The organism is Dactylosporangium sp. NPDC051485 (assembly GCF_040682015.1).
In the GTDB taxonomy this organism is placed as follows: Bacteria; Actinomycetota; Actinomycetes; order Mycobacteriales; family Micromonosporaceae; genus Dactylosporangium.
Genome location: NZ_JBFAZW010000053.1, coordinates 1 through 56,926 on the forward strand (window position 1 = coordinate 1; position 56,926 = coordinate 56,926).

Below are 56,926 nucleotides of genomic sequence, written 5' to 3' on the forward strand. Positions count from 1 at the left end.
GGACGCTGAGGCCGCCGGTTCGCCCGTTGTCGTGGCCGGCGAGGAGGGCGGGGCCGCCCGGACGCGGCGCCGTCGCCGCCGGGGCGGCCGCGGGCGTGGCGCGGGCGAGGCCGGCGCCGAGTTCAGCGAGTCCGCCGAGGACTAGTTTTGGCTGGCCGGGCCGCTCCGACGCATTGTCGTCGGGGCGGCCCGACTCGTTTGTTGTCGCGGCTGGTTCGTCCGAGGTGGACGGTGACCTGGTCGGGCCGGTGGCCGTCGAGCTGCGCGTCGGCGGCGTTGAGGACCGGGCGGGGGAGGCCGGCGGCGCGTGCGGGTTCGCGCTGACCGCGACGATGCCGATCGGGATGCCCTGCCTGTTGGCGGCGACGGAACGTTTCCGGCCGCCTATGCCCCGACCGACCCGCCGGCGACGGCTTCGGCGATACACCCGTCGACCGCGTCGTCGGTCAGGCGCCTTGCCGGGCAGCACTCTTGAACCGCCGATCACTCGGAGTCGCGATGGACCTCGTGCCGGCGATGGGGCAGGGCGTACGGACTTCGGGCCGGGTGTCGCCATTTCAGGCCGCGGGTCGCGGTCTCGCGGCGGGCGGGTTGTGCCTACCGTTCCAGCGGGTCCCGGCCGTTCGGTGTGGACGACCTGACCTCGGCCTGGACCACGGCGCGGGACCGCTGAGCTCTCGGCCACGCTCATCGGGCCGCTACTGGGCCCGCACCAGCGGATGTGCGGCTCAGCAGCGCCGCACGAATACCGCTGCTACCCCGCGACGCGCAGGCGTAGCACGGAGCCCGCTGCCGAACCCGCCGTCTGGAGGCGATCGTGACAGCGAGTGGCTGGCAGTCCAGTGGCTTGCCGCTCTGAACTGCCGATGAGCGCGTATTTACTTGAAATGCTCCGCCCGGTGGCGCATTGGGATGGTGCTCGACCTTTCGCAGGCTTCGGTGGAATTGACAGCCGGCCGGACGTGGCAGATGCAAGAACCGGCTGCGATACGCTGCCGATGAGCGCGGATAGCGGCCGATTGTTCGACGCGTCGCCGCACTCGCGGGCCGGCGCGGCGGCGGCGGTGGCATTGGTGCGCGACGGCCCGCGCGGGCACGCCCGGACTCTGCCGTGCCGCCCTTGCGGTCCGGCGGCGCGGGATCGGTATGGTCGGCGACAACCCGGTCGGCGGGCTGTTCGGCCTGTTCGGGCGGTAGCGTCGGCGGGACCGGCGCGGGGGCCGGGTCGGGCCGGTCCCGCCGATCGTTGGCCGCGGTCACCGGTGGGACGCCACCATGGATGCGGCGTAGCTTCTCGGCATGCCGCTGAGCAAGGCCCCACACTCGATGCCGCTCATGTTCCCGACGGAACTGCTCCCTTGCCGGACAATAGCGCCGAGACCTGGTCCGGTCACGCATGGCAGCCAATTCCGTGCGACTGAAGAATGACAGCTGCCCCATGAGATTGACTATCCCCGAGCCCGCCCAGAAAAACCGCCCCGGACGATAACGACAATGTCAAATGGCGCACGGCCATGCCGCAGACCGCGAAGCCGCTAAAGTCGCGGCGCGCCCGACTTATCGTGAAGATCTTCAGGGACGGGGACGCGGCCGAAAGGCGGGCGCCGGATCAGTCAAGGCCGAAGAACTGGCCGGCGGAGCCGACGGGGCGGCCCCAGGGCCGACCGCTTCGCCCAGTCCGGCTCGACAAGGTCTTCGCTCACGGCACGTCGACCGTGAACTCCGCGCGATGGACCTGCCCCGCCTTCTGAAACTCGAAGTACATGCGGTAGCGGCCCGGGCTCGGCGCGGACAGCCAGAACTTCACCGCGCCGCCCACCAGCTGGTCCTCCGGGTGCACGTGCAGGTAGCCGAGGTCGCCGTCGCGGACCACGACCAGATGGCCGTAGGCGGCCAGGTACCGCTCCAGATCCGTCACCGGGGCACCGCCCGCGAAGACGCGGAACGACAGCGGCTGGGTGGCATTCACCTGCGGCGTGCCCTCCAGCGTGACCGTGAAGGCGCCCGCCTCCACGGTACGCGACGGCGTCGGCAGGGCCACCGGACTGTAACTGCCCGCGACCGTAGCATCGACGGCGAGTGTCAGCGGGACCTGCTGGCCGGTCGCGTCGAGCGTGATGAAGTCGGCGTAGAGGCGCCAGATGCCCGGCGTGGGCAGGGTGAGCGGGGTCGTCCAGGTGCCGTCCGGAGCCATCGTCGGGTGCAGGTGCTGGAAGCCCGACAAATCGTGCCGTACGGCGATGAAGTGCAGGTTTTTCTCGTGGTTCAGGACGTAGCGGGTGGCGGGCTTGCGGTCCGGGCCGAGGATCTTGAAGGCGAACTGCTGCTCGGTGCCGGCCGCGAAGGTCGGGGGCTGGGCCGGGACCAGCGTGAAGCCGCCCGCGCTCAGCGAGAAGCCGCCCAGGTCGCTGCTGGCCGCGCCGCCGTGGGAGTGCGACGGGATGGCGGTCGCGGCCGGGGCAGCGGTCTCGGTGCGGGCGTCCGTGGAGCGCGCGATGCCGAAGCCCAGGAGCAGGGCCGCGACCAGCCCAGCCGCAACGAACGGACCCTTCAGCGCCATGCCCGCCACCCTATCGAGCGCCCGCCGGGCCCCTATCGAGGGAGCTTAGGTCACTTTTGTCCAAATTGCGGCGTTAGCGCCACGTGGGGTTTTGCCGCAAGAACTTGCGCAGCGCCGCATCGCTCGTCGTCGCTGGGCTCATGCTCCTGGCGGCGCCGGGGGCCGGCCACGCGGATCCCTCCGCGGACCGGCAGCGGGGGCTCGCCAACGCCTGGCAGGAGCTCGAGGTCGTCATCGAACGGTACAACGCCGTCGCCGACGACCTGCGGGCCACCGACGCGCGCCTCGGGCAGGTGACCTCGCGCCTGGGTCCGCTGCAGGCGCAGGTCGATGCCGCCCAGAAGGAGACCGACGAGGCCGCGGCCGCGCTCTATCGCAGCGGCGGTGCGGTCGGCTCGACGGCGGCGCTGATCACCGCCCGGTCGCCGGAGTCGTGGATGGACCAGCTGGCGATGCTGGACCAGATCGCGCGGCGCCGCTCCGGGGGCCTCCGCGCGCTGCAGGCCGCCCAGGACGATCTGCAGAAACAGAAGACCGAGCTGTCGGTACTGCGGGATCGTCAGCGATCGCAGCAGCTCGAGCTCGGGCAGCGCAAGAGCGCGATCGAGGCCCAGCTGCGCCGGCTCGGCGACCGGCGGGTGGCGCGGGTGCCCTCCGGGGCGCTGCACGACGGGTTCGTGCCGGCGTTCACCGACGACGCCGCCGGGCGCGCCGTGCGCTTCGCCTACAACCAACTGGGCAAGGTGTACCAGTGGGGCGCCGACGGCCCGAACAGCTTCGACTGCTCGGGGCTCACGATGGCCGCCTGGAAGGCCGCGGGAGTGGCGCTGCCGCACAACGCGGCCCGCCAGAAACAGACCGTCAAGCCGATCACGCGGGCCGAGCTGCGCCCCGGCGACCTCGTCTTCTACTACAAGGACGTGAGCCACGTCGGCATCTACATCGGCGACGGGCGGGTGATCGAGGCGCCCCGGGCCGGGGAACGTATCTCCATGCGACTGCTCGACTACGCTCCGATCGCCGGGTACGGCCGTCCGCAGTACGAATAGCGTTTCTGTCACACCCCGTTGCTAGCGTCGACCCGTGCGACAGGAAGCCTCGGACATTCTCAAGAAGCTCGCCGGCCCCGCCGCCGAGCTGCGCGAAGATCAGTGGACGGCCATCGAGGCGCTGGTGGCCGGGCACCGCCGGGTGTTGTGCGTGCAGCGCACCGGGTGGGGCAAGTCGGCGGTGTACTTCGTGGCCACCGCCCTGCTGCGGGCCCGCGGGGCCGGCCCGACGGTGATCGTGTCGCCGCTGATCGCGCTCATGCGCAACCAGACCGACGCGGCGGCCCGGGCCGGGATCGTGGCGCGGACCATCAACTCGGCCAACCTCGAGGAGTGGGACGCGATCACCGACGAGATCGCGGCCGGCTCGGTCGACGTGCTGCTGGTCAGCCCGGAGCGGCTGAACAACCCCGGCTTCCGCGACGACGTGCTGCCGAAACTGGCGGCGACGACGGGCCTGCTGGTGGTCGACGAGGCGCACTGCGTCTCCGACTGGGGCCACGACTTCCGCCCCGACTACCGGCGGCTGCGCACCCTGCTGCTCGACCTCGCCCCCGGCACGCCGGTCCTGGCCACCACGGCGACGGCCAACGCCCGGGTCACCGCCGACGTCGCCGAGCAGCTCGGCGACGCGCTGGTGCTGCGCGGCTCGCTCGACCGGGAGTCGCTGCGGATGGGTGCCCTCACCCTGCCGTCCCCGTCGCACCGCTTGGCCTGGCTCGGCGAGCACCTGCGCGACCTGCCCGGCTCCGGCATCATCTACACGCTGACGGTGGCCGGCGCCGAGGAGACGGCGGCGTTCCTGCGCGGCCAGGGATACGAGGTCGCGGCGTATACGGGCCGCACCGAGAATGCGGAGCGCCTCGGCGCCGAGTCCGACCTGATCGGCAACCGCATCAAGGCCCTCGTCGCCACCTCCGCGCTGGGCATGGGCTTCGACAAGCCCGACCTCGGCTTCGTCGTGCACCTGGGCGCCCCGTCCTCGCCCATCGCCTACTACCAGCAGGTCGGCCGAGCCGGCCGCGCGGTCGCCAAGGCCGACGTGCTCCTGCTGCCGGGCCGGGAGGACGCGGACATCTGGCGGTATTTCGCCTCCCTCGCCTTTCCGCCCGAGCACCAGGTCCGCCAGGTCCTCGACGTGCTCGCCAACGCCGGCCGCCCCCTCTCCACCATGGCGCTGGAGCCCCGGGTCGAGCTCCGCCACAGCCGCCTCGATCTGATGCTCAAGGTGCTCGACGTCGACGGCGCCGTCCGCCGGGTCAGCGGCGGCTGGGTCCACACCGGCACCCCCTGGCAGCACGACACCGAGCGCTACGCCCGGGTCGCCGCCGCCCGCGAGGCCGAGCAGCAGGCCATGCTGCGCTATACGTCGCTGACCTCCTGCCGCATGGAGTTCCTGCGCCGGCAGCTCGACGACCCGGACGCCACCCCGTGCGGCCGTTGCGACGCGTGCGCCGGCCCGTGGTACGCCACCGAGGTCTCTCCCGCCGCCCTGGACGCCGCCCGGGCCCACCTGGGCCGGGCCGGCGTCGAGATCCCGCCCCGCAAGCAGTGGCCCACCGGCATGGCTGCCATCGGCATCGACCTCTCCGGCAAGATCACGCCCGCCGAGCAGACCCTCCCGGGCCGCGCCATCGGCCGCCTGAGTGACCTCGGCTGGGGCGACCGCCTCCGCAACCTGCTGGCCGGCCCCGACGCCCCCATCCCCGACGAGATCTTCACCGGCGTCGTCTCCACCCTCGCCGAATGGTCCAAGGGCGACTCCCCCTGGCCCCAGCGCCCCGCCGGCGTCGTCGTCCTCGGCTCCCGCCACGCCCCCCAGCTGGTCGGCTCGCTGGGCGCCCGCATCGCCGAGGTGGGCCGCCTGCCCCTCCTCGGCACCATCCCCGCCGCCCCGGCCACGGAGACCGCCTCCCGCACCAACAGCGCCCAGCGCGTCCGCGCCCTGTGCAACGCCTTCACCATCCCGGCCGCCCTGGCCGACGCCGTGCAATCCGCCCCGGGCCCGGTCCTCCTGGTCGACGACATGGTCGACACCGGCTGGACCATCGCCCTGGCCGCCCGAGCCCTGATCCAGTCCGGCGCGAAGGGAGTCCTGCCCTTCACCCTGGCCCTGACCGCCTGACCAACCCGCACCGCGAACGGCAACGGACTCTGCCAAGCGGCCAATGCCGTCGTGGTCATCCGTACCAACGGATGGCTATCAGTCCGTCGAACCGGTGCTCGGCGAGTGCGGCGTCAGGGACTGCGAAGGTGATCCACGCGGCATCGCCCCAGTTCATGTCGAGTGCATCATCGGTGTCAACTCGGAGAAGCGCCGTGTAACCGGGAGGCGGCACGTCACCGATCACTCCGCAATCGGGGCCGGGCAGGAGGGCGTGCCTCGGCTCGGGCTGCCGCACCGCCACGCGCGCTTGCTCGTACGTATGCCAGTAGGCACCTGGCAGCGCGAGGTGCTCGTCGTAGAAGTCTGGCATCGCCGTGCCGGGTGCGAATGAGATCGAGCCTGCGGCGAACTGTTCGGGAACAGGCGGGGGCACCGCCCGACGAAGTGACCTGGACTGAGGCTCGAACAACCACGCGCTCGCGACGCAGAAGAGGCCGCCGACCTCTCCACCGTCGGATGTCTGATCAGCGAACAGCCACAGGTGACCATTCCGGGGCAGCGCTGTCTGAAACGGGGCGACATCCCTAAGATCAAGCTGCGCGACGAAAGGCAATGCGGCTGCGAAGTGTCCTGGCTGCGTCGTGACGACCCCGGACGTGATCGCTTCGTCGAGATCTCGGCGTGCATACTCCGGCCAAGCGTGAACCTCGGCGTGTGTCCAACGCTGACGCGGCCACGCAACGCCATCCGGCAGATCAGGTACCCCGCCGATTCGTGATTGACCCAACGCCAGTGACTCGCTCGGCGTCGCCGTAATCCAGATCTCCTCGTGCGTCCGCGCGATGATCTTCTCGGCATAAGCTCCCAGGCCGAGGCCTTCCAAGTGTTCGCGGTGGCGTGCACGCCAGGTCATGCTTCAAACCCACCGTCTCCACCAGCGCAGCCCATTCGCCGCCCTCTCGATGGCGCCTGCATCCACATTCCGTCAACCTCCATCTGAGCTCTTTCGGGCTCGACCAAATGAGTAAGCCTCAGCTTCATCAGCCACGTCGACACGGCCGCGTGTACAGGCACGACCGGGCCGACGCTTAGGCCGCGAGAGCCCGCGCGGGGCAGTACGCTGCGGCCGGTGTCGCTCTTTGGGTACTTCATCGTGGCCCGTCACGACCGGCCGTTGACCGAACTGCCGTCGATTCGCCGGCTCTGCACCGAGGGGCAGTACGACCTGGATCCGGGTGAGGCGTGCGAGCCGCGCGCTGACGGGGAATGGGGATTCCTCCAGGTGCTCGGCGGCTGGGGGCTGAACGTCATCGACCTGGCTGAGGAGACCGGCTTCCCGGCGTTGTCCGTCTACGTCATCGAAAGCGCCGTCGGCATCGTTGAGGCGGACATACCTGGCGGCTCGTGGTGGGCTGCGTGCCTCAACCCGGCGGACGCAATGCGAGTCTGGGACTTCCCGGCCGAGAAGGCGGGCACGGTGGAGGAGACCACCGCGCTGGCGGTCCAGTGGGCCGCCGCGGCGGGTCGCACCGCCGACCCGGAGGCTGTCGCCGCGGCGGTGAACCGCTACGTCGGCCCGTTCGGTGAGGGCGTCATGGCGTTTCTGGACGGGCTCGGGTTCGACTTTTGAGTTCCTCTGCCGCACCGACGCGGGCGCAGCAGGAGAAACCGGATGTCGGTAGCGCCGGGTGCGGACGGAGGTCTTCTCCGAGCCGCAGGCCGGGTGGCCGGCTCGGACCCCGAACCGGCCCCGACGAAATGACAAGAATGAGGTGCCGCTGCGGATCGGATCCGCCTGCCAGGCGCCCGCATTACTGAGGCATGTCGGCAGGTCAGGTGTGGTGACCGGTTGCGTCGGATATGCAAGGTGGCGCTCGCAAATGGTCGGGATGTGCGAAGCGCGTAGTGGGGCACCACGCAAAGAGGTTCGTCGATAGGGTCATGGACCGCTCCTCTGTCGAACCAGAAGGACGTGACTCATGCGCAACCAGTCCCGCCTCGCCCGGCACGTTCTCGTCGCCGTGGCCGTCGGAATCGGGCTCGCCGCGGCCCCCGCCACCCAGGCGCTCGCGAACCCCGCTTGCGGCTCCGTCGTCACCAGCAGCGTCACGCTCACCAGCGATCTGAACTGCACCGGCGATGCGCTCATCGTGGGGGCGGCCGGGATCACCGTGGACCTCGGTGGGTACAACATCATCGGCACCGGGACGGGCACCGGCGTGAAGGTCGGTTCGTACACCAACGACGTGACCGTTGCCAACGGTGGCATCAGCGGGTTCGCCACCGGGGTGTTCGTCACCGCTTCCAAGCGCGCGATCCTCAGCAACCTCGCCGTGCGTGACGGCGTGGGGGTCAAGGTTCAGAACGGCAACGACACCCATGTCAACGGCGGCAGCGTCACCTCCGGCTCGGTGCAGCTGGCGCTCAGCACCGGCGTGCAGTTCAACGGTGTCACGCTCGACCATGCGCCGCTCACCGTCACCTCGTCCAACTCGTTCCTGTTCGACCTCGGGTCGGCGACCGACGGGAGCGTCTCGATCGGCCAGTCCAACACGGTGAAGCTGACCAACAGCACGTTCACCCGGGCGCCGATCGCGTACTCGTCGACGTCGCAGGGCGGGCTGTTCCAGGACGACACCATCCAGGGCGCCGGCGTGGGGATCGTGATCGACCCGACCGGGTTCGGGGCGCGGATCCTCGGCAACACGTTCACCGGCAACGAGATCGGGGTGAAGACCGGGGTCAGCGACCTGGCCACGATCACCGGGACGAGCATCTCCGGGAACACTTTTACCGGCAACACCGCGGCCGGCGTGCTGTTCGAGGTGTCGGCGACGACGAGCACCTCGGTGGCGACCGTGTCGGGCAACACGTTCGACGGCAACGGGCTTACCGGCGGGGTCAGCGACCGGCTCGGCCGGCCGGTGGCCGACGGGCTGCACTTTGCCACGGTCAGCGGGGCGAAGATCACGGTGAAGGACAACAACGCCCTGAACAACGCCAGTTACGGGATCTTCGCCGACGCCGGCTCGGTCATCGACGGGGGCGGCAACACCTCCACCGGCGACCCCAGCGGATGCGCCGGAGTGACCTGCTGAGAGCAACGGTCGAGGGCGGGCAACGGGTCGTCGCCCGCCCTCGGTAGCGCGAGTAGGCTGTGGCCATGTCGGGAGTGCTGGGCGAGCCGATCAAGTTCGTGCTCAACTGGGGGCGTCGCTACTCCCTGTGGGTGTTCAACTTCGGGCTGGCCTGCTGCGCGATCGAGTTCATCGCCACGTCCATGGGTCGCCACGACTTCATGCGGCTGGGCGTCATTCCTTTCGCCCACGGTCCCCGCCAGGCCGATCTCATGGTCGTCTCCGGCACCGTGACCGACAAGATGGCCCCGGCCATCAAGCGCCTCTACGACCAGATGCCCGAGCCGAAGTACGTCATCAGCTTCGGCGCCTGCAGCAACTGCGGCGGGCCGTACTGGGACTCCTACTCGGTGACCAAGGGCGTCGACCAGCTCATCCCCGTCGACGTCTACGTCCCCGGCTGCCCGCCGCGCCCCGAGGCGCTGCTGCACGGCATCATGCGGCTGCAGGAGAAGATCGCGGGGGAGCAGGCCGGGCTGGGCGGCACCCCGCAGCCCGACGTGAAGGCCCTGACCGCGCCGCCGGTGCGGCCGTGACCCCGGCCGAAATCGGCGCCCGGCTCGTCGAGCTCCTGGGCGCGGGGGAGGCCTCCGAGAGCGGCGGCGGCAAGTTCGCCCGGGCCACGGTCGACGTGCCGGCCGAGCGCTGGGCCGAGGCGATCGAGCAGGCCAAAGCCGGCCTGGGCTGCGACTTCTTCGACTGGCTCTCCGCCGTCGACGAGCTGCCCGGCGGGTTTCTGATCGTGGCCCACCTCTGGTCGACCGAGCGGAAGCACGGCGTGCTGGTGCGGGCCGAACTGCCGCGCTCCGCACCCGCGATCGCGTCCATCACCGGCACCTTCCCCGGCGCCGCCTGGCACGAGCGCGAGACCCACGAGATGTTCGGCGTCGGCTTCACCGGCCACCCCGGGCTCGATCCGCTGCTGCTCCCGCCGGAGTTCGAGGGCCACCCACTGCGCAAGGAGTTCGTGCTGGCCTCGCGCGTGGCCAAGCCGTGGCCCGGGGCAAAGGAGCCGGGGGAGAGCGAGCACACGGTCGCCAAGCGTGCGCCGATGCGCCCGCCGGGAGTGCCCGACCCCGATGAGTGGCCGGGGAGGCGCGGCTGATGCCGGTCTGGCTGGATGTGGCGATCCGCGTCCTGGCGGTCGTCGTGGCCTTCCTCACCCTGCCGCTGATCGTCGGGCAGGCCGAGCACAAGGTCATGGCGCACATGCAGGGGCGGCTCGGGCCGATGTACGCCGGCGCCTTCCACGGCTGGGCCCAGCTCGTCGCCGACGGCGTCAAGTTCGTGCAGAAGGAGGACATCACCCCGCGGTCGGCCGACCGGGCGGTGTTCCGGCTGGCCCCGGTGATCGCACTGCTGCCATACCTGGCGGTACTGCTGGTGATCCCGCTCGGCCCGCACGGGCTGGTCGCCCAGAAGCTCGACATCGGGCTGTTCTTCGTGCTGGCGGTGGTCGGCGTCGGGGTGGTCGCGGTGCTGATGGCCGCCTGGAGCAGCGCCAACAAGTACGCGCTGCTCGGCGGCCTGCGCGCGGCGGCCCAGCTGCTCGGCTACGAGCTGCCGTTCATCCTCTCGGCGCTGTCGGTCGCGATGGCCGCCGGCACGCTGTCGCTGTCCGGGATCGTCGAGGCCTGGCGGCCCTGGTGGCTGCTCTGGCAGCTGCCGGCGATGCTGATCTTCTTCATCGCCGGCCTGGCCGAGATCCGCCGCCCGCCGTTCGACATGCCGATCGCCGACTCCGAGCTGGTCTTCGGCTACATGACCGAGTACACCGGCCTGCGCTTCGCGTTCTTCCTGCTCGCCGAGTACGTCGGCATCGTGGTCATCGCCGCGCTCACCACCGTGCTGTTCCTGGGCGGCTGGAAGGGCCCCTTCGGCCTGGACGCCCAGCTCGGGTGGGCCTGGACGCTGATCAAGGTGTTCGCGGTGTCGTTCGTGGTGATCTGGGTGCGGGTCTCCTACCCCCGGCTGCGCGAGGACCAGTTGCAGCGGCTGTGCTGGCTGGTCCTGGTCCCCGGCGCGCTGGGCCAGCTCGTGCTCACGGCCGCCGTGAAGGTCGCTGCAGGAGACTGAGAAACGCCACGAGAAGCTGCTCCCGTACCGCGGGAGGCGCCGCGTTCAGCAGCGCATTGACGGGGGCCATGCGCTCCGGCAGCGCCCCGCCGGCGCCGAGCCCGAGCGCCCCGGCGAGCTGCTCGACGGGTGCGGCGCCCAGCAGGTCCAGGATCCCCGGCGGCAGCTCGACCGGGCCGTGCTCGCGCGCGGCGGCGACGGCGGCGGCGAGGTCGGCCTCGAACTCCTCCACCCGCGGGGCCACGGCCGCGGTCACGGTCAGGTGCACCGAGGGCGGGATGTCGCCGTGGCGGAACTGCGGCTGCGTGTGCCAGCCCCGCGCGGCCAGCTCGTCGGCCAGCACGAAGAGGTCGATCGTCGAGGACATGAAGGCGACGACGGTCGATTCCCGCGGTACGACCGCGAAGTCCTGGATCTTGGAAACGGCCTCGGCGATCGCCGCGGTGGCGTCCCGCGTGCGGGCGGCCAGCGCGAGGTAGCCGTCGTCGCCGATGTGGCGCAGCGTCGCCCAGGCCGCGGCGATCGGACCGCCGCTGCGGGTGGACGAGATGACCGGGTTCACCATGGTGTACCCCGGCCAGTCCGCGTAGCCGAAGTACTGCGCGGCGCGCAGGGACTCGTCGCGGTGCAGCAGGACCGAGACGCCCTTCGGCGCGTACGCATATTTGTGCAGATCCACCGAGATGCTGGTGACCCCGGGCACGGACAGGTCGAACGGCGGGATCGGCTCGCCAAGCCGGCGCAGGTACGGCAGCGTCCACCCGCCGAAGCACCCGTCCACGTGGCAGCGCACGCCCGCGGCCGCGGCCGCCGCGGCGATCGGCTCCACCGGGTCGATCAGCCCGTGGGCGTACGACGGCGCGGAACAGGCGACGAGCACCGTCTCCGGGGTGATCGCCGCGGCCACCGCCGCCGGGTCGACCCGCAGCGTCGCCGGGTCGACGGGCACGGTGTCGAGCTTCACCCGCAGGTAGGACGCCGCCTTGGCCAGGGCCGCGTGCGCGGTGACCGGCATGACCAGGCGCGGCGCGGCGATGTCGGGGCGGGCGTCGCGGGCCGCCTTCACCGCGAGGATGAGCGACTCGGTGCCGCCGCTGGTCACGCTGCCGACCGTGCCCTCGTCGCCGCCGAGGACCTGCGCGGCCGCGCCGACGAGGTCGTTCTCCATCGCCAGCAGCGACGGGAAGGCGGTCGGGTCGAGCCCGTTGACGTGCGCGGACATCGCGTGCGCGGCCGCCGCGAGCTCGTCGAGGCCGGCCAGGCCCGGGTCGTACACGTAGGCGAACAGTCGCCCGCCGTGCGTCGGCAGGTCGCCGTCGCGCATGGCCCGCAGCTCGGCCAGGACCTCCTCGGCCGGGACCCCGTGCTCCGGCAGTGCACCCATGCGGCTCATCCCTCCTGATTGGTCGCCAGTTGCGCTTCGTCCAGCTGGTGCTGCGCCAAGCGCGCCTCGTCCAGGTCGTAGCCTCGCAGAGTGACGAGCGCCAATGCCACCACCACCGCCGGAATGACGGTGAAGCCGAGCAGCACCCCGAGGCGCGCGGTGCCGGTCTGCGCGGCGGCCGAGCCGGAGTCGCTGGAGACGTACCCGAAGGCGGCCAGCAGCAGCGCGAACACGCCGGGGCCCAGGGCCAGGCCGAGCGTCTCCCCGGCGGTCCACAGCCCGGTGAACACGCCCGCCTGCCGCCGGCCGGTGCGCCGCGCGTCGTAGGCGATGCAGTCCGGCAGCATGGCCAGGCCGAAGACCTGCTGGCCGGCGTAGCCGACGCCGACCAGCCCGGTGAGCACGTACACCACGGCGGCGGGCAGCACCGGGGCCAGCGCGATGAGCAGCGCGGCGGCGGCGAAGACCAGCGAGGCCAGCACGTACGCGCGCAGCTTGCCCAGTCGCGCGCCGACGCGCGACCACAGCGGCATGACCAACAGGGCCGGGCCGACGAAGCAGGCGAAGAGCATGGTGGCGCCGGTGTCGGGGTCCTCGAGGATCTGGGTGGCGAAGTAGCTGACCCCGGCGAGCATGGTGCCGATGCCGGCGGCCTGGACGATGAAGCAGATCAGCAGCCGGGTGAAGGCGCCGTTCTCCCGCGCGGTGCGCAGCTGGCGGGCCAGGCTCGGCTCGCTCTGCGTGACCCGGCCCGTGGGGGCGCCCGCGGTGCCGAGGAAGGATCCCGCGGTACCGAGGAGAATCAGGACGGCGACGAAGACCCCCATGGCCCGATGGCCCGGGATCCCGCCGCCGAACTGCTTGGTCACCAGCGGCGCGAGGGCGCCGGAGACCAGGATGGCCACGGCCAGCAGCGCCACCCGCCAGGTCATGAGCCGGGTCCGCTCGGCGTAGTCGTCCGTCATCTCGGCCGGCATGGCCACATACGGCACCTGGTAGAAGGCGTACGCGGTGGCGGCGGCGAGGAAGACCAGCGCGACGTATAGCCCGCTGCGCACCGGCGCGGCGAAGATCGCGGCGAAGAGCACGGCGACCGCGAGGCCCCCGCCGAGCAGGTACGGGCGGCGGGCCCCCCAGCGGGTCCGCGTGCGGTCGGAGATCCGCCCCGCGACCGGATTGATCAACACGTCCCAGGCCTTCGGCGCGAGCACCAGGACCCCGGCCATGCCGGCCGCCACGCCCAGGGTGTCGGTCAGGTAGGGCAGCAGCAGGAGTCCCGGCACGGTGCCGAAGGCGCCCGTGACGAGCGAGCCCAGGGCGTAGCCGATGCGCACGCGAGGATGCATGGCTTTTTGTACAGCAGGATCTACAGCAGGACCAGATCGTCGCGGTGGACGACCTCGCGACCGTAGGCGGGCCCCAACTCGTTGGTGGACCGGCCCAGCAGCGCCGGTAGCTCCTCGGCGTCGTAGCTGACCAGGCCGCGGGCCACCGGGACGCCGCCTACGTCGACCAGGTCGACCGGGTCGCCGGCGGCGAAACGCCCGTCGACCGCGGTGATGCCGGCCGCCAGCAGCGAGGCGTGGCCGCCGACCACGGCCCGCACCGCGCCCGGGTCGAGGTGCAGCCGGCCGCGCGGGCTGGTGGCGTGCGCGAGCCAGAAGAGCCGCGCCTGGGGCCGCTTGCGCTGGCGGTGGAAGAGCGTGCCGACCTCCAGGCCGCCGAGCACGGCCCCGGCGCTCGGGGCGTTGGACAGCACGACCGGGATGCCGCTGGTGGTGGCGATCCGCGCGGCCTCGACCTTGGTGACCATGCCACCGGTGCCGACCCCGGCCTTGCCCGGCCGGCGGATGTCGATGCCCTCCAGGTCCTCGAAGCGCCGCACGTCGTGGATCGGCTCCGAGGTCGGCAGGGACGGGTCGCCGGTGTACAGCCCGTCCACGTCGGACAGCAGCACGAGCAGGTCGGCGTGGACGAGCGCGGCGACCAGGGCGGCCAGCCGGTCGTTGTCGCCGAACCGGATCTCCTGGGTGGCCACGGTGTCGTTCTCGTTGACGATCGGGATGGCCTTCAGGTCGAGCAGGCGGCGCAGCGTGCGGTACGCGTTGCGGTAGTGCACCCGCCGGGTCACGTCGTCCACGGTCAGCAGCACCTGGCCGACCACCCGCCCGTGGCGCGCGAAGGCGTCGTTGTACGCGCGCATGAGCAGCCCCTGCCCCACGCTCGCCGCCGCCTGCTGGGTGGCCAGGTCGCGCGGCCGTCTCGGCAGCCCGAGCGGGGCCAGCCCGGCCGCGATCGCCCCCGACGAGACCAGCACGACCTCGGCCGGCGTGGCGGCGAGCGCCTCGACCAGCGCATCGACGCGGCCCTCGTCGAGCCCTCCCGCCGCGGTGGTCAGCGACGACGACCCGACCTTGACGACGATGCGTCGAGCCTCGGTGACCTGTTCGCGCACGCAGCCTATCTTGCCGCGTGGCCCACGCGTCGTCGCGGTAGGTTCCCATATCGTGGCCGACGAGGAGTACACCGAGATGGTGCTCACACTTGTGGAGCGCATTCCGCCGGGTCGCGTGATGTCGTACGGCGCGATCGCCGAGTTCCTGCAGCGCGGCGGCCCGCGGCAGGTGGGGGCGGTGATGGCCCACTACGGGGGCGGGGTGCCGTGGCACCGGGTGGTGGCGGCCGACGGGCGGCTGGTCCCGGGGCACGAGGCGGAGGCCCTGCGGCGGCATCGGTCAGAGGGCACCCCGTTGCGCGGCGAGAAGGTGGACATGCGCTCGGCAGCGTGGTGGCCTGAGTAGCCGGACAGGAGCTCGTCGGGCCGGTTGCCGCGGCCGCAGCCCCGGCGGATCCGCAGCCGGCCGCCGCTTCGTCCGCGCCCCCGGTGGCTGGCCTCAGTGGCTGACTTTGTCCGCGGCGCTCTGTGGCTGGCTTCCAACGACCTGACTTGTCTGCGGCCCCTCGTGGCTGGCCCTCAGTCGCTTGACCTGCGTCGTTTGACGTTTGATCTCGAAAGTCGGGCACTTCGTGCCACGACTTTTCTGATTTTTCGCCCGACAGCGGTTATTTCACGATTTCTGGGTCCAAAACGGGCGCGAGTGCCGTGTCGAGGGCGACTCGCAGCGCCGTCGAGTCGCCCGTGGCGAGCAGGATGCCGACCCCGCCCTGGACGGCGGCGAGCAGGACGAGCCCGGACTTTTCCGGATCCGTGGCCTTTGCCCGCCGGGCGCCCTCCGTCAGCCGCTCCCGCCAGGTGTCCAGCAGCGCGGTCACGATCGGCCGCACCTCGGGGTTGGTCGGCGCCAGCTGCCGGGTCAGCGCCCCGAGCGGGCACCGCGTCCCCTGCGCCTCGTACCGCGCGATGACCGCGTCCCGCCACGCCGCCCAGGACTCCGGCGGGCCGAGGGTGCTGAGATGGGGCTCCTGATCCTGTAGTACCGCCGCGGCCTCATGCTCGGCGATGGCCAGCAGCAACTGGGAACGCCCCTCGGGGAAGTAGTGGAAGAGCTGGCTCTTGCTCGTCGCGGTCGCCGCGCGGATGTCATCCAGCGACACCTCGTCCACGCCGCGCTCGCGCAGCAACGCCGCCGCCCCCGCCACGATCCGCTCCCGGGTGGCGGCCCCCTTGCGCGTCAATGCCGTGCTCACGGTCTCATCATAGGCGGCTGGACCGCCTGGTCCATTCGGTGTTACGTTGGCTGGACCAATCGGTCCATTCAGGAGTGGTACGCCATGAGCCGTCTCGCACAGCGAATCGCCCTCGTCACCGGGTCCACCAGCGGCATCGGCCGCGCCATCGCCGAACGGTTCGCCGCCGAGGGGGCCGCCGTGATCGTCACCGGCCGCCGCACCGACCTCGGCGCCGAGGTCGTCCGCGCCATCACCGACGCCGGCGGGAGGGCCTCCTTCGTCCCGGGCGACCTGGCCGCCGGCAAGGCCGCGATCGAGGACTTCGCCGCCACCGTGGGGGAGGTCGACATCCTCGTGAACAACGCCGCGTACCTGGTCGGCGGCCGCCCCACCACCGACACGCCGGAGGACGTCGTCGACGCCGCGCTGGCCACCAACATCAAGGCCCCGTACCTGCTGACCGCCGCCCTGGCCCCGAAGATGCAGGCCCGCGGCTCCGGCGCGATCGTCAACATTGGCTCGATCAACGCCCTGACCGGCATGGCCGGCAGCGCCCTCTACAGCGCCACGAAGGCCGCCCTGCACGCGATGGCGGCGGCGTGGGCGGCGGAGTTCGGCCCGAGCGGCGTCCGGGTCAACACGATCGCCCCCGGCCCGACCGAGGTGGAGTGGTCCACCCACCTGCGCCCGATGCTGGAGCGCATGGTCTCGACCACCCCGAGCGGCCGCCTCTCGAGCGCCGCAGAGATCGCCGCCGCCGCGGTGTTCCTCGCCTCGGACGAGTCCGCCCACATCCACGGCGCCACGCTGCCGGTGGACGGCGGCCTGACCTCGACGCTGGCCCAGTCCATCGCCCGTAACTGAGCCCCTTTGCCAGATGGGTCCGGCCATTTCGTGGCCGGACCCATCTGATGTGTCACGCTACTTGGACCGCTGGTTACGGCGTACCAGCACGATCGTTACGACGATGGCGGTCACGACGGCAACCATGCACACGCAGCACGCCAGCACTTCCCACGGTCTGATCGCACCCATGGCCGGAGCCTAACCTTCGTGGGCAACCCTTTGATGGTTCCGCTCCCGCGGGCGAGCGGGCGCCTCCTCGGCCCGCACCCGCAGGAAGCTGTCGGTGTAACGGATCTCGATGTCGCGCTCCCCGGCCTCATCGGGCTCGGTGAGCACGGCGTAGATCGTTTGTGCCATGGCCGCTGACCCTACACGCCTACCCTGCCCCGATCGCTCGTGTGAGTGACGCGCCCCGTTCGGCCGCTTTTGTCCGCCGCCGCCGTGGGTGCTGCGGTGCCTTACACGGACGGCGTGGGTGCTTCGCTGAGTTGCGCCGCCGCCGCGGTCGCTTCGATGCCTCTCGCCGCCGGCGTGGCCACCTCGATGCCCTCCGCCGCGGCCGCTGTTGCTCCGGTGCCCGCCGCCGCCGCCGTGGTCACGTCGATGCCCTCCGCGGCGGTCGCTGGTGCTTCGACGCTTTGCGGTGCCGTCCCGGGTGCCGCGGGCGCGATCACCGCTCCGGCTGCCACTGCCGCCCCGGCGAGCAGGAACGCCCACACGGCGCCGCCCGGCCGATCCACCACCAGCCCGGTGACCGCCACCCCGGCGGCACTGGCGCCGACGGAGACGGTGACCAGCCAGGTGTACGCCTCATTGAGCATCGACCGCGGGACGAGCGCCCCGACCATCGAGTTCTGCACGGTCAGCGCCGGCGCGATGGTCGCCCCGCCGAAGATCAGCGCGACCCCGAGCGCGGTGACGTTGGGCATCGCCGCGAGGATTGCCAGGCTGCCGGCCACCGCGACGAGCATCCATCGCAGCCGGACCCGCCGATGCGACCGCGTCCCGAACCACACCCCGCTCGCCGCGCTGCCGATCCCCCAGACGCCCAGCAGGATCCCGCCCGCGCTCTGCGGGTCGTGCGAGACGTGCTCGGTCGCGTACGCCGGCACCGTCACCCCCGTCGCGCCGAACGCGAACCCCAGGCCGACCGCCGTCACCAGCAGCGCCGCGAACCCCGGCACCCGCAGCGGCCCGAGCCCCCGCGCCGACGCGTGCCCCTCCGCCCGCCGCCACGACCGGATCGCCCGCCCGCGCGCCACCACCAGCGTGCCGACGAGCGTGGTCGCCGCCGCCGCCCCGAGCGCCACCGCGGGCTGCCAGACCGCCACGCAGAGCGCGACGAGCATCGGCCCCACCACGAACACGAGCTCGAACAGCGAGGTCTCCGCGGCCAGCGCCGTGACCCGCACCTCGGGCAGGTCCGCGGTGAGCGCGTTCCACGTCCCGCGCACCGCCGCCGTCAGCGGCGGAAACGTCACCCCGGCCAGCACCGCGGCCCCGAGCACGGCCGGCAGCGGCAGATCCCGCAGCCCCGCAAAGATCAAAAAGCCCAAGCAGCACGGGTACGCCACACCCGTGACCATCAGCACCGGCCCCGGTCCCACTCGATCCGCGAGCCGCCCCACCAGCGGGCTGATGGCGGCCCCCGCCAGCGCGTACACCGAGCAGGCCAGCGCCGCCAGCGCAAACCGCCCGTGGGCCTGCTCGAGGAGCAACAGCAGCGCCAGCGAGACCATCCCGATCCCGAGGCGCGCGAACACCCCGACGACCAGCAACACCGGCGCCCCGGGCAGCCGCCACACGGACAGGTACTGCCGCACGGCCTGCCCCTTCCTGCTTCGATCCCACCCGGCCGCACCCACGCGAAAGGGCCCGCCGATCCTACGGCGGGCCCTTCGAGAGTATCGACCCAATATCCCTACGCCCGTTACCAACCCCGCGCCCGGCCAGGTAGCTCACCCCCGCGCCACCTGCCCCGCTCCCGGGCGGCGTCGATCCAAGCGGCCCACGACCATACGGTTCATGGCTGCGCGATCTGTAGCCGTTCGACTCACGACCGCGCGATTCACGACCCGTGCGGCTCACGACCGTACGCCCTACGACGTGCGTCCTACGACCGTGCGGCTCACGACCGTGTGGCTACGGTCGAGTGGTTTGCGGGCGGCCGATCGACTACCGGTGGCTGCTGACCCCGGCCATCTGCTCCAGCCGGGCGACGCGCTGCTCCATCGGCGGGTGCGTCGAGAACAGCGACGCGATCCCCCCACCCTTGAGCGGGTTGTCGATCATCAGGTGCGCCTGGCTGGCCATCTGCCCGTCGGCCGGCAGTGGCAGCGCCTGCGTACCCTGGTGAATCTTGCGCAGCGCGCTCGCCAGCGCCAGCGGGTCCCCGGTCAGCTTCGCCCCGGACTCGTCCGCCTCGTACTCCCGGCTCCGGCTGATCGCCAGCTGGATGACGGTCGCCGCCAGCGGCCCGAGGATGAGCATCAGGAGCAGCCCCGCAATCCCGGGCCCGTCCTCGTCGTCGTTCGACCCGCCGAGCGGCAGGAAGATCGCCAGGTTGGCCAGCATCGTGATCATGCCGCCCAGTGCCCCGGCGACGCTGGAGATGAGGATGTCCCGGTTGTACACGTGCGACAGCTCGTGCCCGATCACCCCGCGCAGCTCGCGCGGCGTGAGCATCTCGAGAATTCCCGCGGTGACGGCCACCGCCGCGTTCTGGGGGTTACGCCCGGTCGCAAACGCGTTCGGCTGCCGCGTGGGGCTGATGTACAACCGCGGCATGGGCTGCCCCGCCGAGGTCGCCAGGTCACGCACTATCGCGTACAACTGTGGCGCCTGCGCCTCGCTGACCGGCTGCGCATTCATCGCCCGTAGCGCGATCTTGTCCGAGTAGAAGTACGAGAACCCGTTCATCGCCAGCGACAGGAACACGGCGATGACCAGACCGGTGCTCCCGCCGAGCCAGTAGCCGACGAGCAGAATCAGAGAGGTCAGCAACCCGAGGAGGGCCGCTGTCTTGAAGCCGTTGAAATGCCTGTGCTGCATGCCTTCAATAACAGCGCAACTCCCAGTACTCCTTCCCACTGCTAGCTGTGAGCTAGCTGAAAGCTGCTACCCGAACGTTCCCGCCGCCCGCATGACCAGCTCCGGCACAAACCCGACGAGCACGGCCACAACCACCGCAACCGCCACAGAAACGACAACCGGCCAAGCGACCCGCTCCCGCAAACCCTCCGCAGCCGCACCATCCCCGATCCGGCCCTCGGCGATCGCCGCGCCGGCGCCGACAGCCACCTCCTCCCGCGCCGCGCCGACCCCCACCAAACCCTCGCCCCGCGCCGCGCCAGCTCCCACGACCACCTCGCCCGGCGCCGCGCGGGTCCCCACAGCCGGTTCGTCCGTCGCGGCGTGGGTCTCCATAGCCGGTTCGTCCGTCGCCACGTGGGTCTCCGCAGGCGGTTCGTCCGTCGCCGCGCGGGTCTCCATAGCCGGCTCGCCCGTTGCCGCGCGAGTCCCCACAGCCGGCTCGGCCGGTGCGAACAACACGGCGCCGACGCGGACGTAGTAGGCCAGCCCGATCACCGCGTTCACCGCCACCACGACGGCCAGCCAGGTGGCGTCCCCGCCCAGCAGCGCGCGTACCACCGCCACCTTCGCGAACAGCCCCGCGAGCCCCGGCGGCAACCCGGCCAGCCCGGCGAGCGCCAGCACGAGCACGCCCGCGAACCACGGCGACCGCCGCGCCAGCCCGCGGTACTCCTCGATCGCCCCGCCGTCCCGGGCCCCCCGCACCGCGACCACCGCCCCGAACGCGGCGAACTCCAGCACCACGTAGAAGAAGGCGTACCCGACCACCCCGGCCACCAGCAGTGAGGTCTTGTCGTCGGTGGCGATCAGCGCCCCGAGCGGCGCCAGCAGGTACCCGGCCTGCGCCACCGAAGACCAGGCCAGCAGCCGGACCATCCGCCGCTGCCGCAGTGCCACGAGGTTCCCGACGGTCATGCTCAGCACCGCGAGCACCGCGAGCGTCAGCCCCGACGTCGACAGGACCGGCCGCGCAGCCGACACCCCCACCAGGAGCAGCGCGACCACGCCCCCGAGCTTCGACGCCGTCGACAGGTACGCGGCCACCGGCAGCGGCGCCCCGTCGTACGTCGCGGGTGCCCACGCGTGCGCCGGCACCGCCGCGACCTTGAACGCGAGCCCGGTCAGCAGCAGCACCACGCCGACCTTCAGCAGCGGCTGCGTCGCCGGCGTCAGCGACCCGGCGGCGATGTTCGCGAAGTGCACACCCCCGGTGGCCGTGAACACCAGCGCCGCCCCGAGCAGCGCCACGGCGGTCGACACCACGCTCACCACGAAGAACGTGACGGCTGCCGACGCCCCTTCCCGTGCCCCGCGCCGCAGCCCCACCAGCAGGTACAGCGGCAGCGTCAGCGTCTCCAGCGCCACGATCAGCGTGATCAGGTCCCGCGCGCCGCCCAGCACCACGGCTCCGACAAGCGAGCTCGCCAGCAGGAAGCAGTACTCCCCGGCGGGCACCTCGCCCGTCCGCAGCAACGGCACCGACAGCGCCAGCGCCCCGAGCGCCAGCGCCGCGAACACCCCGGCCACGATCGCCGCCGCCGGGTCGAGCACCAGCGAGCACTGGTCCGGCCCGAGGCAGAACGAGGCCCGGTGCGCGCCCCCGCTCCCGACCGCGATGGCCGCCCCGGCCGTCCCCGCCATCCCGAGCGCCGTAGCCCCGATCACTGCCCCGCGCCGCCCCGGCACGAGCAGATCCACGAGCAACGCCAGCAGCGCGGTCCCCGCCGCCACGTACACCGGAATCAACGCCAGCTGATCGATCCTCATCGCCCGAACACCTCCGCGAGCGCCTCGACGGCGGAGTTGGACCAGTGCAGGGCCAGGGCCGGGGCGACACCGATGACCAGCGTCAGCGCGATCAGCGGAGACCAGGCCACCAACTCGCCCGGGCCCAGCCGCGCGCCCACCCCGAGGCCCGCCACCGCGGGCGCCGCCGGGCCGTGCGTCACCCGTCGCAACAGCCGCAGGAAGTACGCGGCGGCGAGCGCCGCGCCGACCGCGGCCAGCGAGCCGAGCGTGATCCACAGCGCCCCGCCGCGCTCGAACGCGGCCACCACCGCGAACGCCTCGCCCCAGAAGCCCGCCAGCCCCGGCAGGCCGAGCGACGCGATCGCCGCGTAGGCCAGCACCCCGCTGAGCGCCGGCGCGGTCTCCCGCAGCCCGCCCAGCCGGGCCAGGTCGCCGGTGTGGGCGCGGTCCTTGATCCCGCCGGCCACGAAGAAGAGCAGCCCGGTCACCACGCCGTGCGCGATGTTGCCGATGAGCGCGGCCTGCATGCCGGTGGCCGTGAGCGTCGCGACGCCGAGGAGCACGAACCCCATGTGCCCCACCGACGAGTACGCGATCAGCCGCTTGAGCTCGCTCTGGGCCAGGCAGATCAGCCCGCCGGCCAGGATCGCGGCGGTGGCCAGCACCCCCACCACGGGCGCGCTGCGCGCCGCTCCCTCGGGCGCCACGCCGACCGCGACCCGCAGCAGCCCATACGTGCCCATCTTCAGCAGCACCCCGGCCAGGATCACCGACCCGACCGTCGGAGCCTCGGTATGCGCGGCCGGCAGCCAGGTGTGCAACGGCCACAGCGGGCTCTTGACCGCGAAGGCGAGCGCCAGCAGCACGAACGCCAGCAGTTGCACACCGGCGGACATCGGCCGCACCTCGGGGTTGCTCAGCGCCACGAGGTCGCCGGTCCCCGTCCGTGACACCACCACGAACACCCCGACGAGCAGCAGCACCGACCCGAAGAGCGTGTACAGCACGAACTTCCGCGCCGCCCGCCGCCGGTCCGCACCGCCCCAGACGGCGATCACGGCGTACATCGGCAGCAGCACGACCTCGAAGAACACGAAGAACAGGACTAGGTCCAGGGCGAGGAACACCCCGGTGATCCCGGCCTGCAGCACGAGCAGCAGCGCCACCAGCAGCCGTCCCCGCCCCGGCTCCGGCACCCGCCACAGGCAGTACGCGCAGCACAGCACGGTCAGCAGCGCGGTCAGCACGACCAGGGGATAGGAGATCCCGTCGACGCCGATGTGGAACCGCAGGCTCAGCGTCGGCGCCCACGGCGCGTCGATCTCCGCGAACGGCCGGATCCGCCCGGTGCCCGAGCCCTCCGCCCGCGACAGCCCGAGCGCGACCACGACGCCGAGCGTCGCCGCGGCGAACACCGTCCCGCCGATCCGCCCGGCCCGGTCGAGCCGAGCCGGCAGCCCGGCGGCCAGCAACGCCCCGATCGCCGGCAGCAGCAGCGCGGCCAGTAGCAGTGTCTGCCCGGAGCTCATCGCCCCACCCCCAGCACCACGGCGACCACCGCGGCGAGCACCACGGCCCCGCCGAGCACCGCCGTCGCAGCCCGCGGCAGCGCGCCGGCATGCGATCGCGCCAGCAGCCCGCCGAGCCCGCCCGCGCCCGCGCCGACCCCTTCGACCGCCCCGTCGACCAGCGCTTCATCGGTACGCCGGGCCAGCCGGGCCAACGCCAGCACCGGCCGCGTGACCAGCGCATCCTGCGCGGCGTCCAAGTAGAAGGAGTTCGCCAGCAGCCGGCCCAGCCGGGTGTCTGCCGGCCCGGCCGCCGGATCGCGCCGCCAGCCCAGCCAGCCCCCGGCGAGCAGCAGCACCAGCGCGACCGGCGTCGTCCAGCCGAGGTGGGCCAGCCGCTCGGCAGACCCGAGCCGCGCGCCGAAGCCCGGCGCCAGCCCGGCCAGCCCGAGCAGCGCGGCCGGCACCGCCAGGACCAGCAGCGGCCCGAGCATCGCCCACGCCGGCTCGTGCCCGGCCCGCGCCGCGTCCGTCCGCGGCGCGCCGAAGAACGTCCGCCGCCACAGCCGCACCACATACGCCGCGGTCAGCGCCACCGTCACCATCGCCGAGCCCAGCACGACGAACGCGACCCCGCGCGGCACCGGTCCATCGCCGGTCGCCGCCTCCAGGATCGCGTCCTTGCTCCAGAACCCGGCCAGCGGCGGCACCCCGGCCAGCGCCCCCAGCCCGATCGTCATGGTCCAGAAGGTCACCGGCATGCGCTCCCGCAGCCCACCCATCGCCGACATCAGGTTTGTCCCGACCGCGTGGATCACCGACCCCGCCGCCAGGAACAGCAGCGCCTTGAACGCGGCGTGCGTGAGCAGGTGGAACAGCGCCGCCGAGGGTGCACCCAGCGCCAGCGCCCCCGTCATGTACCCCAGCTGGCTCACCGTCGACCAGGCGAGCACCCGCTTGATGTCGTCCTGCCCGAGCGCACTGAGGGCGCCGAGCAGCATGGTCACCGAGGCCATCACGGCGAGCACGACCAGCGCCGCGGTCGACCGCTCGAACAGCGGATACAGCCGCGCCACCACGTACACCCCGGCTGCCACCATCGTCGCCGCGTGGATCAGCGCCGAGATCGGCGTCGGGCCGGCCATCGCGTCGGGCAGCCACGTGTGCAGCGGGAACTGCGCGCTCTTGCCCGCCACCCCGGCCAGTAACAACACGCATGCCGCGGTCAGCACCCCGCCGGTCAGCGTCCCACCCGCGGCCGCCGCGATCACGTCGGCGATGCGGAAGCTGTGCGCGTGCAGCCCGAGCAACACGATCCCCAGCAGGAACCCGACGTCACCGACCCGGGTCACCAGGAACGCCTTCACCGCCGCGCGCGGGGCCTCCGGCAGCCGCCGGTCGTGCCCGATCAGCAGGTACGAGCAGATGCCCATGACCTCCCACCCGACCAGCAGCGCGATCAGGTCCCCGGACACGACCACCAGCAACATCGCCCCCGTGAACAGGCTCACCTGCGCGGCATACGGTGCGTACCTCTCGTCGTCGTGCAGATACGCCACCGAGTACACCTGGACGCAGAGCGCGACCACGCCAACCGCCACGGCGACCAGCCCGGCCGGTCCGTCGAGCCACGTGCCGAACGTCACCGACACGCGCCCGAACTCCGCCACGGTCAGCCCGGCGTCCGCCCCACGCACCCCGCGCAGCGCCACGGCCACCGCACAAGCCAGCGCGATCGCCGCCCCGCCGACCCCGAGCAGCGCCGAAAGACCCCGCATCCTGTACCGCACCAGCAGCCCCGCCAGCCCGAGCCCCAGAGGCACGGCCGGCAGCGCGGCACCCAGCGGATCGACGCTCACTCCGCCACCCCCGCCCCGTCCGGAGCCACTTCGCCGGCGGCGGTGGCCTTACTACCCGCACTACCCGCGCTACCCGCCCCGGCCCGGTCGCCGGACCCGGCCTGCTCGCCCGGCTCGGCGAGCGGGAGGTCGTCGACGGCGACGGTGCGGCGCAGGCGGTACAGCTGCAGGATCAAGGCCAGGCCGACGCCGATCTCCGCCGCGGCCAGCACGATGACGAACAGCGTGAACGACTGGCCGGCGTGCGGCACGGCGGCCCGGATCGACGCGTCGGCCGTCACGAAGATCAGGTTGACCGCGTTGAGCATCAGCTCGACGGCCATCAGCAGGAGCACGGCGTTGCGCCGGACCAGTACGCCATACACCCCAATGCCGAACAGCAGGGCCGCGATCGCGAACGGGAGCGTCGGGTGCATCAGCCCCGCCTTCGCTCGGCCGGTCCGGCGCCGATGTCGGGCCGGGACACCACGATCGCGCCGACCAGCGCGGCCAGCAGAAGCACCGAGACCAGCTCGAACGGCAGCACCCAGGTGCGAAAGAGCGCGGCGCCGAGTCGCTCCGCGGTGCCGGGCTCGGGCAGGTCGATCCGCGTCCAGCGGAACGCGTCGATGAACAGTGCGGCCAGGCCGGCCCCGGCGCCCGCCCCGACCAGCGCGCCGGGCCAGCGAGTCCGGTCCAGGTCGTCGCTGGCCCCGATCGGGGCGCGGGTCAGCATGACGGCGAAGAGAAGGAGCACGACCACGGCGCCGACGTAGACGAGCACCTGGACCCAGGCGACGAGCTCGGCGGTGAGCACCAGATAGAGGCCGGCGATCGCGCCGAGAGCGACGACGAGCCAGAGCCCGGCCCGCACCACGTGCCGGGTGGTCACGACCAGCAGGCCGGCGCCCACCGCCACGGCGCCGAGCGCCAGTGTCAGCACGTCAGCTACGGTCATCGCTCCCCCAACCTCATGGCCGACATCCTGCCACTCGGGTACGACAGGAATCGACCGCCGGGCCAATGGACCCCGGGCGAAATTGCTGAGGGTTACGTGGGGCTACGCAGCGTGCTGGGTGCTCAGCCGGCCTCGCGGGCGGCGCGCTTGGCCGCGGCCGTTTGCTCCTTGGCGGGCTCGCCGTTGGGGTCGTGGGCGGGCGGCGCCGGCACCGTCGGCACCCACTCCTCGAGCCGCTCCTTCTCGTGCAGCAGGTCGCGGATGTCGTGCTCGGCGTACTCGAACTCGGGCGACCAGTGCAGGGCGTCGAACGGACAGACTTCGACGCAGATCCCGCAGTACATGCAGAGGGAAAAGTCGATCGCGAACCGGTCGAGGACGTTGCGCTGGCGCGGGCGCGCCGCCCCCGGGACCACGACCTCTTCCTTGTGGGAGTCGATGTAGATGCACCAGTCCGGGCACTCCCGTGCGCAGAGCATGCAGACCGTGCAGTTCTCCTCGAGCAGCGCGATCACGCCGCGCGAGCGGGGCGGCAGGTCCGGCTCGACATCGGGGTACTGCTGGGTGTGCGCCCGCTTGGTCATCGTGCCCAGCGTGACGGCCAGCCCCTTGACGAGGCCCTTGCCCGGAAGCTCCACGTTCGAAAACTAGCACCGCACCCGACCGGGTGGCTGGGCTCGGCTGACCAAAAATTGTCGTACACCCGTTCTAAGATGTACCCATGAACGAGCGACGGTGGTGGAACGGCTCCTGGTCGCGGCTGACGCGCCGCGACGTCTTCGTGCGCAACGCGGCCGACGGCCGCTGGCAGGTCGAGCTCCGCCGCGGCGGCCCGGAGGGCAGGGTGCGGACCCGGACGTTCGGCTCCGAGCTGGAGGCGGTCGGCTGGATCGAGGCCGCCGTCGTCGACCCGGACGGGGGCTGGCGCGAGATCCGCAAGGCTGCCGAGCGTCGGCGCCCGCGGCGCGCGAGCCTGCGGCACGCGGGCAAGGCCACGAGCGACGAGCTCCAGGCGAGCTGACGCCGGGCTCACCCAGCCCGCGATCCCAGCGGCCCCGCGCCAGCCGGCCGGCCCGAGTGCCCGGCCGGGCACTCGGCCTGGTTGGGCCCTCGGGCCCGGTACCTGCGGTAGCCGCTCGCGCCAGCTCGCTGGCCGGGTCTGGGGCGGCTACTCGGCCTGACCCACAGGCTGAGGTCGTCGCTCGGGCTGGCCGGGTTTCGGGCCGCTGCTCGGCCGGCCCGCGGATTGAGTCGGCAGCGGGTTGGGTCCGGGGGTCTCGCCAGGCTCGTCGGGCCTCGGGCCTCCTGCTCACGCCGGGCCCGCGGGCTGAGGCTCGCGCCGGGCCCGCGGGCTGAGGCTCGCGCCGGGCCTGTGGGCTGAGGCTCGCGCCGGGGCATCGTGGGCTGAGGTCCCCGCCCCGGGCGCCACCGAGCGGCACCGGCCGTAGTCGCGGCCTGTCGGGCACCCGACGTGACAGCCAGTGACGGACCTTTGTGGGTGCACCCTGATGGGGCCCGACCGTACGATGCGCGAACGAGGCCCTCGATCGCACCTCGCGTGTGTGATGGGAAGCGGCGAGAACGGTTCGCCCGCCATCGCGGGAGGAATCGGGAAAAGTATGGACGATGCTCGCCGTATACATGGAACGGAATTAACGGTCGGAATGCAGAAGCCGCTCATATCCGAGAGCGCGCCAGCGAGGCCGCGGAACTGATCTTGCCCAGATGTGTGGGTGCGTGGGGCCATCGGGAGTGGTCTTGGCCTCGGGCGGGAGATCAGCGGCGGCATCCCGACGGCCGGTGTCCGCCAGAGGGAGGAAAGGCCCCCTGTGACGCGGGGATGGGGGACTACTGGCCCATCGGAAAAGTTGCACCCGGGTTGAGGTGGGCGAAGTGATATAGCCGGTCCGGGGGCGTCGGAATCGGCCGAATGGTCGATTCTTCCGGCAGGCCGCGTCATCGTGGGCGCCATACTGTTGGACCCGGCGTGGTTTGTGGCACGATCGTGGGTAGCCCGACCAGAACCGGTGCCACTGCGATCGCATGGGAGCAACAGATGGGCGACAAGATGCTTGGTCGGTGGATGGCTCGGCTGGTCGTGACTGTCGGTGTTGGTGCGATGGCCCTCGGGCTGAGCTCCGTCGCCGCTCACGCCAGCAACCTCGCGCAGCGACCCGTCCTGATTCAGATCACGGACGGAAGTAACGTGAAGGTGGCGCCGAGCGCCCCTGTGTACGTGACTGAGGACTTCGGCTGGGACTAAGAGCCCGCGAGGCAATTCTGGCCGCGGCCGGCGTGTATGGCGGACGGGCGACCACTTCCTGACGCGGGTCGATTGGGGAAGAGTTGCCTGCTCCGAAAGCGCCGGTCGCGCGCCCGGAGAAGCATGCCTGGTTGGTAACCGGGCCGCTGCTCGTATTCGGCCTGCTCTTGTCGCTGCCGGTGATCCTGTCCACGGATGGCCGTCAGGTCGACTATCACCTGCAGTACGCGCCGATCCTGCTCGCCGTCGCGATCCTGACGGTCTACACGCCGCTGCGCTTCGAGATCCGTCGGCAGACGGTGACGACGCACATGAACGACGCCGCGGTCGTGCTCATGCTGTTCTACCTGCCGCCGCTCGTCGCGCTGGGGGTGCGGCTCACGGCGGCGGCCATCTGGGTCATCACCGCGCGCATGGGGCCGCACAAGGCGGCCTTCAACGTCGTCAGCTACTTCGCCGGCATGGCGGCGGCGGTGCTGGTGGTCGTGACCCTGCACCCGGGCAGCGGCATCGAGCCGTGGACCTGGTTCGTGCTCACCCTCGCGATCCTCGCCAACAACCTGGTCACCCTGTTCGGCGTCGGCTCCGTGGTCTCGGTCGTGCAGGGCGTTGTGCTGCTGCCGCTGCTGATGCGGATGGCCGCGACCGCGCTCACGGTGGCGGGCGTCAACATCGTGGTCGGGCTGATCATGATGCTGACACTGCAGGCCAGCCGGTGGGGCATTGTGCTGATCGTGGCGCTGGTGATGGTGCTGGTGTCCGTGTACCGCGCCTACTCCCAGTTCCTGCGCCAGCACAAGAGCCTCGCCGAGATGTACGAGCTGACCCGGCAGGTCGGCGCCACACACCACGACGGCACGCTGCCCGACGTGCTGCTCGGGCGGATTCGCGGGCTCATGGCCTCGGACTCGGCGACGCTCTGGCTGCCCTCGCAGGGACGCCACCAGGAGGTGCTGCTGTCCGCCCGGTTCGACTATCCGGGACTGCTCGACAGCGCGCCCACCCCGGAGCTGTTCCGCAAGCTGGCACTGCGCACGGGCGCGACCGTGGCGGCCGGGCCCAAGCTGGGGCCGCTGGACCTGCGGGCGGCCCTGCAGGAGGCCGGCAACAAGGACATCATCGTCGTGCCGCTGCGCTCAGGCGGCGTCTCGATCGGCACCCTGGAGGTGGCCGGCCGGCTTGGCTTCGGGCCCACCTTCGGCTCCGACGACGTCCGGCTGGTGGAGACGCTGGCCGCGCACGTCGGCGTGGCCGTGGAGAACAGCCGGTTGGTGGACCGGCTGCAGTACGACGCGGATCATGACTCCCTGACCGGCCTGGCGAACCGCCGGCGGATGCTGGAGGGCCTCGGCGAGGCGATGAGCGGGCGCAGCGCGCGCGAGGTCGTCGCCGTGCTGCTGTTCGACGTGGTGGCCCTGCGGGAGGTCAACGACTCGCTCGGGCACGCCGCCGGGGACAAGGTCCTCGTCGAGGTCGCGCACCGGCTCAAGGCGCTGGCCCCGCAGGGGGCGCTGGTCGCCCGGGTCGGGGACGACGAGTTCGCGATCGAGCTGCGCACCGCGAGCGCCGAGGCGGCAGTCACGGTGGCGGGGACGCTGCGGGCCGGGCTGCGCGATCCGATGGTGATCGATTCGCTCACGATCGACATGGACACGAACGTCGGCGTGGCGGTGTACCCCGAGCACGGCGCCCAGCCCGAGGAACTGCTGCAGCGGGCCCACGTGGCCACGCACGTGGCCAAGTCGCGGGGGATCGTGCAGGTCTTCAACGCCGGGCTGCAGTCACGAGCGGTGCGGCGGGTCGGGCTCGCCGCCGACCTGCGCACGGCGCTGGCCAACGGGGAGCTGGAGGTGTACTTCCAGCCGAAGGTCGCCCTCACCGACCGGCGGCTGGTCGGCGTCGAGTGCCTGGCCCGCTGGGAGCATCCGGTGCACGGCCAGGTCGCCCCGCCCGACTTCGTCGCCGTGGCCGAGCACACCGGCCAGCTGGGCCGCCTCAACGCGGTCGTGCTGCAGGAGGGCATTCGCCGGGCCCGGCAGTGGGCCGACGCCGGGCGGCCGCTCGCCGTGGCGGTGAACCTGTCGGCCCGCACGCTGGGCGACGCGGACCTGCCGCTGCAGATCGCCGAGCTGCTCGAGGAGCACGGGGTGCCGGCCGACCGGCTCATCCTGGAGATCTCCGAGGACGAGGGGCTGCTCACCGGCGGGCGGGCGCTGCCCACCCTGGACCGGCTGCGTGACCTCGGGGTGCGGCTGTCGGTCGACGACTTCGGCGCCGGGCGCTCGTCCTTCGCCGACCTGAGCCGGCTGCCGGTGCAGGAGGTCAAGATCGACCGGACCTTCGTGCAGGGCATGGCGACCTCGCCGAGCGACCTGGCGATCGTGCGCACGATCGTGGACATGGCCCGCAACTTCAATCTCGACGTCGTGGCCGAAGGCGTGGAGAGCGAGCTGACCCTCGGGCTGCTCGAGGAGATGCACTGCGACATGGGGCAGGGCTTCCTGTTCAGCCGCCCGCTGCCGTACGAGCGCTTCGAGTCCTGGCTGCAGGCCCAGACCGCGGCCGACCCGGCCGAGGCACCGGCGGGCGAGGTCCGTTGGCTGCGGGCCGTGCCGTAGCCCGAGTTAGCCTGGGTCGGGGACTCACCGAAGCGCGGTACAAGCCGGCTGAGCTGGGCAAACCCCGGATTGGGTAAGTCGATTTCGTGCCTGGCCGGGGGCCGTGTACGCTTAGCGAGCGCGTGTTCGGGAACGAAGACGATGCGCCCCCTTAGCTCAGTCGGCAGAGCGTCTCCATGGTAAGGAGAAGGTCTACGGTTCGATTCCGTAAGGGGGCTCGAGACCGGGCTTGAGACATCGAGTCCGCCGCGGCGGTGTAGCTCAGATGGCAGAGCAAGCGGCTCATAATCGCTGTGTCGCCGGTTCAAGTCCGGCCACCGCTACAGAAGCACCAAGTGGACGCCCGGCTGGGCGTCCATCTGTGTGAGCCGCTATGATGGTTCGCTGGATCTGATTCCGCCCCAAACTTGAACGCTCTGAAGGAAGGCACTTCGCCATGGCCAAGGCGACCGACGTTCGTCCGAAGATCACGCTGGCGTGCACGGAGTGCAAAGAGCGCAACTACATCACCAAGAAGAACCGGCGCAACGACCCGGACCGCATCGAGCTGAAGAAGTTCTGCCCGCGCGACGGCAAGCACACCGTCCACCGCGAGACCCGGTAGTCGTCACCCGATTTCTCAGCACGAAGAATGCCCCGGCCTGAGGCCGGGGCATTCTTGCGCTCCGGGTAAGTTCCATGCCATGCCGCTGGATCAGTCGTTCATGGGCCGGGTGTACCCGCCGACCCCTCCCTACGAGGTGGGACGGGAGAAGATCCGCGAGTTCGCCGACGCGGTCCGCGCCGCCGACCCCGTGCACCGCGACCTCGCCGAGGCCCGGGCCATGGGGTACCGCGACGTGATCGCCCCGCCGACGTTCGCGATCATCCTGAGTCAGAACGCCGGCCAGCAACTCGTCGACGACCCCACCTTCGGCATGGACTACAGCCGGGTCGTCCACGGCGGGCAGACGTTCCGCTACGAGCGGCCGATCGTGGCCGGCGACCACCTCGTCGTCGTGATGACGGTCGAGGAGATCAGCAGCCGGGCCGGGCACGCGTTCCTGACCACCCGGCACGAGGTGTCGACCGTCGAGGGTGAGCTCGTGGTGACCATCTGGACCCGGCTCGTGATCCGTGGGGAGGGCTGAGATGCAGCCAGGCACCGAATTCCCGGCCCAGACCTTCCGGGTCACCCGCGCCGATCTGGTGCGCTACGCGGGCGCCTCAGGGGACTTCAACCCGATCCACTGGAGCGACCGCCAGGCGACCGGCGTGGGCCTGCCCGGGGTCATCGCCCACGGCATGCTCACCATGGGCCTGGCGGCCCAGGCGGTGGCGTGCTGGGTCGGCGGGACCGCCGCGATCGTGGAGTTCTCCACCCGCTTCGCCAACCCGGTGGTCGTGCCCGACGACGACAAGGGCACCGAGATCGTGGTCAGCGGCGTGGTGAAGAAGATCCTCGACGACGGGATCGTGCAGATCGACGTGACGGCCACCTGCCAGGGGGAGAAGATCCTGGGGGCGGCCAAGGCACTGGTTCGCGGCGAGCACCGCAACGAGTGACAGAACCAGTGGAGGGGGGGTAGTTGGGATATCCCGCTTCCAACCCGTACACTGGTCCGCCGTGGGGTGAGCAACTCAACGTTGCCCTCTTCACATAGGGGTGTGGCGCAATTGGTAGCGCAGCGGTCTCCAAAACCGCAGGTTGCAGGTTCGAGTCCTGTCGCCCCTGCGCCGAAGGCCTGACCTGGGTCTGGTGCCCGGCCGAGAGGCCGGGACGTCGACCGTAGCGGTCACGGTTGGCTCGACCGCGTGCCGCCGGCTCCCGCCGGTGGCCCGACGACCGGGCCCGAACCGGTGGTCGACGGGTCGTTGAGGCCCGGGGTCTTGCTGCCGGCCGACACGGACCGAGCACTCGCGAGATCACGGAAGAGGGCGAAAGTGGCCGAACGCAGGCGACGCGGGACCAACCCCGCCGACGATCGCCGTGAAGAGGAGCTCAGCGCCGAGGACGCCGCCATCGAGGAAGAGTTCGCCGAGGAGCTGGACAGCCTCGAGACCGCGGACGGCCTCGAGGACGAAGACGACCTCGACGACGCGGCCGCGAGCAAGAACGGCAAGGTCAAGGAGAAGTCCAAGGACGCCAAGTCCAAGGACCTCAAGACCAAGGATGGCCAGAAGGTCAAGGTCAAAGAGGGCGGCTCCAACAACATCTTCGTGCGGCTCATCAACTTCATCCGCGAGGTTGTCGCCGAGCTGCGTAAGGTGATCTGGCCGACCCGCAAGGAGCTGAGCACCTACACGGTCGTCGTGGTGGTGTTCGTGATCATCATGCTGGCCATCGTCGGTGGCCTCGACTTCGGCTTCGCCAAGCTCGTCCTCTGGTCCTTCGGTAACGGCAACGCCGACTAGTAAGGCCGCCAGCGCCTCGCGGTAACGGCAACGCCGACCGAGGAGGGCTAGGGCGGCCGGGGACGGCCAGCGCAAGGCCAGCAGGGCTCGAGCAGTCCGGCCAGCGGCCAAAGGCCAACGGCCAGCAGGCGGCGCAACGCTCCGGGCTACGCTGAACAGGACAGCGCCGGCGAAGACAGACAGACGGAAGTGAGCAGCGTGCAGGAATTCGACGAGACGCCCGGAACCGACGACGAGCAGCACGAGGAAGCGGCGTCGACGGTGATGACGGCGGCCGCCACCCCGCCGGTGACGTCCGACGCCGAGGACCCCGTCGCCGAGCTGCGTGCCGCACTGCGCTTCGCGCCCGGTGACTGGTACGTCGTGCACTCCTACGCCGGCTACGAGAACAAGGTCAAGACCAACCTCGAGACCCGGATCACGAGCCTCGACATGGAAGAGTTCATCTACCAGGTCGAGGTGCCGACCCGCGACGAGGTCGAGATCAAGAACGGCAAGCGCACCCAGGTGCAGAACAAGGTCTTCCCCGGCTACATCCTCGTCCGGATGGAGCTGACCCCGGAGTCGTACTCCTGCGTGCGCAACACGCCGGGCGTGACGGGCTTCGTGGGGGCGACCGACCGCGCCGACCGCCCGGCGCCGCTCTCCCTGGACGAGGTGCTCAAGTGGTTGGCCCCCGCCGTGCAGACGGAGGGCAAGAAGGCCGGCAAGCCCGAGGTCAAGGTCCTCGACTTCGAGGTAGGCGACTCGGTCACCGTCACCGACGGCGCCTTCGCGTCGCTGCAGGCGACCATCAGCGAGATCAACGCGGACCAGCAGAAGCTCAAGGTGCTGGTCTCGATCTTCGGCCGTGAGACCCCGGTGGAGCTCAACTTCAACCAGGTCACGAAGATCTAAAACCACTGCGGTACGCTAGAGCGTCCGGCCAAAAGGCCGGGCGCTCTTGCGTGCGTAAAGAAAGTCGCGCACGACCAGATTCCAGCCCAGGAAGACGAAAGCAGCCATGCCTCCGAAGAAGAAGCTCGTCAAGACCTTCACGCTTCAGTTGCCCGGCGGCCAGGCCACCCCGGCTCCGCCGGTCGGTCCCGCCCTCGGTCAGCACGGTGTGAACATCATGGAGTTCGTCAAGGCGTACAACGCCCAGACGGAGTCCCAGCGCGGTGACATCATCCCGGCGCAGATCAGCGTCTACGAGGACCGGACGTTCACGTTCATCCTCAAGACCCCGCCCGCCGCCCGCCTGCTGCTCAAGGCCGCCGGCGTGCCGAAGGGCTCGGGCGTGCCGCAGAAGGACAAGGTCGGCTCGATCACCAAGGCCCAGCTCCGCGAGGTCGCCGAGAAGAAGATGGCCGACCTGAACGCGAACGACATCGAGCAGGCCGAGAAGATCATCGCCGGCACCGCCCGCTCCATGGGCATCGTTGTCAAGGACTGAGGCACCGGCGCCAAAGGACTGAAGCACCAATCAGTGGGAGGACGCCCAATAGCCACATAGCGGCGTCCGCACTCGAGACCACAGGAGAACGAGCAACATGCCGCAGCACGGCAAGAACTACCGCAAGGTCGTCGACCTCGTCGACCGCAACGCGCTGTACGCCCCGCTGGCCGCCATCAAGCTGGCCCGGCAGACCACGACCGTGAAGTTCGACCCCACCGTCGAGGTGGCCATGCGCCTGGGCATCGACCCGCGCAAGGCCGACCAGATGGTCCGGGGCACGGTCAACCTGCCGCACGGCACCGGCAAGACCGCCCGCGTCGTCGTCTTCGCGCAGGGCGCGAAGGCCGCCGAGGCCGAGGCCGCCGGCGCCGACGCGGTGGGCACGGACGAGCTGGTCGCCCGGATCCAGGAAGGCTGGCTGGACTTCGACGCGGCGATCGCCACGCCCGACCAGATGGCCAAGATCGGCCGGATCGCGCGAATCCTGGGCCCGCGCGGCCTGATGCCGAACCCGAAGACGGGCACGGTGACCATGGACGTCACCAAGGCGATCAACGAGATCAAGGGTGGCAAGATCACCTACCGCGTCGACAAGCACTCCAACCTGCACCTGATCATCGGCAAGGCCAGCTTCACCGAGCAGCAGCTGGTGGAGAACTACGCCGCGGTGCTGGACGAGGTCAACCGGGCCAAGCCCTCGGCCGCCAAGGGCAAGTACCTCAAGAAGATCTTCATCACCACCACCATGGGCCCGGGCATCCCGGTCGACCCGAACAAGACGCGCAACCTCCTCGAGGACGACAGCGTCACCGCCGAGTAGCCGAAAGCACTCAGCAAAAGCACAGCAAAAGCGGTACCTCCGGGACAGCGTGTCCATGACACGCTGTCCCGGTGCGTTTCCAGGACGTGTGGTTCCGCTACGGCCGGCGCGCGCCCTGGACGCTGCGCGCCGTCGACCTGACCCTGGAGCCGGGCGAGACGGCGGTCGTGGCCGGGCCCAACGGCTCCGGCAAGTCCACCCTGCTGCAGCTGGCCGCGGGCGTACTGCAACCAGCCAAGGGCCTCATCACCGGACGGCCCGAGGTGGTCGGCTGGGTGCCCGAGCGCTTTCCGGCCGATCAGCCCTTCACCGCCCGTACCCACCTGCGGCACACGGCGGCCATCCGCGGCCTGGACGGCACCGCGGAGATCGAGCGCTGGGCGCGCCGGCTGCACTTCGAGCACTTCCTCGACGTCCGGCTCGGCCGGCTGTCGAAGGGCTCGGCCCAGAAGGTCGGCCTCGTCCAGGCGCTGCTCGCCCCGCCCGGCCTGCTGGTCCTCGACGAGCCCTGGGAGGGCCTCGACGCGCAGACCCGCGAGCAGGTGCCGGCGATCGTCGCCGAGGTCGTCGCGCGCGGCGGTTCGGTCCTGGTCAGCGATCATCTGGGCGAGGTCGCCCGGCTGCCCGGCGCCAGCCGCTGGCACGTCCGCGAGGGCCAGGTGCACGTGGGGGAGCGGCCCGCGGCGAAGAAGGTGATCGAACTCGCCGTCGATGCGGCCGAGGCGCACGAGACGGTCGCGCGCCTGCGCTCGGCGGGCTTCGACGTGTTGACGGTACGGGATGAGGTCCCCCTGTCATGATCGCGCTCATCCGCATGCGGCTGGCCGGCTTCATGCAGACGGGGCGAGCGATCGCCCCGCTGCTGGCGGCCCTGATCGTGCTCTCGGTGCTCTACGGCGGCGGCCAGGCGCAGGCCGGCGAGGCCTACGGGGTCTCCGCCGCCATCCTGTTCGTGGTGCTCGCCTGGCAGAGCAAGGTCCTGCTCGACGTCGAGCCGGACGTGCAGCGCCGCCTCGGCCGGATCGCCGTCGGCGGGGCCGCCAAGGAGATCGCGGCCGGCCTGCTCGCGGCGGCCATCGCCGGCCTGCCGCTGGTCCTGATCGCACTGGCACTGCCGTGGGTCGTCGGCGGCGTCACCACCCCGAAGGCCGGGGACCCGCCGCTGTCTGTCGGCATCGCCCTCGGCGTCTGGGCCCACCTGCTGCTCCTGCTGCCCGCCGTGGCCCTCGGCGCCCTGGCCAGCCGCGCGGTGACCATGCAGACCGGGCGCGGGGTGGCCGTGCTGGTCTCCGGCATCGTCTTCGCCGTCGTCTTCGGCCTCAAGAGCTTCCCGGTGCCGTGGCTGGCCCCGCCGGTGATGCGCGCGGCCCGCGACACGGTCGGCGCCGCCCACCTGCCGGCCATCGCCGTCACGACGCTGTGGGGCGTGGCGTGGACCGCGATCGCGGTGGCCGGCTACGGGCAAATCCGAAAAGACCGGGCCTGATTTGGCGGCGGCAAGACCGTCACGTACTCTTTTCCACTGAAACCCGAAGACCGCTGGTCATGTCCGCGTGAGCGGACATCGAAGGTCCCGTAGCAATGCGGGCGACCCGCGCAGGGCCGTGCAACAGCTGTGATCGCCGGCGCCACCGCGTGCCGTCCTCTCCGCTCCGTGCGCCCCTGCGCCCGGGGCGTTTTTCATTGCCGGGGCCATCCAGCACCCCGAAGCAACGAGAGAGGAGGGACATGGCGGACAAGGCGGTTCGAGACGACAAGGCCACCGCGGTTGCGGAGCTTACCGACAAGTTCCGGGGCTCCACGGCCACCGTGCTGACCGAGTACCGCGGCCTTACCGTGGCGCAGCTCAAGAACCTGCGCCGCAGCCTGGGCCGCGAGACCACGTACGCCGTCGCGAAGAACACGCTCGCGAAGCGTGCCGCGACGGATGCGGGCATCAGCGGGCTCGACGATTTGTTCTCCGGTCCTACCGCGCTCGCCTTCGTCGGCGGCGACCCGGTCGAGGCGGCCAAGGGCCTGCGCGAGTTCGCGAAGGCCCACCCGCTGCTGATCATCAAGGGCGGCGTGTTCGAGGGCAGGGCCATCAGCGCGGACGAGGTCCGTCGCCTGGCCGACCTGGAGTCCCGCGAGGTGCTGCTGGCGAAGCTGGCCGGCGCCATGAAGGCGAACCTGAGCAAGGCCGCCGCGCTGTTCCAGGCTCCGCTGTCGAAGGCGGCCCGGACCGTTCAGGCGCTGGCGGACAAGCGCGCAGAGGAATCCGGCGGCGCGGCCGAGTAATCGCCGCCCGTCGACCAACCAAAACTTTCGAAAGGAAATGCCACCATGGCGAAGCTGAGCAACGACGAGCTCCTCGAGGCCTTCAAGGAGATGACGCTGATCGAGCTCTCCGAGTTCGTGAAGCAGTTCGAGGACGTCTTCGATGTCACCGCGGCCGCGCCCGTCGCGATCGCCGCCGCGGGCGGCCCGGCCGCGCCGGCCGAGGAGAAGGAAGAGCAGAGCGAGTTCGACGTCATCCTCGAGGGCGACGGCGGCAAGAAGATCCAGGTCATCAAGGTCGTGCGCGAGCTGACCGGCCTGGGCCTCAAGGAGGCCAAGGACCTCGTCGAGGCCGCCCCGAAGGCCGTCCTCGAGAAGGCCAACAAGGAGGCCGCCGACAAGGCCAAGGCCAAGCTCGAGGCCGAGGGCGCGAAGGTCACCCTCAAGTAAGGTCGCACCCCGCGACGTGGCGGCCGCCGGGTTTCCCGGCGGCCGCTCTTGTTGTCCGGGGGTGCCCCTGCCGTTGGCATGACTGTAAGGACCCCAAGATCTAGGGTGGCGACCACAACACTTAGTGGTCGGGATGCGAGATATCTGTCACGCCGGGCCGACGCGCGTGGGAACCCTTGACGCGATGACGGGCGGCCAGGCACGCTAATCAGGCACTGCCTTCCGCGGACGCGGCGGCCGAGCGGCCCGACCGATGTGCCCCACCCTTCTTGGGTGCGGTTCTGAGCGCATCGACAGGAGACCCGCAGGCCACGACCGACGCGAGCGGGTCGGCCGGTGGAGAAACGATCTTCGCAAAAGGTCGTTGAGAACATCGTGCACGAGCCCGCTGGACAGCGGTTAGCCCTTCGGCTACACTGCTAGTTTGCGCTGTCTTCTGACTTCACCTTCGGCGTGAGGTGCCTCTTCGTGGGCTCCTCCACATCGGGGGTCGTCAGGCTGCACGCGAAACGGCCTGTCTGCAACACCGGTCCTCGGAAGGACGCATCTTGGCAGCTTCCCGCCCTGCGAAGACCAGTTCGAGCGCTTACGCTCCCCGCCGGGTCTCCTTCGGCAGGATCACCGAACACCTTGAGGTTCCCAACCTCCTTGCCATCCAAACCGACTCGTTCGACTGGCTGGTTGGCAACGAGAATTGGCAGAGCCGCACGGCCGGTGATCAGCACGCCCGTTCAGGGCTCGCGGAGATCCTCGATGAGATCAGTCCTATTGAGGACTTCTCCGGCACGATGTCACTGTCGTTCTCCGCGCCGCGCTTCGACGAGGTCAAGGCCCCGATCGAGGAGTGCAAGGAGAAGGATCTCACCTACTGTGCCCCGCTGTTCGTCACCGCTGAGTTCACCAACCACACCACTGGCGAGATCAAGAGCCAGACGGTGTTCATGGGTGACTTCCCGATGATGACGCCCAAGGGCACGTTCATCATCAACGGCACCGAGCGCGTCGTGGTGAGCCAGCTCGTTCGCTCGCCGGGCGTGTACTTCGACAAGCAGCCGGACAAGACGTCCGACCGGGACCTCACCAGCGTCAAGGTGATCCCGAGCCGGGGCGCCTGGCTGGAGTTCGACATCGACAAGCGCGACACCGTCGGTGTCCGCATCGACCGCAAGCGTCGGCAGGCCGTCTCGGTCCTGCTCAAGGCCATCGGCTGGTCGGCCGAGCGCATCCGTGAGAAGTTCGGCTGGTCCGAGCTCATGATGACCACGCTCGAGAAGGACCACATCGCCGGCCAGGATGAGGCGCTGCTGGACATCTACCGCAAGCTGCGGCCGGGTGAGCCGCCGACGCGGGAGAACGCCCAGAACCTGCTCGACAACCTCTTCTTCAACCCGAAGCGGTACGACGTCGCCAAGGTTGGTCGATACAAGTTCAACAAGAAGCTCGAACTGGGTGTGCCGATCAACCAGGGCGTGCTGACCGAGGACGACATCGTCGCCACGGTCGAGTACCTCTGCCGCCTGCACACGGGCGAAGAGGGCTACGAGGCCGACGACATCGACCACTTCGGCAACCGGCGCCTGCGCACGGTCGGCGAGCTCATCCAGAACCAGGTCCGCGTGGGCCTGTCCCGGATGGAGCGCGTCGTGCGCGAGCGCATGACCACGCAGGACGTCGAGGCGATCACGCCGCAGACCCTGATCAACATCCGCCCCGTCGTGGCGGCGATCAAGGAGTTCTTCGGCACGTCGCAGCTGTCCCAGTTCATGGACCAGACCAACCCGCTGGCGGGCCTGACCCACCGGCGCCGGCTGAGCGCGCTCGGCCCGGGTGGTCTGTCGCGTGAGCGGGCCGGCTTCGAGGTCCGCGACGTGCACCCGTCGCACTACGGCCGGATGTGCCCGATCGAGACCCCCGAGGGTCCCAACATCGGTCTCATCGGCGCCCTGTCGACGTTCGCGCGGGTCAACCCGTTCGGCTTCGTGGAGACGCCGTACCGCAAGGTCATCGACGGCCGGGTCACCGACCAGATCGACTACCTGACCGCGGACGAGGAGGACCGGTTCGTCAAGGCGCAGGCCAACGCTCCGCTCAAGAGCGACGGCAACTTCGCCGAGGACCGCATCCTGGTCCGCCGGAAGGGCGGTGAGGTCGACAACGTCCCGCCGGGCGAGGTCGACTACATGGACGTCTCGCCGCGGCAGATGACGTCGGTCGCGACCGCGATGATCCCGTTCCTCGAGCACGACGACGCCAACCGGGCCCTCATGGGCGCCAACATGCAGCGTCAGGCCGTGCCGCTGGTCAAGGCGGAGTCCCCGCTGGTCGGCACCGGCATGGAGTACCGTGCCGCGGTCGACGCCGGCGACGTGGTCGTGGCCGAGGTCGGTGGCGTGGTCGAGGACATGTGCGCCGACTACGTCACCATCCACCAGGACGACGGCCACCGCCGCACGTACCTGCTGCACAAGTTCCGCCGCTCCAACTCCGGCTCCTGCGTCAACCAGAAGCCGGTGATCTTCGAGGGCGACCGGGTCGAGGCGGGGCAGGTCATCGCCGACGGTCCGTGCACCGACGAGGGCGAGATGGCGCTCGGGCGTAACCTGCTCGTGGCGTTCATGCCCTGGGAGGGCCACAACTACGAAGACGCCATCATCCTGTCCCAGAAGCTGGTGCAGAACGACGTCCTCACCTCGATCCACATCGAGGAGCACGAGGTCGACGCGCGCGACACCAAGCTGGGGCCGGAGGAGATCACCCGCGACATCCCGAACGTCAGCGAGGAAATGCTCGCCGACCTCGACGAGCGGGGGATCATCCGGATCGGCGCCGAGGTCGTCACCGGCGACATCCTGGTCGGCAAGGTCACGCCCAAGGGTGAGACCGAGCTGACCCCGGAGGAGCGCCTGCTGCGCGCGATCTTCGGCGAGAAGGCCCGCGAGGTCCGCGACACCAGCCTCAAGGTGCCGCACGGCGAGACCGGCACGGTCATCGGGGTGCGGACGTTCAGCCGCGAGGACGGCGACGAGCTGTCCCCGGGCGTGAACGAGCTGGTGCGCGTCTACGTGGCCCAGAAGCGGAAGATCCAGGACGGCGACAAGCTCGCCGGCCGCCACGGCAACAAGGGTGTCATCTCGAAGATCCTGCCGGTCGAGGACATGCCGTTCCTCGAGGACGGGACCCCGGTCGACATCGTGCTCAACCCGCTCGGCGTGCCCAGCCGTATGAACATCGGCCAGGTACTGGAGACCCACCTCGGATGGGTGGCGAAGACGGGCTGGAAGATCGACGGTGACGACACCGAGTGGAAGCGGGCGCTGAAGTCCATCAACGCGGGGGAGTCCGAGCCGGACACCAACGTGGCGACCCCGGTCTTCGACGGTGCCAAGGAAGAGGAGATCGCCGGCCTGCTGAGCAGCACGCTGCCCAACCGGGACGGCAACCAGCTGATCGGGGCGAGCGGCAAGGCGCGGCTGTTCGACGGCCGCTCCGGCGAGCCGCTGCCGGACCCGATCGCGGTCGGCTACATCTACATCCTCAAGCTCAACCACCTGGTCGACGACAAGATCCACGCTCGCTCCACCGGGCCGTACTCGATGATCACGCAGCAGCCGCTGGGTGGTAAGGCGCAGTTCGGTGGCCAGCGCTTCGGTGAGATGGAGTGCTGGGCCATGCAGGCCTACGGCGCGGCCTACGCGCTGCAGGAGCTGCTGACGATCAAGTCCGACGACGTCCTCGGACGCGTCAAGGTCTACGAGGCGATCGTCAAGGGCGAGAACATCCCGGAGCCGGGCATCCCGGAGTCCTTCAAGGTGCTCCTCAAGGAGCTGCAGTCGCTGTGCCTGAACGTCGAGGTGCTCTCCAGCGACGGCGTGGCCCTCGAGATGCGCGAGACGGACGACGAGGTGTTCCGCGCGGCCGAGGAACTGGGCATCGACCTCTCGCGGCGCGAGCCGAGCAGCGTCGAGGAAGTGTGATTCGCGGCCGGTGCCCTTCTGACGGAGGGGCGCCGGCCCCGCGACCTAGCAATTACCCGAGCAACTGAATCGTGAGGACATAGACGAAGTGCTCGACGTCAACTACTTCGACGAGCTCCGCATCGGCCTGGCCACGGCCGACGACATCCGGCAGTGGTCGCACGGCGAGGTCAAGAAGCCCGAGACGATCAACTACCGCACCCTGAAGCCGGAGAAGGACGGGCTCTTCTGCGAGAAGATCTTCGGCCCCACCCGGGACTGGGAGTGCTACTGCGGTAAGTACAAGCGGGTCCGCTTCAAGGGCATCATCTGCGAGCGCTGCGGCGTCGAGGTGACCCGGGCGAAGGTCCGCCGCGAGCGCATGGGCCACATCGAGCTCGCCGCGCCGGTCACGCACATCTGGTACTTCAAGGGTGTGCCCAGCCGCCTCGGCTACCTGCTGGACCTTGCCCCCAAGGATCTCGAAAAGATCATCTACTTCGCGTCGTACGTGATCACCAGCGTCGACAAGGAGGCCCGCCACCGCGACCTGGCCACCCTCGAGAACGAGGTGTCGGCCGAGAAGCGGCAGGCGGAGAACGCCCGCGACTCGGAGATCGAGAAGCGCGCCGCGAAGCTGGAGCAGGACCTGGCCGAGCTTGAGGCCGAGGGCGCCAAGGCCGACGTGCGCCGCAAGGTCAAGGAGGCCGGCGAGCGCGAGATGCGCCAGATCCGCGACCGGGCGCAGCGCGAGATCGACCGCCTCGACGAGGTCATGGACACGTTCCGCAAGCTGGAGCGCAAGAACCTCATCACCGACGAGCTGCTCTACCGTGAGCTGCGCGACCGCTTCGGCGAGTACTTCTCCGGCGCCATGGGCGCGGAGGCGATCAAGGCTCTGCTGGAGAACCTGGACCTCGACGACGAGGCCGAGCTGCTGCGCGAGACCATCCGCAGCGGCAAGGGTCAGCGCAAGATCCGGGCGCTCAAGCGGCTCAAGGTCGTCGCGGCGTTCCTGAACACCGCCAACTCGCCGCTGGGCATGGTGCTGGACTGCGTTCCGGTCATCCCGCCGGACCTGCGCCCGATGGTGCAGCTCGACGGTGGCCGCTTCGCCACCAGCGACCTCAACGACCTGTACCGGCGGGTGATCAACCGGAACAACCGGCTCAAGCGCCTGATCGACCTGGGTGCCCCGGAGATCATTGTCAACAACGAGAAGCGGATGCTGCAGGAGGCCGTCGACGCGCTGTTCGACAACGGTCGCCGCGGCCGCCCGGTCACCGGCCCCGGTAACCGCCCGCTGAAGTCGCTGTCCGACATGCTCAAGGGCAAGCAGGGCCGCTTCCGGCAGAACCTGCTGGGCAAGCGCGTCGACTACTCCGGCCGTTCGGTCATCGTCGTCGGCCCGCAGCTCAAGCTGCACCAGTGCGGCCTGCCCAAGCAGATGGCGCTGGAGCTGTTCAAGCCGTTCGTGATGAAGCGCCTGGTGGACCTCAACCACGCGCAGAACATCAAGTCGGCCAAGCGCATGGTCGAGCGTCAGCGGCCGGTCGTGTGGGACGTGCTGGAGGAGGTCATCGCGGAGCACCCGGTGCTGCTCAACCGCGCGCCGACCCTGCACCGCCTGGGCATCCAGGCCTTCGAGCCGCAGCTGGTCGAGGGCAAGGCCATCCAGATCCACCCGCTGGTCTGCACCGCCTTCAACGCCGACTTCGACGGCGACCAGATGGCCGTGCACGTGCCGCTGTCCGCCGAGGCCCAGGCCGAGGCGCGCATCCTCATGCTGTCCAGCAACAACATCCTCAAGCCGGCCGACGGCAAGCCGGTGACCATGCCTACCCAGGACATGATCATCGGTCTGTACCACCTCACCCACATCCAGCAGAACCTGCTGGGCGAGGGGCGCACGTTCAGCTCCGACGCCGAGGCGCGGATGGCGTTCGACAACGGCGAGCTGCACCTGCAGGCGCCGGTGAAGATCCGCCTGAAGGGCATCGTCGGGGTCGACAACGGCCCGGGCGCGGCGCCGTGGGAGTCCCCCGAGGGCTGGCAGGCGGGCGAGACGGTCACCATCGAGACCACGCTCGGCCGGGTGCTGTTCAACGAGACGCTGCCCGTGGGGTACCGCTTCGTGAACTACGAGATCCGCAAGGGCCAGCTGTCGGCGATCGTCAACGACCTCGCCGAGCGCTTCCCGAAGGTCTCGCTGGCGGCCACCCTGGACGCGCTCAAGATGGCCGGCTTCCACTGGGCCACCTGGTCCGGCGTCACCATCGGCATGGAGGACGTCATCCAGCCGCCTCGCAAGGCGGAGATCCTCGAGCGCTACGAGAAAGAGGCGCAGCGGATCGACAAGCAGTACCAGCGTGGTCTCATGACCGCCGAGGAGCGCCGCGGCGAGCTCATCGAGATCTGGACCAAGGCGACCGGCGAGGTGGCCAAGGAGATGGAGAGCGCGCTGCCGCGCGAGAACCCGCTGTGGAAGATGATCAACTCGGGTGCCCGCGGTAACCTCCTCCAGCTCCGCCAGATCGCCGCGATCCGTGGCCTGGTGGCCAACCCGAAGGGCGAGATCATCCCGCGGCCGATCAAGGCGTCGTACCGCGAGGGTCTGTCCGTGCTGGAGTACTTCATCTCCACCCACGGTGCCCGCAAGGGTCTGGCCGACACCGCGCTGCGGACCGCCGACTCGGGTTACCTGACCCGTCGTCTGGTCGACGTGTCGCAGGACGTCATCATCCGCGAGGAGGACTGCGGCACCGACCGCGCCATCCCGATGGCGGTCGGCGAGTTCGACAACGGCGTGCTGCGCATCCACACCCACGCGGAGACGGGCGTGCACGCGCGCACCCTCGCCGACGACGTGCGGGACAAGGATGGGCGGATGGTCGCCGAGCGCGGCACCGACATCAACTCGATCGTGGTCGACCTGCTGGTCGCCGCGGGCGTGGAGACCGTCCGGGTCCGCAGCGTGCTCACCTGCGAGTCGAAGCTGGGCGTCTGTGGCGCCTGCTACGGCCGGTCGCTGCCCACGGGCAAGACCGTCGACGTCGGCGAGGCGGTCGGCATCATCGCCGCCCAGTCGATCGGTGAGCCGGGCACGCAGCTGACGATGCGTACCTTCCACACCGGTGGCGTCGCGGGTGAGGACATCACCCAGGGTCTGCCCCGTGTCCAGGAGATCTTCGAGGCCCGCGTGCCGAAGGGTAAGGCGCCCATCGCCGACACCCCCGGCCGCGTGCGCATCGAGGACGGCGAGCGCATGCGGAAGATCATCATCGTGCCGGACGACGGCAGCGACGAGATCGTCCACGACAAGCTCAGCCGGCGCGTCAAGCTGCGCATCCAGGACGGCGAGCACGTCGAGGTCGGCGAGAAGCTCACCGAGGGCACGATCGACCCGCACGAGCTGCTGCGCATCATGGGTCCCCGGGCGGTCCAGGTTCACCTGACCTCCGAGGTCCAGGAGGTGTACCGCTCCCAGGGCGTGCTGATCCACGACAAGCACATCGAGATCATCATTCGCCAGATGCTCAAGCGGGTGACGGTCATCGACTCCGGCTCGACCGAGTTCCTGCCGGGCGTGCTCGTGGACCGCGCGATGTTCGAGGCCGAGAACCGCCGCGTCGTCGCCGAGGGCGGCGAGCCGGCGGCCGGCCGTCCGGTCCTGATGGGTATCACCAAGGCGTCGCTGGCGACGGAGTCGTGGCTGTCCGCGGCCTCGTTCCAGGAGACGACCCGGGTGCTGACCGACGCGGCGATCCACGCGCGCAGCGACTCGCTGATCGGTCTGAAGGAGAACGTCATCATCGGTAAGCTCATCCCGGCCGGTACGGGCATCAGCAAGTACCGCAGCATCCGGGTCGAGCCGACCGAGGAGGCGAAGGCCAAGGTCTACTCGATGACCGGCTACCCGGAGGCCGACTACGGCTTCGGCCCGGCCAGCGGCCAGGCCGTCCCGCTGGACGACTTCGATCTGGGCTCGTTCCGGTAGAGGTCGCTCCGCTGAGCAGGGACCAGCGAACGGCGAAAGGGGCGGGGACCCGTGGGGTTCCCGCCCCTTTCGTGTTCACCGGATAGAGTCGAGGCGTGACGTCCTCGACCCGGCACCCGCTGGACCCGGACCCGGTCCGCGCGACGAAGGCGACGGCCGTGTTCGGGCTCGGCCTGCTGTCCGTGGTCACCGGGCCGTTCCTGGGCGGGTTGATCCCGGCGACCCTGGCGCTGCTCATGGCCCGCGAGTCGCACCGGGAGCTGGTGGCCGCCGACGGCTTCCTGCTCGGCGCCCGCCGGCTGCGCAGCGGCGTGCGGCTGGCCTGGACCGGCATCGTGCTCGCCATCGCGGGCCTGGTCGTGCTGGCCATCATCGGGCTGCTGCACTACGCCCGGCACCGCGGCGGCGCCGACTTCGACTCGACGGTGAACTGATGAGCTACCCGCCGAAGACGGTGCACTGATGGGCTACCCGCCGAACCCGTACCAGTACCCGGCGCATCCGCCCCAGCCCCAGCCGCCGTACCCGTCGCAGCCCCAGCCGTACGCCCTGCCGCCCGCCTACGCCGGGGCGCCGTCGGCGTCGCCGATGATGCGGGTGGACCTCGTGCAGGGCACGCCCTTCGGGGTCGCCTACCCGACCATCCACCCGATCCCCAGCGGCCAGGCCATCGGCGCGATGGTGGCGGGCATCGCCTCGATCCTCGTCGGGCTCTTCTCCATGTGCCTCGGCGCGAGCGGGGCCGAGGCGGGGTGGGGCCTCACCGCGAGCGGCGCGTTCACCGTTCTGGGGGTCTTCATCGGCGCAGGCGCGCTGATCCTGGGCCTGCTGGGTAACCGCCGGGTCCGCCAGTCGGCCGGCCAGGTCACCGGACGGGGGATGGCGATCAGCGGCATCGTCCTCGGTGCCGTCGGCGCCGGGCTCGCCCTGCTCGCGCTGCTGCTGGCGGCCGCGCTCTGACCCCGCAGCCACACCCTCGGGGGCCCGGAGCGGGCGAAATGGAGGCCCCCGGACACTTCGATCCGCGACCAGGTACTCTAGGGGTGAAGAGTGTTCCGTCAGCAGGCCGAGGGCCAATATCGTAGAGCGATTTTGACCAGCGTCCTCACGGTGGGTACTCTTTCCCCTCGTGCCCGGCTTTGCCGGGCAACTCGTGCGTGCGCCCACATCGGCCCCGCTCCGCGGGAGTGAGGGTGGGTGCGGACCACAACCCCGGGCTGGGATCAAACGGGCCGGGTCGCGGAACAGGCGACACGCCCGACCGCGGGTGCCGGTCACCGCCGGGCAGACAGAAGAGAAGACGTGCGGCCGTGAGGCCGAAGGGAGAGGCAGGCCCAGTGCCTACGATCCAGCAGCTGGTCCGCAAGGGCCGCCAGGCGAAGCTGAGCAAGACAAAGACGCCGGCGCTCAAGGGCAGCCCGCAGCGACGGGGCGTCTGCACGCGTGTGTACACCACCACGCCGAAGAAGCCCAACTCGGCGCTGCGCAAGGTGGCCCGTGTGCGGCTGAGCAACGGTATCGAGGTGACGGCCTACATCCCCGGTGTCGGTCACAACCTTCAGGAGCACTCGATCGTGCTCGTCCGTGGCGGCCGTGTGAAGGACCTCCCTGGCGTGCGTTACAAGATCATCCGCGGTTCGCTGGACACCCAGGGCGTTCGCAACCGCAAGCAGGCTCGTAGCCGTTACGGCGCGAAGAAGGAGAAGAGCTGACATGCCGCGTAAAGGCCCCGCGCCGCGCCGGCCGCTCGTGGCGGACCCGGTCTACAACTCCCTGCTTGTCACCCAGTTGATCAACAAGATCCTGGTCGAGGGCAAGCGCCAGCTCGCCGAGCGCATCGTCTACAGCGCTCTCGAGGGCGCCCGGGAGAAGACCGGCACCGACCCCGTGGTGACGCTCAAGCGCGCCATGGACAACGTGAAGCCGACCCTCGAGGTCCGCAGCCGCCGCGTCGGTGGCGCGACCTACCAGGTTCCGGTCGAGGTCAAGCCGGTCCGCGCCACCACGCTGGGCCTGCGCTGGCTGGTCACCTACTCCCGCGCCCGCCGCGAGAAGACCATGGTCGAGCGCCTCATGAACGAGCTGCTGGACGCCAGCAACGGCCTCGGTGCTTCGGTGAAGCGCCGCGAGGACACCCACAAGATGGCGGAGTCCAACAAGGCCTTCGCGCACTACCGCTGGTAAGCGACGCTTTACCGAGCATCCGACGAGAGACGAAGTAGGGATTTGTAGTGGCTGCCGCAGACGCCGCCCTCGCCAAGGTCCGCAACATCGGCATCATGGCGCACATCGACGCCGGTAAGACGACGACGACCGAGCGCATCCTCTTCTACACCGGCATCACGTACAAGATCGGCGAGGTCCACGAGGGCGCGGCGGTCATGGACTGGATGGAGCAGGAGCAGGAGCGCGGTATCACCATCACCTCCGCCGCCACGAAGTGCGAGTGGAAGGGCCACACGATCCAGATCATCGACACGCCCGGCCACGTCGACTTCACGGTCGAGGTCGAGCGGTCGCTGCGCGTCCTGGACGGCGCGGTGGCGGTCTACGACGGCGTTGCCGGTGTGGAGCCGCAGACCGAGAACGTCTGGCGCCAGGCGGACAAGTACAACGTCCCGCGTATGTGCTTCGTCAACAAGCTGGACCGCACGGGCGCGGACTTCTTCCGCTGCGTGCAGATGATGGTCGACCGGCTCAACGCCACCCCGCTGGTGCTGCAGATCCCGATCGGGCTCGAGGGTGACCACATCGGCGTTGTCGACCTTCTGGAGATGCGCGCGCTGACCTGGCGCGGCGAGACCCAGAAGGGCGAGGACTACGCCATCGAGGCGATCCCGGAGGACCTGGTCGAGCAGGCCAACGAGTATCGGGACAAACTCCTCGAGACGCTGGCCGAGACGGACGACGACATCATGGTCCGCTACCTCGACGGCGACACGTTCGAGGTCAAGGAGCTCAAGGCCGCGATCCGCAAGGCCACGATCGCCGGCAAGCTGAACCCGGTCGTGTGTGGCTCGGCGTTCAAGAACAAGGGCGTGCAGCCCATGCTCGACGCCGTCGTGGACTTCCTGCCCTCCCCGCTGGACATCCCGGCCATCGAGGGCATCGCGACGGATGGCGAGACGCCGCTGCTGCGCAAGCCCTCGATCGAAGAGCCGTTCTCCGGTCTGGCCTTCAAGATCCAGACCGACAAGCACCTCGGCAAGCTCACCTACGTGCGCATCTACTCCGGCACGCTCGACTCCGGCACCCAGGTGGTCAACTCCACCAAGGACCGCAAGGAGCGGATCGGCAAGATCTACCAGATGCACGCGAACAAGCGTGAGGAGCGCAGCAGCGCCGGCGCCGGCGACATCATCGCCGTGCAGGGTCTCAAGCAGACCACCACCGGTGACACGCTGTGCGACCCGGCCAACCCGGTCATCCTGGAGTCGATGACCTTCCCGGAGCCGGTCATCGAGGTGGCCATCGAGCCCAAGACGAAGGCCGACCAGGAGAAGCTGGGCACCGCCATTCAGCGCCTGGCCGAGGAGGACCCGACCTTCCGCGTCAAGAACGACGAGGAGACCGGGCAGACGGTCATCGCCGGCATGGGCGAGCTGCACCTCGACATCCTCGTCGACCGCATGCGGCGCGAGTTCAACGTCGAGGCCAACATCGGCAAGCCGCAGGTGGCCTACCGCGAGACGATCAAGTCGGTCGCGGAGAAGGTCGAGTACACCCACAAGAAGCAGACGGGTGGCTCCGGCCAGTACGCCCGAGTGATCATCAAGCTCGAGCCGCTGGAGACCAGCGCCGACGGTCCCACCTACGAGTTCGTCAACGCGGTCACCGGTGGCCGCATCCCGAAGGAGTTCATCCCTTCGGTCGACGCCGGTGCCCAGGACGCCATGCAGTACGGCGTGCTGGCGGGCTTCCCGCTGGTCGGCATCAAGCTCACGCTGCTGGACGGCCAGTACCACGAGGTCGACTCCTCGGAGATGGCCTTCAAGATCGCCGGCTCGATGGTGCTCAAGGACGCGGCCCGCAGGGCCAACCCGGTGCTGCTCGAGCCGCTGATGGCCGTGGAGGTGACGACGCCCGAGGAGAACATGGGCGACGTCATCGGCGACCTCAACTCCCGGCGTGGCACTATCCAGGCAATGGAGGAGCGCGGCGGTGCCCGCGTCGTCCGAGCCACCGTGCCGCTCTCGGAAATGTTCGGCTACGTCGGCGACCTCCGGTCGAAGACTCAGGGCCGGGCGAGCTACTCGATGCAGTTCGACTCCTACGCCGAGGTTCCCGCGAACGTGGCGAAGGAGATCATCGCGAAGGCGACCGGAGAGTAGCTTCCCCGCTTCACGTGGGGATGATCCGTCGACAGGGTCCGTCGGCGCTTCCAGCGTCGGCGCACCGTGAACCAAGAAGTCCACAGGAGGACACCAGTGGCGAAGGCGAAGTTCGAGCGGACTAAGCCGCACGTCAACATCGGCACCATCGGTCACATCGACCACGGTAAGACGACGCTGACGGCGGCCATTACCAAGGTGCTGCACGACCGGTACCCGGACGTGAACCCGTACACGCCGTTCGACGAGATCGACAAGGCGCCGGAGGAGAAGGCCCGCGGCATCACGATCTCGATCGCGCACGTCGAGTACCAGACCGAGAGCCGGCACTACGCCCACGTGGACTGCCCGGGTCACGCCGACTACATCAAGAACATGATCACCGGTGCCGCGCAGATGGACGGCGCGATCCTGGTGGTGGCGGCGACCGACGGCCCGATGCCGCAGACCCGTGAGCACGTGCTGCTGGCCCGCCAGGTCGGTGTGCCGTACATCGTCGTGGCGCTCAACAAGAGCGACATGGTCGACGACGAGGAGCTCCTCGAGCTCGTCGAGCTCGAGGTTCGCGAGCTGCTGTCGAGCCAGGAGTTCCCGGGCGACGACGCTCCGGTGGTGCGCGTCTCGGCGCTCAAGGCGCTCGAGGGCGACCCGAAGTGGTCCGACGCGCTCATGGAGCTGATGACCGCGGTCGACACCGCGATCCCGCAGCCCGAGCGTGAGACCGAGAAGCCGTTCCTCATGCCCGTCGAGGACGTCTTCACGATCACCGGTCGTGGCACGGTCGTCACCGGTCGCGTCGAGCGTGGCATCCTCAAGCCGAACGAGGAGGTCGAGATCGTTGGCATCAAGGCCAAGTCGATGAAGACCACCTGCACGGCGATCGAGATGTTCCGCAAGATCCTCGACGAGGCGCGTGCCGGCGAGAACGTCGGTCTGCTCCTGCGTGGTATCAAGCGCGAGGACGTCGAGCGCGGCATGGTCGTGGTGAAGCCGGGCAGCAACACCCCGCACACCGAGTTCGAGGCGACCGTCTACATCCTCTCCAAGGAGGAGGGTGGCCGGCACACCCCGTTCTTCCAGAACTACCGGCCGCAGTTCTACTTCCGCACCACGGACGTTACCGGCGTCGTCACGCTGCCCGAGGGCACCGAGATGGTCATGCCCGGCGACAACACCAGCATGGCCGTGCAGCTCATCCAGCCCATCGCGATGGAGGAGAACCTCCGCTTCGCGATTCGCGAGGGTGGCCGCACCGTCGGCGCTGGTCGTGTGACGAAGATCATCAAGTAACAACCCTGAGGTACCCCGATTTCACTTTGCCGCAGTGCTTGCGGCATAATGGTCGGGTTGCGTCGTGGGGCGGTCGAGGCTGCTCGTTGAGAAGTCTCGACCGCTTCTGCGCGGCGTCAGTCCTGTGACTGGCGCGGATCCCCTCGACTGGGCGTGGCGCGCCCTGGGGTAGGTCTCCACAGCGGGAAATGTTCTGTGGCGGAGCCTGGCCCTTGGCCGCGACACGCCCGACCGCGGGGGTCGGACACTCCAATAGGCGGCACCGGACCCTTCGGGGTTTGGCGGGGTTGCAAGACCCCGCATGAGAGAGGGAACTGAAGCCACCATGGCGGGACAGAAGATCCGCATCCGGCTCAAGGCCTACGACCACGAGGTCGTCGACTCCTCGGCGCGGAAGATCGTTGAGACGGTCACGCGCACCGGGGCACAGGTCGCGGGGCCGGTGCCGCTGCCCACTGAGATCAACCGCTACTGCGTGATCCGCTCGCCGCACAAGTACAAGGACTCGCGCGAGCACTTCGAGATGCGCACGCACAAGCGTCTGATCGACATCATCGACCCCACCCCGAAGACGGTCGACTCGCTCATGCGTCTCGACCTGCCGGCCGGCGTCGACATCGAGATCAAGCTGTAGGGACTCGGACTTATGGACAGGCAAGTCAAGGGCATCCTGGGTGAGAAGCTCGGCATGACCCAGGTCTGGGACAACGGCAAGGTTGTCCCCGTGACCGTGGTGCAGGCCGGCCCGTGCGTCGTGACTCAGGTGCGCACGCCCGACAATGACGGCTACTCGGCGGTGCAGCTGGCGTGGGGTCAGATCGACCCGCGCAAGGTCAACAAGCCGCGCGCCGGCCACTTCGCCAAGGCGGACGTCGCCCCGCGCCGGCATATCGTTGAGCTGCGGACCACCGACGCGGGTGAGTACTCGCTCGGCCAGGAGATCACCGCGGACTCCTTCGCCGCCGGTCAGCGCATCGACGTGACCGGCCGCAGCAAGGGCAAGGGCTACGCCGGTGTCATGAAGCGACACGGCTTCCACGGCCTGCGGGCCAGCCACGGTGTCGAGCGCAAGCACCGCTCGCCCGGCTCCATCGGCGCCTGCGCGACCCCGGGTCGCGTCTTCAAGGGCGTCCGCATGGCCGGTCGCATGGGTGGCGTGCGCTTCACCGTGCAGAACGTCACGATCCAGAAGATCGAGTCCGAGGACAACCTGATTCTCGTCAGGGGCGCGATCCCGGGCCCGAAGGGCAGCCTCGTACTGCTGCGCAGCGCGGCCAAGGTCGAGGCGAAGTCGCAGAAGGGTGGTATCACCAAGTGACCACCGTTGACGTTCGTAAGGTCGACGGGTCGACCAACGGCACCGTAGAGCTGCCGGACAACATCTTCGACACGCAGGCCAGCATCCCGCTGATGCACCAGGTCGTCGTGGCCCAGCTCAACGCGGCCCGCCAGGGCACGCACAAGGCCAAGACCCGCGGCGAGGTGGCCGGCGGCGGCAAGAAGCCCTACAAGCAGAAGGGCACGGGCCGCGCCCGCCAGGGCTCGATCCGCGCGCCGCAGTTCACCGGTGGTGGCGTCGTGCACGGCCCGGTGCCGCGCGACTACAGCCAGCGGGTGAACAAGAAGATGAAGGCGGCCGCCCTGCGCGGCGCCCTGTCGGACCGGGCCCGCGACGGCCGGATCCACGTCGTGGAGACCTTCGTCGAGGGCGACACGCCGAAGACCAAGGGCGCGCTCGCCGTGCTGCGCGGCATCACCGAGGCGCGCCGCGTCCTGGTGGTCCTCGCCCGCGACGACGAGGCCAACTGGCTGAGCCTGCGCAACGAGCAGTCGGTGCACCTGCTGGTCGCCGACCAGCTCAACACCCACGACGTGCTCGTCGCCGACCAGGTGGTCTTCACCACCGCGGCGCTCAACGAGTTTCTCGGGGTGCCGGCAGTGCTGTCTGAGAGCGTTGGCGACAGCGACGACGCTGACCGCAACGAGGAGGGCTGAGCCATGGCGACGATCGCCGATCCGCGCGACGTGATCATCCAGCCGGTAGTCTCTGAGAAGAGCTACAGCGAGCTCAACCGCAACTGGTACACGTTCCTGGTGCACCCGGACGCCAACAAGACGGAAATCAAGATCGCGATCCAGCAGATCTTCAACGTCCGCGTCCTGTCGGTCAACACCATCAACCGCGAAGGCAAGCGCAAGCGCACCCGCACGGGCTGGGGCAAGCGCAAGGACACGAAGCGGGCGATGGTGAAGCTCGCCGAGGGTGACCGGATCGAAGCCTTCGGCGGACCGGTCAGCTGAGGGGTATAGACGATGGCTATTCGCAAATACAAGCCGACGACGCCCGGTCGTCGTGGTTCGAGCGTTGCCGACTTCGCGGAGATCACCCGGTCGACGCCTGAGAAGTCGCTGCTCGTTCCGCTGCCCAGCAAGGGCGGCCGCAACGTCCACGGGCGCATCACCGCGCGCCACCAGGGCGGCGGGCACAAGCGCCAGTACCGGCTGATCGACTTCCGGCGTGCGGACAAGGACGGGATCCCGGCCAAGGTCGCGCACATCGAGTACGACCCGAACCGGACCGCGCGCATCGCCCTGCTGCACTACGCCGATGGCGAGAAGCGGTACATCATCGCCCCGAAGGACCTCAAGCAGGGCGACCAGGTCGAGGCGGGCGCCGGCGCGGACATCAAGCCGGGCAACAACCTGCCGCTGCGCAACATCCCGGTCGGCACCACCGTCCACGCGGTGGAGCTGCGCCCGGGCGGCGGGGCCAAGCTGGCCCGCTCGGCCGGCGTCGGCATTCAGCTGCTGGGCCGCGAAGGGCAGTACGCCACGCTGCGTATGCCCTCGGGTGAGATCCGCCGCGTCGACGTGCACTGCCGGGCGACCGTCGGTGAGATCGGCAACGCCGACCAGTCGAACATCAACTGGGGCAAGGCCGGTCGCATGCGCTGGAAGGGCAAGCGCCCGACCGTCCGCGGTGTCGCGATGAACCCGATCGACCACCCGCACGGTGGTGGTGAGGGTAAGACCTCGGGTGGTCGCCACCCGGTCAACCCGAAGGGCAAGCCGGAGGGCCGTACGCGGCGCAAGGGCCAGCCGAGCGACCGTCTCATCGTCCGTCGGCGTTACGCCACCCGGAAGCGCGGCTAAGGAGCCTGAGCAATGCCTCGCAGCCTGAAGAAGGGCCCGTTCGTTGACGACCACCTGATCAAGAAGGTGGAAGTCCAGAACGCCAAGAACTCCAAGAACGTCATCAAGACCTGGTCTCGCCGGTCGACGATCGTCCCCGAGATGCTCGGCCACACGATCGCCGTCCACGACGGGCGCAAGCACGTGCCCGTGTTCGTGACCGAGGCGATGGTCGGGCACAAGCTCGGCGAGTTCGCGCTGACCCGCACGTTCAAGGGTCACGAGAAGGACGACCGGAAGAGCCGCCGCCGCTAAGGCAGCCGATAGGAATCAAGAGGATTTCCCGATGCCAACGAAGAGCGAGGCGGCGGTGCCCGGTGCGCGGGCCATCGCGCGGCACGTGCGCGTGTCGCCGATGAAGGCGCGCCGTGTGGTGAACCTTGTTCGCGGGCTGCCCGCGCGCGAGGCACTCACGGTGCTGCAGTTCGCGCCGCAGTCGGCGAGCGAGCCGGTTTACAAGGTGCTCGCGAGCGCCATCGCCAACGCAGAGAACAACGAGCGTCTCGACCCCGATTCGCTCCTGGTCGCCGAGGCCTACGTCGACGAGGGCCCGACGCTCAAGCGGTTCCGGCCGCGGGCGCAGGGCCGGGCGTACCGGATCCGCAAGCGCACCAGCCACATCACGATCGTGGTCGAGAGCGTCCCGGCGGCCCAGGCCCGTGCGGCCAAGGCCGGCGTGGCCAAGGCGACGAAGGCCGCCAAGGCCGTGACGCCCGAGCCGGACGAGACCGACGAGGTCGAGGCCGCGCCGGCCAAGAAGGCCGCCGCGAAGAAGGCCCCGGCCAAGCAGGCTCCGGCGAAGAAGGCCGAGGCGGAGCAGACCGCTGAGGCCGAGGAGGAGACCGAGTAATGGGTCAGAAAGTTCACCCGCACGGGTTCCGGCTCGGCATCAGCACCGACTGGAAGTCCCGCTGGTACGCCGACAAGCTCTACAAGGACTACATCGCCGAGGACGTCAAGATCCGTCGGATGATGTCCAAGGGCCTGGAGCGGGCCGGCATCGCCAAGGTCGACATCGAGCGCACCCGCGACCGGGTCCGCGTGGACATCCACACGGCCCGCCCGGGCATCGTCATCGGCCGTAAGGGCGCCGAGGCCGACCGCATCCGCGCCGAGCTGGAGAAGCTCACCGGCAAGCAGGTGCAGCTCAACATCCTCGAGGTGAAGAGCCCCGAGTCGGACGCGCAGCTCGTCGCGCAGGGCGTGGCCGAGCAGCTGTCCAGCCGGGTCAGCTTCCGTCGCGCGATGCGCAAGGCCATGCAGTCGGCGATGAAGAACCCGCTGGTGCGCGGCATCCGGGTGCAGGTCTCCGGCCGTCTCGGCGGCGCGGAGATGAGCCGGACCGAGTTCTACCGCGAGGGTCGCGTGCCGCTGCACTCGCTGCGCGCGAACATCGAGTACGGCTTCTTCGAGGCCCGCACCACCTTCGGCCGCATCGGCGTGAAGGTGTGGATCTACAAGGGCGACGCCGTTCCGGGTCGCGAGGCGCCGGCCGAGGCCGCCGCTCCGCGGGGCCGTCGTGACCGCGCCGACCGGCCCGAGCGGCCGCGTCGCGGGCGCTCCGGCTCCTCCGGCACGACCGCCGGTGGCACCGAGGCCGGCCGCGCTGCGGCCGCCGCGCACGCCGCCGAGGCCGCCGGTGACTCCGCGCCCGCCGCCGAGGCGGCCGCCGCTCCGGCAGAGACGCAGCAGGAGGGCTGACGAATGCTGATCCCTCGTAAGCCCCCGAAGGGCTTCCGCAAGCCGCACCACCCGGACCGTCACGGCCCGGCCAAGGGCGGCACCCGCGTGGTCTTCGGTGAGTTCGGTATCCAGGCTCTCGAGCCCGCGTACATCACGAACCGCCAGATCGAGGCCGCTCGTATCGCCATGACCCGGCACATCCGCCGTGGTGGCAAGGTCTGGATCACGATCTTCCCGGACCGCTCCATCACCAAGAAGCCGGCCGAGACCCGCATGGGTTCCGGCAAGGGCTCGCCGGAGTGGTGG

General features: G+C 70.2%; 53 protein-coding genes, 3 tRNA genes and 2 pseudogenes (1 of these 58 cut by a window edge). 43 read left to right on the forward strand and 15 right to left on the reverse strand.

The window, feature by feature from the left end; all coding sequences use genetic code 11:
• Positions 1-1,699: 1,699 nt before the first annotated feature.
• Positions 1,700-2,560 (reverse strand): hypothetical protein, encoded by an 861-nt coding sequence (locus tag AB0M46_RS27440; protein WP_363340406.1) that lies wholly within the window; start codon positions 2,558-2,560, stop codon positions 1,700-1,702.
• 104 nt (positions 2,561-2,664) lie between these two features.
• Between AB0M46_RS27440 and AB0M46_RS27445 the strand changes: the two genes are divergently transcribed.
• The gene (locus AB0M46_RS27445) at positions 2,665-3,609 is read left to right on the forward strand and encodes an NlpC/P60 family protein (RefSeq protein ID WP_363340408.1); all 945 of its coding nucleotides are present in this window, start codon (positions 2,665-2,667) and stop codon (positions 3,607-3,609) included.
• Between the two features lie 34 nt (positions 3,610-3,643).
• On the forward strand, positions 3,644-5,734 hold the full coding sequence (locus AB0M46_RS27450; protein ID WP_363340410.1) for a DEAD/DEAH box helicase: 2,091 nt from the start codon (positions 3,644-3,646) through the stop codon (positions 5,732-5,734).
• A 55-nt stretch (positions 5,735-5,789) separates the two neighbouring features.
• Here AB0M46_RS27450 and AB0M46_RS27455 read toward each other — a convergent pair whose 3' ends face one another.
• Positions 5,790-6,629 carry a DUF1963 domain-containing protein gene (locus tag AB0M46_RS27455; protein ID WP_363340412.1) on the reverse strand — a complete coding sequence of 280 codons (840 nt, stop codon included), beginning with the start codon at positions 6,627-6,629 and terminating at the stop codon, positions 5,790-5,792.
• Between the two features lie 216 nt (positions 6,630-6,845).
• Between AB0M46_RS27455 and AB0M46_RS27460 the strand changes: the two genes are divergently transcribed.
• From AB0M46_RS27460 to AB0M46_RS27480, 5 genes are all read left to right on the forward strand, one after another.
• A complete protein-coding gene (locus AB0M46_RS27460; protein ID WP_363340414.1) occupies positions 6,846-7,346 on the forward strand; it encodes a hypothetical protein in 501 nt (166 codons plus the stop codon).
• A gap of 349 nt (positions 7,347-7,695) precedes the next feature.
• Positions 7,696-8,814, forward strand: coding sequence for a right-handed parallel beta-helix repeat-containing protein (locus tag AB0M46_RS27465; RefSeq protein ID WP_363340415.1), 1,119 nt, complete (start codon positions 7,696-7,698; stop codon positions 8,812-8,814).
• A gap of 59 nt (positions 8,815-8,873) precedes the next feature.
• Positions 8,874-9,389, forward strand: coding sequence for an NADH-quinone oxidoreductase subunit B family protein (locus tag AB0M46_RS27470; RefSeq protein ID WP_363340417.1), 516 nt, complete (start codon positions 8,874-8,876; stop codon positions 9,387-9,389).
• Positions 9,386-9,958, forward strand: a complete 573-nt coding sequence (locus tag AB0M46_RS27475; protein WP_363340419.1) for an NADH-quinone oxidoreductase subunit C — start codon at positions 9,386-9,388, stop codon at positions 9,956-9,958. The genes AB0M46_RS27470 and AB0M46_RS27475 overlap by 4 nt, the downstream gene beginning before the upstream one ends.
• Positions 9,958-10,929 (forward strand): complex I subunit 1 family protein, encoded by a 972-nt coding sequence (locus tag AB0M46_RS27480; RefSeq protein ID WP_363340421.1) that lies wholly within the window; start codon positions 9,958-9,960, stop codon positions 10,927-10,929. Before AB0M46_RS27475 ends, AB0M46_RS27480 begins: the two co-directional genes overlap by 1 nt.
• Here the strand turns inward: AB0M46_RS27480 and AB0M46_RS27485 are convergent.
• The 3 genes from AB0M46_RS27485 to proB are packed head-to-tail and all read right to left on the reverse strand — an operon-like array spanning position 10,895 to position 14,768.
• Positions 10,895-12,322, reverse strand: coding sequence for an aminotransferase class V-fold PLP-dependent enzyme (locus AB0M46_RS27485; protein ID WP_363340423.1), 1,428 nt, complete (start codon positions 12,320-12,322; stop codon positions 10,895-10,897). The two genes, AB0M46_RS27480 and AB0M46_RS27485, sit on opposite strands and share 35 nt — an antisense overlap.
• Positions 12,319-13,659, reverse strand: coding sequence for an MFS transporter (locus tag AB0M46_RS27490; RefSeq protein ID WP_363340425.1), 1,341 nt, complete (start codon positions 13,657-13,659; stop codon positions 12,319-12,321). The genes AB0M46_RS27485 and AB0M46_RS27490 overlap by 4 nt, the downstream gene beginning before the upstream one ends.
• Before the next feature lie 20 nt (positions 13,660-13,679).
• Positions 13,680-14,768, reverse strand: coding sequence for a glutamate 5-kinase (gene proB, locus AB0M46_RS27495; RefSeq protein ID WP_363340427.1), 1,089 nt, complete (start codon positions 14,766-14,768; stop codon positions 13,680-13,682).
• Positions 14,769-14,820: 52 nt separating this feature from the next.
• Here proB and AB0M46_RS27500 point away from each other — a divergent pair, with 52 nt between their 5' ends.
• Complete coding sequence (locus AB0M46_RS27500; RefSeq protein ID WP_363340429.1) at positions 14,821-15,114, forward strand: MGMT family protein; 294 nt, start codon at positions 14,821-14,823, stop codon at positions 15,112-15,114.
• A 262-nt stretch (positions 15,115-15,376) separates the two neighbouring features.
• Here AB0M46_RS27500 and AB0M46_RS27505 read toward each other — a convergent pair whose 3' ends face one another.
• Positions 15,377-15,961: a TetR/AcrR family transcriptional regulator gene (locus AB0M46_RS27505; RefSeq protein WP_363340431.1), complete on the reverse strand. Its 585-nt coding sequence runs from the start codon at positions 15,959-15,961 to the stop codon at positions 15,377-15,379.
• A gap of 84 nt (positions 15,962-16,045) precedes the next feature.
• Here AB0M46_RS27505 and AB0M46_RS27510 point away from each other — a divergent pair, with 84 nt between their 5' ends.
• Positions 16,046-16,807, forward strand: coding sequence for an SDR family oxidoreductase (locus AB0M46_RS27510; protein WP_363340433.1), 762 nt, complete (start codon positions 16,046-16,048; stop codon positions 16,805-16,807).
• Positions 16,808-16,987: 180 nt separating this feature from the next.
• Here AB0M46_RS27510 and AB0M46_RS27515 read toward each other — a convergent pair whose 3' ends face one another.
• The 9 genes from AB0M46_RS27515 to AB0M46_RS27555 form a co-directional block, all read right to left on the reverse strand.
• Positions 16,988-17,146 (reverse strand): hypothetical protein, encoded by a 159-nt coding sequence (locus tag AB0M46_RS27515; RefSeq protein ID WP_363340435.1) that lies wholly within the window; start codon positions 17,144-17,146, stop codon positions 16,988-16,990.
• Between the two features lie 101 nt (positions 17,147-17,247).
• Positions 17,248-18,612, reverse strand: coding sequence for an MFS transporter (locus AB0M46_RS27520; RefSeq protein ID WP_363340437.1), 1,365 nt, complete (start codon positions 18,610-18,612; stop codon positions 17,248-17,250).
• A 352-nt stretch (positions 18,613-18,964) separates the two neighbouring features.
• Positions 18,965-19,840: a zinc metalloprotease HtpX gene (gene htpX / locus AB0M46_RS27525; protein WP_363340439.1), complete on the reverse strand. Its 876-nt coding sequence runs from the start codon at positions 19,838-19,840 to the stop codon at positions 18,965-18,967.
• Positions 19,841-19,906: 66 nt separating this feature from the next.
• Positions 19,907-21,649 carry a proton-conducting transporter membrane subunit gene (locus AB0M46_RS27530; protein WP_363340441.1) on the reverse strand — a complete coding sequence of 581 codons (1,743 nt, stop codon included), beginning with the start codon at positions 21,647-21,649 and terminating at the stop codon, positions 19,907-19,909.
• The gene (locus AB0M46_RS27535; protein WP_363340443.1) at positions 21,646-23,160 is read right to left on the reverse strand and encodes an NADH-quinone oxidoreductase subunit M; all 1,515 of its coding nucleotides are present in this window, start codon (positions 23,158-23,160) and stop codon (positions 21,646-21,648) included. The genes AB0M46_RS27530 and AB0M46_RS27535 overlap by 4 nt, the downstream gene beginning before the upstream one ends.
• The gene (locus AB0M46_RS27540) at positions 23,157-24,998 is read right to left on the reverse strand and encodes an NADH-quinone oxidoreductase subunit L (protein ID WP_363340445.1); all 1,842 of its coding nucleotides are present in this window, start codon (positions 24,996-24,998) and stop codon (positions 23,157-23,159) included. The genes AB0M46_RS27535 and AB0M46_RS27540 overlap by 4 nt, the downstream gene beginning before the upstream one ends.
• Positions 24,995-25,414 (reverse strand): NADH-quinone oxidoreductase subunit NuoK, encoded by a 420-nt coding sequence (gene nuoK, locus AB0M46_RS27545; protein ID WP_363340447.1) that lies wholly within the window; start codon positions 25,412-25,414, stop codon positions 24,995-24,997. The genes AB0M46_RS27540 and nuoK overlap by 4 nt, the downstream gene beginning before the upstream one ends.
• On the reverse strand, positions 25,414-25,935 hold the full coding sequence (locus AB0M46_RS27550) for an NADH-quinone oxidoreductase subunit J (protein WP_363340449.1): 522 nt from the start codon (positions 25,933-25,935) through the stop codon (positions 25,414-25,416). Before AB0M46_RS27550 ends, nuoK begins: the two co-directional genes overlap by 1 nt.
• Positions 25,936-26,057: 122 nt before the next feature.
• Positions 26,058-26,573 (reverse strand): NADH-quinone oxidoreductase subunit I, encoded by a 516-nt coding sequence (locus AB0M46_RS27555; RefSeq protein ID WP_363340452.1) that lies wholly within the window; start codon positions 26,571-26,573, stop codon positions 26,058-26,060.
• Positions 26,574-26,656: 83 nt separating this feature from the next.
• On the opposite strand from AB0M46_RS27555, the gene AB0M46_RS27560 reads away from it, so the two are divergent.
• The 34 genes and pseudogenes from AB0M46_RS27560 to rplP form a co-directional block, all read left to right on the forward strand.
• On the forward strand, positions 26,657-26,956 hold the full coding sequence (locus AB0M46_RS27560; RefSeq protein WP_363340454.1) for a hypothetical protein: 300 nt from the start codon (positions 26,657-26,659) through the stop codon (positions 26,954-26,956).
• A gap of 1,035 nt (positions 26,957-27,991) precedes the next feature.
• Positions 27,992-28,198, forward strand: a complete 207-nt coding sequence (locus AB0M46_RS27565) for a hypothetical protein (RefSeq protein WP_363340456.1) — start codon at positions 27,992-27,994, stop codon at positions 28,196-28,198.
• A gap of 131 nt (positions 28,199-28,329) precedes the next feature.
• Entirely contained in the window at positions 28,330-30,816 is a 2,487-nt protein-coding gene (locus AB0M46_RS27570) for a bifunctional diguanylate cyclase/phosphodiesterase (RefSeq protein ID WP_363340458.1), read from the forward strand.
• 145 nt (positions 30,817-30,961) lie between these two features.
• Positions 30,962-31,034: transfer RNA gene (locus AB0M46_RS27575), tRNA-Thr, on the forward strand.
• Positions 31,035-31,066: 32 nt separating this feature from the next.
• Positions 31,067-31,139: transfer RNA gene (locus tag AB0M46_RS27580), tRNA-Met, on the forward strand.
• A gap of 113 nt (positions 31,140-31,252) precedes the next feature.
• Complete coding sequence (gene rpmG / locus AB0M46_RS27585; RefSeq protein WP_033357682.1) at positions 31,253-31,420, forward strand: 50S ribosomal protein L33; 168 nt, start codon at positions 31,253-31,255, stop codon at positions 31,418-31,420.
• 79 nt (positions 31,421-31,499) lie between these two features.
• Positions 31,500-31,946: a MaoC family dehydratase N-terminal domain-containing protein gene (locus AB0M46_RS27590; RefSeq protein WP_363340460.1), complete on the forward strand. Its 447-nt coding sequence runs from the start codon at positions 31,500-31,502 to the stop codon at positions 31,944-31,946.
• 1 nt (position 31,947) lies between these two features.
• Complete coding sequence (locus AB0M46_RS27595) at positions 31,948-32,361, forward strand: MaoC family dehydratase (RefSeq protein ID WP_363340462.1); 414 nt, start codon at positions 31,948-31,950, stop codon at positions 32,359-32,361.
• A gap of 96 nt (positions 32,362-32,457) precedes the next feature.
• A tRNA-Trp gene (locus AB0M46_RS27600) sits at positions 32,458-32,530 on the forward strand.
• Positions 32,531-32,739: 209 nt separating this feature from the next.
• A complete protein-coding gene (secE, locus tag AB0M46_RS27605; protein ID WP_363340464.1) occupies positions 32,740-33,210 on the forward strand; it encodes a preprotein translocase subunit SecE in 471 nt (156 codons plus the stop codon).
• Between the two features lie 306 nt (positions 33,211-33,516).
• Positions 33,517-34,107, forward strand: a pseudogene (nusG, locus tag AB0M46_RS27610) (transcription termination/antitermination protein NusG); the annotation flags it as partial.
• A 106-nt stretch (positions 34,108-34,213) separates the two neighbouring features.
• Positions 34,214-34,645 (forward strand): 50S ribosomal protein L11, encoded by a 432-nt coding sequence (gene rplK, locus AB0M46_RS27615; RefSeq protein ID WP_033357679.1) that lies wholly within the window; start codon positions 34,214-34,216, stop codon positions 34,643-34,645.
• 97 nt (positions 34,646-34,742) lie between these two features.
• Complete coding sequence (gene rplA / locus AB0M46_RS27620) at positions 34,743-35,468, forward strand: 50S ribosomal protein L1 (protein WP_363340467.1); 726 nt, start codon at positions 34,743-34,745, stop codon at positions 35,466-35,468.
• A gap of 71 nt (positions 35,469-35,539) precedes the next feature.
• Complete coding sequence (locus AB0M46_RS27625) at positions 35,540-36,268, forward strand: ABC transporter ATP-binding protein (protein WP_363340469.1); 729 nt, start codon at positions 35,540-35,542, stop codon at positions 36,266-36,268.
• On the forward strand, positions 36,265-36,954 hold the full coding sequence (locus tag AB0M46_RS27630) for a hypothetical protein (RefSeq protein ID WP_363340471.1): 690 nt from the start codon (positions 36,265-36,267) through the stop codon (positions 36,952-36,954). Before AB0M46_RS27625 ends, AB0M46_RS27630 begins: the two co-directional genes overlap by 4 nt.
• Before the next feature lie 242 nt (positions 36,955-37,196).
• Entirely contained in the window at positions 37,197-37,745 is a 549-nt protein-coding gene (gene rplJ, locus AB0M46_RS27635) for a 50S ribosomal protein L10 (protein WP_363340473.1), read from the forward strand.
• A gap of 45 nt (positions 37,746-37,790) precedes the next feature.
• A complete protein-coding gene (gene rplL / locus AB0M46_RS27640) occupies positions 37,791-38,174 on the forward strand; it encodes a 50S ribosomal protein L7/L12 (RefSeq protein ID WP_363340475.1) in 384 nt (127 codons plus the stop codon).
• 548 nt (positions 38,175-38,722) lie between these two features.
• The gene (locus tag AB0M46_RS27645; protein ID WP_363340477.1) at positions 38,723-42,148 is read left to right on the forward strand and encodes a DNA-directed RNA polymerase subunit beta; all 3,426 of its coding nucleotides are present in this window, start codon (positions 38,723-38,725) and stop codon (positions 42,146-42,148) included.
• An 88-nt stretch (positions 42,149-42,236) separates the two neighbouring features.
• Positions 42,237-46,124, forward strand: coding sequence for a DNA-directed RNA polymerase subunit beta' (locus tag AB0M46_RS27650; RefSeq protein ID WP_363340479.1), 3,888 nt, complete (start codon positions 42,237-42,239; stop codon positions 46,122-46,124).
• 95 nt (positions 46,125-46,219) lie between these two features.
• Positions 46,220-46,558: a hypothetical protein gene (locus tag AB0M46_RS27655; RefSeq protein ID WP_363340481.1), complete on the forward strand. Its 339-nt coding sequence runs from the start codon at positions 46,220-46,222 to the stop codon at positions 46,556-46,558.
• A 28-nt stretch (positions 46,559-46,586) separates the two neighbouring features.
• The gene (locus AB0M46_RS27660; protein WP_363340483.1) at positions 46,587-47,084 is read left to right on the forward strand and encodes a hypothetical protein; all 498 of its coding nucleotides are present in this window, start codon (positions 46,587-46,589) and stop codon (positions 47,082-47,084) included.
• Positions 47,085-47,461: 377 nt separating this feature from the next.
• Complete coding sequence (rpsL, locus tag AB0M46_RS27665) at positions 47,462-47,836, forward strand: 30S ribosomal protein S12 (RefSeq protein ID WP_033357671.1); 375 nt, start codon at positions 47,462-47,464, stop codon at positions 47,834-47,836.
• A gap of 1 nt (position 47,837) precedes the next feature.
• Positions 47,838-48,308, forward strand: coding sequence for a 30S ribosomal protein S7 (gene rpsG / locus AB0M46_RS27670; protein ID WP_260725398.1), 471 nt, complete (start codon positions 47,838-47,840; stop codon positions 48,306-48,308).
• A gap of 47 nt (positions 48,309-48,355) precedes the next feature.
• Positions 48,356-50,455, forward strand: coding sequence for an elongation factor G (gene fusA, locus AB0M46_RS27675; RefSeq protein ID WP_363340486.1), 2,100 nt, complete (start codon positions 48,356-48,358; stop codon positions 50,453-50,455).
• A gap of 96 nt (positions 50,456-50,551) precedes the next feature.
• Positions 50,552-51,745, forward strand: coding sequence for an elongation factor Tu (tuf, locus tag AB0M46_RS27680; RefSeq protein WP_363340488.1), 1,194 nt, complete (start codon positions 50,552-50,554; stop codon positions 51,743-51,745).
• A 325-nt stretch (positions 51,746-52,070) separates the two neighbouring features.
• Complete coding sequence (gene rpsJ / locus AB0M46_RS27685; protein WP_018347762.1) at positions 52,071-52,379, forward strand: 30S ribosomal protein S10; 309 nt, start codon at positions 52,071-52,073, stop codon at positions 52,377-52,379.
• Between the two features lie 12 nt (positions 52,380-52,391).
• Positions 52,392-53,063: a 50S ribosomal protein L3 gene (gene rplC, locus AB0M46_RS27690; RefSeq protein ID WP_363340490.1), complete on the forward strand. Its 672-nt coding sequence runs from the start codon at positions 52,392-52,394 to the stop codon at positions 53,061-53,063.
• Positions 53,060-53,740: a 50S ribosomal protein L4 gene (gene rplD, locus AB0M46_RS27695; RefSeq protein WP_363340492.1), complete on the forward strand. Its 681-nt coding sequence runs from the start codon at positions 53,060-53,062 to the stop codon at positions 53,738-53,740. The genes rplC and rplD overlap by 4 nt, the downstream gene beginning before the upstream one ends.
• A gap of 3 nt (positions 53,741-53,743) precedes the next feature.
• Positions 53,744-54,046: a 50S ribosomal protein L23 gene (gene rplW, locus AB0M46_RS27700; protein WP_033357665.1), complete on the forward strand. Its 303-nt coding sequence runs from the start codon at positions 53,744-53,746 to the stop codon at positions 54,044-54,046.
• Between the two features lie 12 nt (positions 54,047-54,058).
• Entirely contained in the window at positions 54,059-54,898 is an 840-nt protein-coding gene (gene rplB / locus AB0M46_RS27705; RefSeq protein WP_363340495.1) for a 50S ribosomal protein L2, read from the forward strand.
• Between the two features lie 12 nt (positions 54,899-54,910).
• Positions 54,911-55,192 (forward strand): 30S ribosomal protein S19, encoded by a 282-nt coding sequence (gene rpsS, locus AB0M46_RS27710; protein ID WP_190249384.1) that lies wholly within the window; start codon positions 54,911-54,913, stop codon positions 55,190-55,192.
• 31 nt (positions 55,193-55,223) lie between these two features.
• A pseudogene (gene rplV, locus AB0M46_RS27715) lies at positions 55,224-55,589 on the forward strand (50S ribosomal protein L22); the annotation flags it as partial.
• Between the two features lie 197 nt (positions 55,590-55,786).
• A complete protein-coding gene (gene rpsC, locus AB0M46_RS27720; RefSeq protein WP_363340497.1) occupies positions 55,787-56,638 on the forward strand; it encodes a 30S ribosomal protein S3 in 852 nt (283 codons plus the stop codon).
• Positions 56,639-56,641: 3 nt separating this feature from the next.
• Positions 56,642-56,926, forward strand: the 5' portion of a protein-coding gene (rplP, locus tag AB0M46_RS27725; protein ID WP_344615990.1) for a 50S ribosomal protein L16. 141 nt of this gene lie beyond the right edge of the window; only the first 285 of its 426 coding nucleotides appear in the window; the start codon lies at positions 56,642-56,644; its stop codon lies beyond the right edge, outside the window.

Excerpts from the sequence above, each read along its gene's own strand:
- AB0M46_RS27550 (WP_363340449.1), bottom strand. The coding sequence starts at position 25,935 with ATGACCGTAGCTGACGTGCTGACACTGGCGCTCGGCGCCGTGGCGGTG.
- AB0M46_RS27590 (WP_363340460.1), top strand. The coding sequence starts at position 31,500 with ATGCCGCTGGATCAGTCGTTCATGGGCCGGGTGTACCCGCCGACCCCT.
- rplK (WP_033357679.1), top strand. The coding sequence starts at position 34,214 with ATGCCTCCGAAGAAGAAGCTCGTCAAGACCTTCACGCTTCAGTTGCCC.
- AB0M46_RS27535 (WP_363340443.1), bottom strand. The coding sequence starts at position 23,160 with ATGAGCTCCGGGCAGACACTGCTACTGGCCGCGCTGCTGCTGCCGGCG.
- rplB (WP_363340495.1), top strand. The coding sequence starts at position 54,059 with ATGGCTATTCGCAAATACAAGCCGACGACGCCCGGTCGTCGTGGTTCG.
- rplL (WP_363340475.1), top strand. The coding sequence starts at position 37,791 with ATGGCGAAGCTGAGCAACGACGAGCTCCTCGAGGCCTTCAAGGAGATG.
- rplW (WP_033357665.1), top strand. The coding sequence starts at position 53,744 with ATGGCGACGATCGCCGATCCGCGCGACGTGATCATCCAGCCGGTAGTC.
- AB0M46_RS27440 (WP_363340406.1), bottom strand. The coding sequence starts at position 2,560 with ATGGCGCTGAAGGGTCCGTTCGTTGCGGCTGGGCTGGTCGCGGCCCTG.
- htpX (WP_363340439.1), bottom strand. The coding sequence starts at position 19,840 with ATGCAGCACAGGCATTTCAACGGCTTCAAGACAGCGGCCCTCCTCGGG.
- AB0M46_RS27595 (WP_363340462.1), top strand. The coding sequence starts at position 31,948 with ATGCAGCCAGGCACCGAATTCCCGGCCCAGACCTTCCGGGTCACCCGC.
- rplJ (WP_363340473.1), top strand. The coding sequence starts at position 37,197 with ATGGCGGACAAGGCGGTTCGAGACGACAAGGCCACCGCGGTTGCGGAG.
- rpsC (WP_363340497.1), top strand. The coding sequence starts at position 55,787 with ATGGGTCAGAAAGTTCACCCGCACGGGTTCCGGCTCGGCATCAGCACC.
- AB0M46_RS27490 (WP_363340425.1), bottom strand. The coding sequence starts at position 13,659 with ATGCATCCTCGCGTGCGCATCGGCTACGCCCTGGGCTCGCTCGTCACG.
- AB0M46_RS27515 (WP_363340435.1), bottom strand. The coding sequence starts at position 17,146 with ATGGCACAAACGATCTACGCCGTGCTCACCGAGCCCGATGAGGCCGGG.
- AB0M46_RS27565 (WP_363340456.1), top strand. The coding sequence starts at position 27,992 with ATGGGCGACAAGATGCTTGGTCGGTGGATGGCTCGGCTGGTCGTGACT.
- rpsJ (WP_018347762.1), top strand. The coding sequence starts at position 52,071 with ATGGCGGGACAGAAGATCCGCATCCGGCTCAAGGCCTACGACCACGAG.
- rpsS (WP_190249384.1), top strand. The coding sequence starts at position 54,911 with ATGCCTCGCAGCCTGAAGAAGGGCCCGTTCGTTGACGACCACCTGATC.
- AB0M46_RS27480 (WP_363340421.1), top strand. The coding sequence starts at position 9,958 with ATGCCGGTCTGGCTGGATGTGGCGATCCGCGTCCTGGCGGTCGTCGTG.
- rplC (WP_363340490.1), top strand. The coding sequence starts at position 52,392 with ATGGACAGGCAAGTCAAGGGCATCCTGGGTGAGAAGCTCGGCATGACC.
- AB0M46_RS27630 (WP_363340471.1), top strand. The coding sequence starts at position 36,265 with ATGATCGCGCTCATCCGCATGCGGCTGGCCGGCTTCATGCAGACGGGG.
- AB0M46_RS27465 (WP_363340415.1), top strand. The coding sequence starts at position 7,696 with ATGCGCAACCAGTCCCGCCTCGCCCGGCACGTTCTCGTCGCCGTGGCC.
- AB0M46_RS27455 (WP_363340412.1), bottom strand. The coding sequence starts at position 6,629 with ATGACCTGGCGTGCACGCCACCGCGAACACTTGGAAGGCCTCGGCCTG.
- rplA (WP_363340467.1), top strand. The coding sequence starts at position 34,743 with ATGCCGCAGCACGGCAAGAACTACCGCAAGGTCGTCGACCTCGTCGAC.
- rpmG (WP_033357682.1), top strand. The coding sequence starts at position 31,253 with ATGGCCAAGGCGACCGACGTTCGTCCGAAGATCACGCTGGCGTGCACG.
- rpsG (WP_260725398.1), top strand. The coding sequence starts at position 47,838 with ATGCCGCGTAAAGGCCCCGCGCCGCGCCGGCCGCTCGTGGCGGACCCG.
- AB0M46_RS27485 (WP_363340423.1), bottom strand. The coding sequence starts at position 12,322 with ATGAGCCGCATGGGTGCACTGCCGGAGCACGGGGTCCCGGCCGAGGAG.
- AB0M46_RS27530 (WP_363340441.1), bottom strand. The coding sequence starts at position 21,649 with ATGAGGATCGATCAGCTGGCGTTGATTCCGGTGTACGTGGCGGCGGGG.
- nuoK (WP_363340447.1), bottom strand. The coding sequence starts at position 25,414 with ATGCACCCGACGCTCCCGTTCGCGATCGCGGCCCTGCTGTTCGGCATT.
- AB0M46_RS27510 (WP_363340433.1), top strand. The coding sequence starts at position 16,046 with ATGAGCCGTCTCGCACAGCGAATCGCCCTCGTCACCGGGTCCACCAGC.
- AB0M46_RS27560 (WP_363340454.1), top strand. The coding sequence starts at position 26,657 with ATGAACGAGCGACGGTGGTGGAACGGCTCCTGGTCGCGGCTGACGCGC.
- AB0M46_RS27660 (WP_363340483.1), top strand. The coding sequence starts at position 46,587 with ATGGGCTACCCGCCGAACCCGTACCAGTACCCGGCGCATCCGCCCCAG.